Raw genomic sequence first — 55,081 nt, 5'->3', positions numbered from 1 at the left:
TGTCGATGCCGGCCATTTCAATCGCTTTTTGCGCGGCATTGAAGCCCATCGTGGAGACGGTTTCATCGGCTGCGGCGATACGGCGTTCACGAATACCGGTGCGGGTGACAATCCACTCGTCGGAAGTATCCACCATTTTTTCGAGGTCGGCGTTAGTACGCACTTGTACGGGCAAATAGCTCCCCGTACCGAGAATTTTAGTATACATTTACGATCAGTCACTCTTGGGTAATACAGCCTCAAGGCGCGCGGCAATACGCTCTGGGACCTGCCGCTGCACCGCCTGCACAGCCTGTTCGATCGCGACAGCAAATGCGCGTTGATTCGCTGCGCCGTGGCTTTTAATAACGGTGCCCCGCAATCCTAACAGACATGCGCCATTATACTGGTCGGGGTTCAAATGACCGAACCGCTTTGCCACGCGTTTCTGTAACCATTTACCCAGCAGCGTTACCCACCAGGTTTTTTTCTTCCCTTCACCAGAGGAGTTGAGGAGTGACAAAAAGAGCCTTATCACGCCTTCCATGGTCTTCAGGGTGACGTTACCCACGAAGCCGTCACACACCAGGACATCCGTCTTACCGGTCAGCAAGTCGTTGCCTTCAAGATAGCCTATATAGTTTATTGTTGGCGTTCTTTTTAGCACGGCGGCGGCTTCGCGGATATTATCCGGGCCTTTGGCTTCTTCTTCCCCGATATTCAGCAGTGCAACCCGGGGGTGAGTGATGCCCACCACTTCTTCCGCCATGACGGCCCCCATGACGGCAAACTGCACCAGCATTGTGCTGTCGCACGCGACATTGGCGCCCAAATCAAGCACCACCGTCCTGCCGCGTTGCTGATGCGGTAAGACGCTCATCAGCGCCGGGCGTTCAATCCCTTCCAACGGCTTCAGTACGACTTTAGCCAGGCCCATCAATGCGCCGGTGTTTCCGGCACTGATGCACCCCTGCGCGTCTCCCTGTTTCACCAGCTCCAGCGCAATACGCATAGAGCTGCCGCGACTGGCACGGATCGCCTGCGCCGGTTTGGCGTCATTGGCAATCACCGATTCAGCAGGGATTACCCGCAAGCGCGTCATAACAGACGGATCGGTTCGGTTCAGGTAAGGCGAGATCGCGTCGGGATCACCGACTAAAAGAAGATTGAGCTCTGGATTGGAGGCCAGTGCCTGCAATGAAGCAGGCACTGTGACGGACGGACCGAAGTCCCCGCCCATTACATCTAACGCAAGGGTCAGACAAGCCAAGGCATCTGTCGCTTTGCTAAAAATTAGCGAAAGCTACTCAGATAACCTTGCGACCGCGGTAGAAACCGTCGGCAGTGATGTGGTGACGACGGTGGGTTTCACCAGACGTTTTGTCCACAGACAGAGTGGTGGTGGTCAGGGCATCGTGCGAACGACGCATGCCACGCTTGGAACGGGTTGGTTTATTCTGTTGTACGGCCATGGACCTTACTCCTCAATTACTTTTTCTTTAAACTGGCTAATACGGCAAATGGATTAGGTTTCTCCGCCTCTTCAGGCAGTTTACCGAAGACCATGTCCGCGTCGGACACTTCACAGTGTTCAGAATCATGTACCGGAACCACCGGCAACGAAAGAATGATTTCATCTTCAATCATTGCCAACAGATCAACTTCGCCAAAATCATCGACGTTAATCGGTTCGTAAGCTTCCGGCAATGCCTCAGCCTGCTCATCATTGACGACCGGGCTGAAACAATATGTTGTGTGTACATGGTGCTCAAAGGTCTTTCCGCAACGTTGACACTCGAGCGTAACCGTGACGTCCGAAACCCCGGAAATCACCGCCAGACGCTGATTATCAATGTTAAACGATAAAGCGCTTTCTACATCACTGTCCACACTGACCACGGACTCGGCTACGCGTGTAACCTGCTCCGGCGAATAGATACCTGCGTAATCTAAACGCTTTTGCGCGGTACGAACCGCATCAATGGTCAAGGGTAATTTTACCTTTTGCATAGGGCGCGCATATTAACTTTGTAACGACATGGAGTCAAAGAAAAAGGCCGGATTACCGCACCTTTCACCAATATTCGCTTCCGCAGCGGCCGATAGTTTAAAATGCAGAATTCAATTACGCTACGGTTTGTGGAAAAAATATGTCCCTTCCTCTGGTTCTCGCCTCTACCTCGCCCTACCGCCGGGCTTTGCTGGAAAAAACCGGCCTGACATTTACTGCCGCCGCACCGGCGGCAGATGAAACCCCCTGCCCCGGTGAAACGGCAGAGGCACTGGTGCAGCGCCTGGCGGCAGCCAAGGCCCGTTCTCTGGCAGAGGCTTACCCGCACCACCTGATTATAGGTTCAGATCAGGTCTGCGTCCTGGACGGCACCCTCACCGGCAAGCCGCATACCCTGGAAAACGCGTTTGCCCAGTTGCGGCAGGCCAGCGGCCAATGCGTGACGTTTTATACCGGGCTGGCGCTCCTTAACAGCGAAACCGGTGCCGTGCAGTGCTGCTGCGAGCCTTTTGAGGTGCATTTCCGGGCACTGACTGATGACGAGATTCACGGGTATCTGGCGCGCGAACAGCCGCTGGACTGTGCCGGCAGCTTTAAAAGCGAGGCATTAGGGATAAGCCTGTTTGACCGGTTATCCGGCCGCGATCCCAACACCCTGGTCGGGATGCCGCTGATCACATTGTTGGCCATGTTACGGGCGGAGGGGGTCAATCCGTTGCTTGCCTGAAAAAGGCGGTAAAAAGGCACTTTACGGTGCCTTTCAGTCCATCAGGCTTTCGCCTCTTTGCGCAACACCTGCAGGCAGCGCTGCAGCGCGGCGTCCAGCGGTGCCTCAATGCGCAGTGTCTCACCGGTGCCCGGATGCTCAAAACGCAGCGCCGCCGCATGGAGGAACAGCCGTTTCAGCCCGGTTGACGCCAGCTGGCTGTCAAACTCACGGTCACCGTAGCGGTCGTCAAAGGCGATCGGATGCCCGGCATGTAATGTATGAACGCGGATCTGGTGGGTACGGCCGGTCACCGGGCTGGCTTTGACCAGCGTGGCGAAGGTAAAGCGCTCTTCGACTTTAAAGCGCGTCTCAGAAGGTTTGCCCTCACTGTTGACCCGCACAATCCGCTCACCGCTCTGCAGGATATTCTTCAGCAACGGGGCCTGCACCACTTTGCAATGGGATTGCCATTGCCCGCGCACCAGTGCCAGGTAATCTTTCTGCATCCCTTTCAGGCGCAATTGCTCATGGAGCGATCGTAATGCCGAACGTTTCTTGGCCACCAGCAACACGCCGGAGGTATCGCGGTCAAGCCGGTGCACCAGCTCCAGGAAGCGCGCCTCCGGTCGCAGGGCGCGCAGCCCCTCAATTACCCCGAAGCTCAGCCCGCTGCCGCCATGCACCGCCGTACCGGCGGGTTTGTTCAGGATCAGCAGGTGCTCGTCCTCATACAGGATACAGTCGGCCAGTGCGGCCACCTTATCCAGTTTGGCGGAAACCTGCGGCTCCTCGCGCTCAGCCACCCGCACAGGCGGGATACGCACTTCATCCCCCGCCTCCAGTTTATACTCGGGTTTGATGCGCTTTTTATTTACCCGGACTTCGCCTTTACGCACGATGCGGTACACCATGCTTTTCGGCACCCCTTTAAGTTGGGTGCGCAAAAAGTTGTCGATTCGCTGGCCGGCCTGATCGTCAGAAATAGTGACGATTTGCACTGATGGATTCTCTGTTTTCATGGCGGCGATTCTAAATACCCGGCCGCCTTCGCGCCACTGATTTTTGTGACGCAGCCCGGCTTTTGGCCGCAGACCCGGCATAATTTTGTTTATTTACTCAGCAACCGTTACCGTCCTGCTTTCTTGTGCGTGAGTTTCTTGTAAGGCACTGCTAAAGTCACCTTGCTATAACCGTGTCTGCAATGGAATAATGCGATTTCTTTCCGCGTTAATCTCGTTAAGACAGGGAAAATAGCGGAATCAGAACGTTGCCTGATGGCACACACGCAGCAATGGCGTAAGACGTAGCGTGAAATCAAGCAATTAGCGGGCTGCGGGTCGCAGCCTGGCCGGCATAATGGAATGAGATCTGTCGACGTAACTGAGAGGCTATTCCCCTACAAAGAGCGCTGCTTTTCACAAAGAAAGGCAGGCTTACCGAAGTAATGCGCCCCTATGCAGGCGACAACCGGGAGGTTGACGGCTTTGCGAGAAGACACGGGGCCAACGGTAACACCGGTCAGGAGGTTATTTTGCCCGCAGCTTTATCGACAATGCAAAAATAACGAGTAAGTTAAGATGAAAAGAATGTTAATTAACGCAACTCAGCAGGAAGAGTTGCGTGTTGCCCTCGTAGATGGACAGCGTTTATATGACCTGGATATTGAAAGCCCAGGCCATGAACAGAAAAAAGCCAATATCTATAAAGGCAAAATCACCCGTATAGAACCGAGCCTTGAAGCCGCTTTTGTTGATTACGGTGCCGAAAGACACGGTTTTCTCCCCCTCAAAGAAATTGCCCGCGAATATTTTCCCAGTAACTACTCCTCTCATGGTCGCCCCAACATCAAAGATGTGCTGCGTGAAGGCCAGGAAGTCATCGTTCAGGTTGATAAAGAAGAGCGCGGCAATAAAGGCGCTGCCCTCACTACCTTTATCAGCCTGGCCGGCAGCTACCTGGTATTGATGCCGAATAACCCGCGCGCCGGGGGCATTTCACGCCGTATTGAAGGGGATGACCGCACAGAGCTGAAAGAAGCCCTCTCTTCACTGCAACTGCCGGACGGCATGGGGCTGATTGTCCGTACCGCCGGTGTCGGTAAATCTGCTGACGCGCTGCAGTGGGATCTCTCTTTCCGCATCAAACACTGGGAAGCGATTAAGAAAGCCGCGGAAGGCCGCCCGGCCCCGTTCCTGATCCATCAGGAAAGCAACGTGATCGTCCGTGCTTTCCGTGACTATCTGCGCCCGGATATCGGCGAGATCCTGATCGACAACCCGAAGATTCTTGACCTGGCCAAAGAGCACATTGCTGCCCTGGGCCGTCCTGATTTCAGCAGCAAAATCAAGCCATATACCGGTGAGATCCCGCTGTTCAGCCACTACCAGATCGAATCGCAGATTGAGTCTGCGTTCCAGCGCGAAGTGCGCCTGCCGTCCGGCGGCTCTATCGTTATCGATACCACCGAAGCGCTGACCGCCATCGACATCAACTCCGCCCGTGCGACCCGCGGCGGCGATATCGAAGAAACCGCCTTCAACACCAACCTGGAAGCGGCTGATGAAATTGCCCGCCAGCTGCGCCTGCGTGACCTCGGCGGCCTGATTGTCATCGACTTTATCGACATGACCCCGGTGCGCCACCAGCGTGAAGTGGAAAACCGCCTGCGTGATGCGGTGCGCCAGGATCGTGCCCGCATCCAGATCGGCCGTATTTCACGGTTTGGCCTGCTGGAGATGTCACGCCAGCGCCTCAGCCCGTCCCTGGGTGAGTCAAGCCACCATGTCTGCCCGCGTTGCAGCGGCACCGGCACCATCCGTGACAACGAATCCTTGTCGCTCTCTATCCTGCGTCTGATTGAAGAAGAAGCGCTGAAAGAGAACACCAAGGAAGTGCACGCGATTGTTCCGGTACAGATCGCCTCTTACCTGCTGAACGAAAAACGTGAAGCCGTCAATGCCATCGAAAAACGCCAGGGCGGCGTGCGCGCCATCATCGTGCCAAGCGACCAGATGCACACCCCGCACTATTCGGTGCTGCGCGTGCGTAAAGGCGAAGAGACGTCAACCCTGAGCTACCTGCTGCCGCAACTGCATGAAGCAGAGATGGTCCAGCCTTCAGACGACCTGCCGGCTGAGCGCAAACGTCCGGAACAACCGGCGCTGGCGACCTTTGCCCTGCCGGTTGAAGCACCACCGGTGTTTGAAGAAAAAGCCGCCGGTAAGCCTGTCGCCGCTGCCGCAAGCCAACCGGTGAAAAAAGAGGAAGCGCCTGCTGCGCCTGGCTTTATCAGCCGCCTGCTGAGTGGCCTGAAAAACCTGTTTGTGGGTGAGCCGCAGCAACCTGAAGCCAAACCGGCTGAAGAAGACGTGGTGGTGAAGGAAGAGAGCACCGAGCCTCGCCGTAATGAGCGCGATCGCCGTACACCGCGTCGCCAGAGCAATAACCGTAAAGAGCGTAACGGGGAGCGTCGCCCGCGTGACGACCGTGAGCCGCGTGAATCCCGCGAACCGCGTGAGGCCCGTGAACCACGTGAATCCCGCGAACCACGCGAAGCCCGTGAGCCGCGCGAACCTCGTGAAATGCGTGAACCCCGTGACGAGCAGCGCCGTAATAAGCGCAATCAGGACGTGGTGGCTGAGCCGCGCAGTGAAGAGGCTGAAAAGGCCCTGCGTGAAGAGCAGCAGCAACGTCGTGAGCAGCGAGCTGAGCGTCAGCGCCGTCGTCAGGAAGAGAAGCGTAAAGCACCGCAGGATATCGCCGCTGAAGAGGTGATCGCCCCGGTAGATGTGACGGCCGCCGTCAACACGGATGACAACGATCAGGACGATCGCCAGCAGCCGGTGATGCCGCGCCGCGAACGTCGCCCATTGACGCAGAAAGTGCGCTTTAATGGTGAGGCTGCGGTGGAAAGCACCCCTGTTGCGGAGAGCCAGCCGGTTGCAGAGGCGTCCGTTCAGCAAGATGATGACAATGCGGAAGGCCGTAACGCCAACGGTGAAACCGGGATGCCGCGTCGTTCCCGCCGTTCGCCGCGTCACCTGCGTGTCAGCGGCCAGCGCCGTCGTCGTTACCGTGATGAGCGTTACCCTTCTCAGTCACCGGTGCCGCTGGCAGGTGCCTTTGCCTCGCCGGAAATGGCGTCAGGTAAGGTCTGGGTCAGCTACCCTGTCACTGCGTCCACTGACGAGCATCATGACGAGCCGATGTCTCCGCACACTGCGTTGTCCGCCGGTATCGCTGAGCTGCATGAAAATGGTGATTACGTTTATCCGTCCTCTACCCCGGAAGAGATTGCCGGTACAGATGCTGCCCGTACTGACATTACGGCAGACGAGGTGACAGAGGACACCGTAACCGTTGAGACCCCGACCCTGGAAATCATGGCTGATCCGCTGACCGCGGAAACCATCGACCAGGTGGAAACTGTCGCACCGGAAGCAGGTATTGAGCTGGACGTTGAGCCGGTAAAAGAGGCCCCTGCTGCTGAGCCACAGCCTGTGGCTGAAGAGCGCGCGCCTGCACCGGTCAGCATGCCGGACACTGCGCCTGCTGTAGCTGCTGCTCAGGCACAAGAGGTTCCTGCTCAGGCCCCTGCCGTAGAAGCCCCGGTAAATGCCGCTGTAGAGCCGGTTAACGCTGCCGAAGAGCCTGTTAACGCTGCCGAAGCACCGGTTAACGCTGCTGAAGCACCGGTTAACGCTGCTGAAGCACCGGTTAACGTCGCTGAAGCCCCGGTTAACGCCGCTGAAGCCCCGGTTAACGCTGCTGAAGCACCGGTTAACGCCGCTGAAGCACCGGTAAATGCCGCTGAAGCGACGGTTAGTGCTGCCGCTGTGGCACCTGAGGCTGACGTTGCGCCGCTGGAAGAGGAAAAGGCGGTCAAAGAGACGCTGATTGCTGAAGCCACGGCCGCTGCGGCTAAACCTGCGGTGTCACCGGCTCCGGTTGAGTTTACTCACCACGCGACCGCGCCGATGACCAAGGCACCGGCACCGGCATACACCCCGGAACCGGCCCGCCAAAGTGACTGGCAGCGTCCGGTGTTTAACTTTGAAGGTAAAGGCTCTGCGGGCGGACATGCGGCGGTAAACACCGCCACTGCCCCGGCAACCAAACCTGAAATGAGTGAATAACTCCGCCGCAAAAAACAAAACCCGCCATCCGGCGGGTTTTTTTATGGGCAATGCCGGGCGGCGGCACAGCGGCTCAGGCGATCTGTTTTAATGTTTTGATGTCCAACGACGCGAGTTTGCCTTCCAGTTGGCTGGCAAAGCGGCCGAAATGTTCGCTGTTGCTGTGCTTATCCAGCGCCTCTTGTGAACGCCAGCGCTCAAAAAACACGAAGCAGGCAGGATTTTCTTCATCCTGATGCAGTTCATATTGAATGCACCCGACTTCCAGGCGGCTCGGTTCAATAATTTCATGCAGGGTATTGGTCACGTCTTCCAGGTATTCTGGTTTGGCAACCAGACTTGCGACGACACGCACTTCCATACTCATGACTCCTTATTTTTTAATGCCGGACGGCGCGCTTAAGGCAATATCGCCGCCGGCCGGATGACCAGGTTTACTATGGCCCTATCTTGCCGGTGATTTCAACTTTGGATTAACAAACAGATGCATCTGATCAAGTTTACGCTTATCCTTACACCCCGCCATAAATCGCCTGTTTATACGGCTGATGCCTTTAACGCCTTTTCCATTTATGCCGGAGTGTTGTGAAATGACCGCCCAACCGCAAGTTCTGAAGATCCGCCGCCCTGACGACTGGCACATCCATCTGCGTGATGATGACATGCTCAGAACCGTGGTGCCTTACACCAGTGACGTTTTTGGCCGGGCGATTGTCATGCCGAACCTGACGCCCCCCGTCACCTCAGTCGCGCAAGCGATTGCCTACCGTGAACGCATCTTGGCGGCGGTGCCTTCCGGCCATCACTTTACCCCACTGATGACCTGCTACCTGACAGACTCCCTGGCCGCCAGTGAGCTGGTACAAGGGTTTGAGCAAGGGGTCTTTACCGCAGCAAAACTCTATCCTGCGAATGCCACCACCAACTCGTCTCACGGCGTGACTGATGTGCCGGGCATTTACCCTTTATTTGAAGAGATGCAAAGGATTGGGATGCCGCTGCTGATCCACGGTGAGGTCACGCATGCGCACGTTGATATTTTCGACCGCGAAGCACGTTTTATTGACGAAGTCATGGACCCGATCCGCCGCCATTTCCCGGCCCTGAAGATTGTGTTCGAACATATCACCACGAAAGACGCCGCGGATTACGTCCTGGCGGGTGACCGCTATTTAGGGGCCACCGTAACGCCCCAGCATTTGATGTTCAACCGCAATGACATGCTGGTAGGCGGTATCCGCCCGCATCTGTTCTGCCTGCCGATTTTGAAACGTAATATCCACCAGCAGGCACTGCGCAGTGCCGTTGCCAGCGGCAGCGATCGTTTCTTCCTCGGTACCGACTCCGCGCCCCATACCCGCCACCGCAAAGAATCCAGCTGCGGCTGTGCCGGCTGCTTCAATGCGCCGTTAGCCATGTCAGCTTATGCCACGGTGTTTGACGAGCTGGGCGCACTGGAACACCTGGAAGCCTTCGCCTCGCTGAACGGCCCGCAATTCTACGGCTTGCCGGTCAATGAAGGGTTTATTGAGCTGACCCGGACAGATGTGGTGCAGGAAGAGGAGATTGCGGTAGCCGGTGAAAGTGTGGTGCCGTTCCTGGCGGGCCAGACCCTCCCCTGGCGCGTGACGCGCGTTTCCTGACCACGCTTTCCGGTTTCCTTTAAAACAGGCTTGCGCCCCTGCACAGCATACTGTATAAATTAACAGTATATTCTGATGTGGGGGTGCACTATGCGTGTTGAACTTACCGTGGATAAAACCAAACCCTTGCCGGCGGGCGCGCTTGAGGCGCTCTCGGGTGAGCTGAGCAAACGCCTCAACCAGCAGTTTACCGATGTGGCCGTACAGGTGCGTTACGCCGGGGCCAATCATCTGTCGGTGCTGGGCGGCGCGAAAACGGACCGGGCGCTGATCGAAGAGATCTTACAAGAAACATGGGAAAGCGCCGACGAGTGGTTCGTCACTGACTTTTAACCCTTTGCTGTTTTTTTGCCGGGCGTCGCTTCCCGGCTTTTTTATATCTCAGGCCAGCCTGTTTTTCTTCCCCAGACCGATATAACATTATGTTACATACTCAGCGTTAACCGCTGTCGCGTGTAACAGGGCCGTTTGTGATGGGTCAACCGGGTCGCCATCTACCGTGCCGCCCCTGCCCCGTTCACGGCCCGTAATCTGTCTGGCTTGTATTCACACAGGAGGTAGGCACATGGCCGCCGAAAAACCGGAAGAGGCAATGACGTTTGGCGAGCTGCTGGAGCTGATACGCGATCAGCAACGTCGGCTGAGCGTGCTGGAGACGGCATTCTCTTATCTGGCTTTCAGTCACGATGATAAATCAGCCCAATTAATGATTCACAGCCTGAAGCTGGAATCGCAGAACCAGAACCGGGATGAAGAGACACAAAAACATTTTGCGCAGTTGGCAGCGCAGTGGGAAAAACGCTTTTCACCGGTTATTACCCCTTCGGCCGAGTAATCTTCAGCCTCTCCGGTTATGCCGGGGAGGTTTCTCCTGATTAATCGCCAAAAACACCGCATCATGTTCATTTATTGCCCATTCGGGCCTCTTTTTAGCCTATTATCAACTTTTACTTCCCAAAAACCTGTCGGCCGTGCTTATACTTAAGTGCTCACTTCATAAAGAGCCGCATTGCTCCTCAGTTAGTCACTCACGTTAGTCACTACCAAAGAAGGGGTCTATATGGACAGAAAAGATGAAGTAATTCAGACACACCCGCTCGTAGGTTGGGATATCAGTACCGTCGATGTTTATGATGCCATGATGATTCGTCTTCATTACCTGTCTTCAACAGACCAATCTCCAGAAGAAGCACATGTTGACAGAACGTTATGGTTAACGACAGATGTGGCGCGGCAACTTGTTTCCATTCTTGAAGCAGGCATCGCAAAGATAGAATCCAATGAATACCTGGATCTGGACCATCGTAAACATTAACGTTATTTATCGCTTGGCCTGAGGCACCCGTTATCCGGGTGCCTTTTGCATTTCTGGCCCCCAACCCTTTTTCTCTGCCGGTGCGGATTGTCAACGCCGGGTCACTCTCTCTATGATGGCAGGGTCTTTTTACCCTGAATCACGAGGAAGCACCTTCCATGGAATATGATCTGATCATTGTCGGCAGCGGTTCAGTTGGCGCAGCGGCAGGCTACTATGCCACCCAGGCCGGCATGAAAGTGCTGATGATTGACAGCGCCATGCCCCCGCACAAAGGCGCGAGCCATCACGGTCAGACGCGCATCATCCGCCATGCGTATGGCGAAGGGGAACGCTATGTCCCGATGGTATTGCGGGCGCAGGCATTATGGGAGCAACTGGCCGACATCAGCGGCCAGCGCCTGTTTCACCCGTGCGGCGTGATTAACCTCGGGTCGGCAGATTCAGCCTTTATGCGCAATGTGCGTCTCAGTGCCGAAACCTACGGGCTGCCGGTTGAGATCCTGGGGCCTGACCAGGTGCAGGCCCGCTGGCCGGAGTTTACCGTGCCGGATAACTTCATCGGCATCTTTGAGCCGGGATCAGGCGTGCTGCAATGTGAACAGGCGATTAGCGAGTATATCCGGCTGGCGCGCGAAGCCGGATGCGCCCAATTGTTTAACTGCCCGGTCACCGCCCTCACGCCGCTGGAACAAGGGATGCAGGTCACCACGCCGGAAGGGGCGTTCACCGCCCGGAAAGTGGTGATCAGCGCCGGTACCTGGGTGCAGGCGTTGCTGCCCTCCCTGCCGATACAGCCATTGCGTAAAGTCTTCTCCTGGCATCAGGCCGATGGCCGCTACAGTGAGGAAAATCATTTCCCGGCCTTTACGGTCGAAATGGCCGAGGGCGACCACTATTACGGCTTCCCGGCGGGTAAAGAGGGTCTGAAGCTCGGCAAACACCAGGGCGGCCAGCCGATTTCGGCACCGGAACAGCGTAAACCGTTCGGCAGCATTGCCGAGGACGGCACGGAAGTCTTCCGCTTCCTGCGGCGTTTTTTGCCGGGGGTTGGGGTTTGTCTGCATGGGGAAGCCTGCACCTATGACATGACGCCTGATGAAGACTTTATCATTGATACCCTGCCCGGCTGCCCGCAGGCGATGGTTATCGCCGGGTTGAGCGGGCATGGGTTTAAATTTGCCAGTGTACTGGGTGAAATTGCCGCGCTGTATGCGGATGACCAGCCCCTTCCCTATGATCTTACGCCGTTTAGCCTGTCCCGTTTCGCCTGACTGAACAGCCGCTGCCCCGGTGGCGGCGGCTTTAAATAATAATCAGGACAAATCTTTTATTATTAAATATAGAACCCGCCCATATATTCGGAAATTGTATTCTGTTGACCCTGCTTTTTCAGAATTGACGCCTCTTCTGGATGTGATTAATTTGCCCGGTTATTAAAAAGGAAATTTAACCCATCCCCGAGGAGAGCGGCAAATGCGGATCATGATAATTGACAGTTGTGTCTTTACCCTATTGGGCACCTGCTGCTTTTTGGAAAAATACCCTACTGTCATTACGGAACATGCCACAGCCATTGACCTCGCGCTGCCGCTGATTGAGGATTTCCATCCGGATCTGGTGTTGATTAACATGACGCATTATTGTCGCCGCGGCGGCGAGTTTCCCCAGCTCGTTGATTTCTTTCTCGCCTGCGGTGATGCCCATGTTTATATTTATGTTGATGCGCCTTACCCCACGGCGATCGAACCTATTACGCTGTCCGGCCGGGTCTCTTTGATGAATAAACAGTGTCTGCTGCCCTTACTGCACCAGATAGGTGATGTTTGCCAGCCCCCGGCCTTCTTTAAGCGCAACGGCAGAGGCTACCTCTACAGCCGCCAGGAGTTAGCGGTGATTTCCCTCTGGATGGCGCAACAGACGAACAATGATATTGCGCGGCAACTGGGCATCTGCGGGCGGACGGTCTATGTGCATAAACGCCAGGCCATCCGTAAGCTGGCAGTGCGTAACCGGCTGGAATTCTGTTTTCTCTACCCGGTTATTAAGCATGTCATCTACCCGCCTTTTTTCTTCCCGGAACGGGACAGGATCATAGCCGAATTGCATCACGCCTTATAATTTCTCCTTTCTGTGCCTTTCCCCCTTGTTTACCTGAGTGCCTGCCGGGTCTCCCCCGGCATCGCCCGTGCATCTGCCCCGGCTCACCTGCCTCTTTTTTTCACCCCGTTATCCTGTTTTGCTTTTTCCTTTTTCACGTGGCGGAAATTAATTTGCCGCTGTTCTGAGATATGCCCGTTTATACTGACAAACCCTGACAATTATTGACAATACCTGTCCCGCCCTGGGTATTTACGTTATCCCTCATTCACGTTATTTCGCCGAAGCCACTGAATAAGATAACCATGACTAAATCAAAATTTATGAAAGAAATTTCAAATTGATTACAAATAAAAAATAACCGTTGATTTTGTAAAATCAGATGTCTATTTTTTAAAAACTCGTTACCGTCCGGTAAAGGTTTCAAAATGCATTTCAAAAACGATACGCAGGCTTTCGGCCATACCAGTGTGCTGATCCATTGGCTGGCCGCGCTGGTCATTTACGGCATGTTTGCCCTTGGCTTATGGATGGTGACCCTGGGCTATTACGACGTCTGGTATCACCGGGCGCCGGAGCTGCATAAAAGTATCGGGGTGCTGCTCGCCGCCCTGATCCTGTTCCGTATTGTCTGGCGGTTTGTCTCCCCGCCGCCCCTGCCGCTCAGTACCTACAGCGCAACCACCCGCATCGCGGCGACCACGGCGCATTTGCTGCTGCTGGCGGGCCTGATCGGCATCCTGGTCACCGGCTACCTGATTGCCACCGCAGAAGGCCAGCCCATCAGCGTCTTCGGCTGGTTTGGCGTACCGGCCCTGGTGACCCTCGGCCCGGCGCAGACTGACCTGGCCGGTGACCTGCACCTCTGGCTGGCCTGGGGCGTGGTGGTGCTCTCGGTATTGCACGCGCTGGCCGCCCTGAAACACCACTTTATCGACGGCGATGTCACCCTTAAACGGATGCTGGGTCGCCGCTCATCTTAAGACTCACCTACTGGTAACATGGAGATTGCTATGCTGACGATGACTCCGCGACTGAAAAAGCGCGCCCTGGGCCTGACACTGGCCTCATTACTGCTGAGCACCGGAAGTGCGGTGGCCGCTGATTATAAAATTGACAAAGAAGGCCAGCACGCCTTCCTGCAATTTCGCATCAAACACTTAGGTTACAGCTGGATCTACGGCAGCTTTAAAGATTTTGACGGCACCTTTACCTATGACGAGCAAAACCCTGCGTCAGACAAAGTCAACGTCACCATCAACACCAACAGCCTCGATACCAACCATGCCGAGCGTGACAAACACCTGCGCAGCCCTGATTTCCTGAATACCGGTAAATATCCGCAGGCGACGTTCGTCTCCACCAAGGTGGAAAAAGACGGGGATGAACTGAAAATCACCGGTAACTTTACGCTGAACGGCGTGACCAAGCCGCTGACGCTGGAAGCGAAGCTGATGGGCCAGGGTGATGACCCGTGGGGCGCCTACCGTGCCGGGTTTGAGGCAGAAGGCGAGTTTGCGCTGAAGGATTACAACATCAACACCAAACTTGGGCCTGCCTCGCAGAATGTGCAGCTGATTATCTCGCTGGAAGGGGTACGGCCGAAATAAGGCCGGCCGGGCAGTGTGATGTATAAAAAAAGGTCACCTCAGGTGACCTTTTTTACTGCGTGTTTCTTACCGTGCGCCGCCTATCAGCATCAGGCTTCGCTGTCTGGCGCCGGGATCTGCAAGCGGGGGCGCAACAGGCCTTTAGACTTATTGAAGATCTTATTGCCGTTTTCACGGCCGGCGCGGCGGGCGCGTTGCTCTTCCGGCGGCAGTTTCAGCTCTTCCTGGCACAGGGCGCTGCAACAGCCTTCGTAAGCTGCCGCACAACGCGGGCACTGGATAAACAGCAGGTGGCAGCCATCGTTTTTACAGTTGGTGTGGCTGTCACACGGCTCACCACACTGGTGGCACTGGGCGATCACATCGTCGGAGATGCGCTCCCCCATCCGCTCATCAAACACAAAGTTTTTGCCGATGAATTTCAGCGGCAGGCCTTGCTCACGCGCCCGGCGGGTGTATTCAATGATGCCGCCCTCAACGTGATAGATGTTTTTAAAGCCGTGGTGCAGCATGTAGGCGCTGGCCTTTTCACAACGGATGCCGCCGGTGCAGTACATCACGATGTTTTTGTCTTTCTGATCCTGCAGCATTTCGACTGCCATCGGCAACTGCTCGCGGAAGGTGTCTGACGGCACCTCAAGCGCGTTTTCAAAGTGCCCGACTTCATACTCATAATGGTTGCGCATGTCGACAAACAGCGTATCAGGATCGTCAATCATCTGGTTGACCTGATCGGCTTTCAGGTACTCACCCACCTGGGACGGGTCGAAGCTTTCATCCTCGATGCCGTCAGCCACAATGCGCTCACGCACTTTCATGCGCAGCACCCAGAACGACTTGCCGTCATCTTCCAGCGCAATGTTCAGGCGCACCTGATCCAGCGCCGGGTGGCTGGCAAACAGCGCCTGTTTGAATGCCTCAAAACGGCTTTGCGGCACGCTTATCTGGGCATTAATCCCCTCTTTTGCCACATAGACGCGGCCAAAGACCTGCTCAGCCTTAAACGCCAGATACAGGGCGTCACGGAAGGCTTTCGGGTCGTCAAGGGTAAAATATTTGTAGAAAGAGACAGTGGTACGCGGCTCGGTTTCGGCCAGCATACGTGCCTTCAGTTCTTCGTTGGAAATTTGGTTGTGTAACACTGGCATGGTGTACGTTCCTGGGGGTAATCAAGTCTCAACAAAACGGCGTTTGCGCCGCAGCGGGCGTAAACGGGGGCGTATGATACATGATAGTTTTTTCCAAAACATCACCATAACCAATGAATAGTGGCTTTTCCGCCCCCGGCTCCACTGGAAACAATTTGTTGCCGACCCGCAGGTTGACGTCAGGCAGAAAAGGGATAAGCCTTAAGAGTGAGACAATTAAAACACGTATCTCCGGTGGGGGGCCGCCGGCCATACGGCACCCCTTTCCCTTTCATTGACAAGCGAGGTCTTCATGAGTCAGCTGTTTACCCCTTTTCACCTGGGTTCCTTGACACTGCCAAACCGTATCGTCATCGCCCCGATGTGCCAATACTCCTCCGATGACGGCAAAGCCACCTCCTGGCACACCATCCATCTCGGCCATCTAGCGCTTTCCGGTGCCGGTCTGCTGATTGTTGAGGCCACGGCGGTGGAAGCGGTGGGCCGCATCACGCAACAGGATCTCGGCCTGTGGGACGACGACACTGAACAGGCGCTTTCCGGCGTCGTTAAGGCGATCCGCGAAAACAGCGCGATCCCGCTCGGCATCCAGCTTGGCCATGCCGGGCGCAAAGCCTCCTGTAAGCGCCCGTGGGAAGGCGGCAGCTCTATTCCTGACGGCCAGCCGGGCGGCTGGAAAACCATCGCCCCGTCGGCAATCCCCTATAACCCGGAACAGGATGAAACGCCGGAAGCGATGACGCAGGCGCGCATCGATGAACTGAAACAGGCCTATGTGGCGGCGGCCAAACGTGCTGACCGGCTGGGCTTTGACCTGCTGGAGCTGCACGCCGCTCATGGCTACCTGTTGCACCAGTTCCTTTCCCCGCTCTCCAACCAGCGTACCGACCAGTACGGCGGCTCGTTGCAGAACCGGATGCGGCTGGTGCTGGAGGTGTATCAGGCGCTGCGCGAGGCATTCCCGGCGGAAAAACCGATCGGCGTGCGTATTTCAGCCACAGACTGGGTGGAAGAAGGCGGCTGGGATATCGAACAGTCGGTGGCGCTGGCGAAAGCACTGGACGAGCTGGGTTGCAGCTACATCCACGTCTCCAGCGGTGGGAACGCCAGGGAGCAGAAAATCAGCATCAGCCCTAACTATCAGGTGCCGTTTGCCGATCAAATCCGTCAGAACGTGAAGATGCCGGTCATCGCGGTCGGCCTCATCACCGAACCGGAACAGGCGGACGCCATCGTGGCGACCGGCCAGGCGGATCTGGTGGCCCTGGCGCGCGGGATGCTGTATGACCCACGCTGGCCGTGGCATGCGGCTGCCAAACTGGGCGAGAAAGCCATCGCGCCCGATCAGTACAAGCGCTCGGAACCCCATGCGCTGAAAGGGTTGTTCAACGATAAGTAACCCCTGCGAGGCGGGCCGCCCGGCCCGCCATCTTTGCGCTGACCCGCATTATGCTGAAAATCACCCCAATCTGACGTGGTTTTGTACACGACTCTAACAAAATGAACCTTTTATGCGGTGAATTTTCACCTATGCTGCTAATAATGGCACAATAGCCAACAATGTAGCGGCTGAATACATAGGGTTCATCCCTGCCATACTGCGTTTCTGAACCGCCACCGGCAGCTTTAGGCATGGAGCTTCTGCCGCGCTGACAGGGACGTATTGTCCAGAGCATGATTGTTACGTCGTAACAAAATAAAGCAGAGAAATTATGACGCACCTTCCTACCTTTAACCGTTCTCTTTTGCACCCGCGATACTGGCTGACCTGGCTGGGCATCGGCCTGTTATATGTGCTGGTGCTGCTGCCCTATCCGGTGATTTACTGGCTGGGTACCCGCCTGGGCCGCTTCTCAATGCGGTTCCTTAAACGCCGGGTGCATATCGCGCAGCGTAATCTGGCGCTCTGTTTCCCGGAGATGCCGGCCGCCGAACGGGATGTCCTGGTGCGCAAAAACTTTGAATCCGTCGGCATGGGGCTGTTTGAAACCGGCATGGCCTGGTTCTGGCCGGATTGGCGGGTACACCGCTGGTTTGCCGTGAGCGGTGAAGAAAACATTGCCATGGCGAAGGCCAAAAAACAGGGCGTGCTGCTGGTCGGCCTCCATTTCCTGACGCTGGAACTGGGCGCGCGCATTTTTGGCCTCTACAACCCCGGTATCGGCGTTTATCGCCCGCATGACAATAAACTGATGGACTGGATCCAGACCTGGGGCCGCACGCGCTCCAATAAAACCATGCTGGACCGCAAAGATCTGAAAGGCATGATCCGCTGCCTGAAGCAGGGTGACATCATCTGGTATGCGCCGGATCATGACTACGGCCCGCGTGCCAGCGTGTTTGCGCCGCTGTTTGCGGTGCCGGACGCCGCCACCACCACCGGCACCTATCTGCTGGCGCGGATGGCCAAACCGGCGATTATTCCGTTTGTGCCGCGCCGCCTGCCGGATGGCCGCGGCTATGAGCTGGTGATCCTGCCTGATGTCGAGGATATGCCGCTGGACAGTGAACTGGCCGCGGCCACGCGCATGAACCAGGTGGTCGAAGAGGCGATCATGATGGCCCCTGACCAATATATGTGGCTGCACCGCCGTTTCAAAACCCGCCCGGAAGGGCAGCCTTCGCTGTATTAAGGCGGCGGCACACCCGTTACTTTCACCCCGGAGGGCGCCGCCCTCCCTGTTAAAGCGGAGATCGCGATGTATATCATCAGCCTGACCTACACCCAGCCTCTGGACACCGTAGACACTCACCTTGAAGGCCATCTGGCCTGGCTCGACCAGTATTTCCGTCAGGGCACGTTCCTGGCCGCCGGCCGCAAAGATCCGCGTAACGGCGGCGTCATCCTGGCACAGGGCGTGTCGCGTGATGAACTGGACCGTATTCTGGGGGAAGACCCGTTCCAGGCGGTTGCCCGTTATGAGGTCACTGCCGTTGAAGTCACCCTGACCAACGCCCAACTGGCCTGCCTGAAAGGCGTGTAATATTTTTCCGGACTGCGGCTTGTCCGGTCTGCTGCCGGTGGGTGCCCGTGCCCTGCCGGCCATCTCCCCCCTTGTTTCACGCCCTGTTCTCTTTCGCTGCCCCTTTCCTTTTGCCCAGCTGGTTGATAATACAGCGGTTGCGGCGCATACTTAACGCGCTAACTGTCTGCTTTTCATGCTCTGCCCTCCCAGGCGCGCCTGCGTTTTCTCTTCTGCTCAGGTGACACCGGCGGCAGTGCGGTGTTTACCCCTGACCGCAGGATATTACCCCGCTGTGCAGAATACGCTTCCCGCTGCTCTCCCCATTAACTGGAAACGCAACCTGGCGGTTGCCTGGCTCGGCTGCTTCCTGACCGGCGTGGCCTTCAGCCTGATTATGCCTTTCCTGCCGCTGTACATCGAAACGCTCGGCGTCACCGGCCACGAAGCGGTAAATATGTGGTCGGGGCTGGTGTTCAGCATCACCTTTCTGTTTTCCGCCGTGGCCTCGCCGTTCTGGGGCGGCCTGGCTGACCGCAAAGGGCGCAAACTGATGCTGCTGCGCTCAGCGCTGGGCATGGCCGTGGTGATGGTGCTGATGGGGCTGGCGACCACCATCTGGCAATTGCTGGCACTGCGGGCGGTGCTGGGGCTGCTGGGCGGCTTTGTGCCGAATGCCAATGCGCTGATCGCCACCCAGGTGCCGCGCAACCGAAGCGGCTGGGCGCTCGGCACCCTCTCTACCGGCGCGGTCAGCGGCGCGCTGATTGGGCCGCTGATTGGCGGGTTGCTGGCTGACCGCTATGGCCTGCGCCCGGTGTTCTTTATTACCGCGCTGGTGCTGTTTGTCTGCTTTGTCTTCACGCTGTTCCTGATCAAAGAGCAGTTTGTGCCGGTGTCGAAGAAAGAGATGCTCACAGGCCGCCAGGTGCTTGCCTCGCTGAAAAACCCGAAGCTGGTGCTCTGCCTGTTCGTCACCACGCTGATCATCCAGGTGGCGACCGGCTCCATTGCGCCTATCCTGACGCTGTACGTGCGCGAACTGGCCGGCGATACGCAGAACCTGGCCTTTATCAGCGGCATGATCGCCTCCGTGCCGGGCGTGGCAGCCCTGATCAGCGCGCCCCGGCTGGGCAAACTGGGGGATCGCATCGGCCCGGAACGCATCCTGATTACCATGATGGCGCTGTCGGTGGTGATTTTGATCCCGATGGCATTTGTGCAGAACCCGGTACAGCTCGGCATTTTACGGTTTTTGCTCGGCGCGGCGGATGGTGCCCTGCTGCCGGCAGTGCAGACGCTGCTTATCTACAACAGCACCCAGCAGGTGGCCGGGCGGGTGTTCAGTTATAACCAGTCATTCCGCGATATCGGCAATGTTACCGGCCCGCTGCTGGGTGCGGCGGTTTCTGCCGGTTATGGGTTCCGCGCCGTGTTTGGCGTAACGGCCTGTGTGGTGTTGTTCAATGCGGTTTACTCTTACTGGTGCCTGCAACGCGCCCCGAAACGGGCCTTGCTGAAATAACCGGCAGCGCATCCCGAGCGCCCCGGAAGGTTCGTGCTGCCCGTGCGTCTGCGCCCTATGTTATTGATTAAATTTCACCTGATAAAATAGCGTAAGATCAGTGATGTCCCCGTTGCAGGCAGCATAAAAAATTTTATTCGTATTCCCTGCGCCAAAAACTTGCATCCTCCGCCTCACCGGCAACACTTAACCGGTACCCCTGTTTACTGCGCTGACACGGCGCAACCGTGTCATTGAAGGAGGCCAACAATGAGCATGTATGCAACCCTGGAAGAAGCCATTGAAATTGCGCGCGAAGAGTACCTGGAAGCGCTCGCAGATGACTACGCGGATGATGAGATCCCTTCGCCGCAGCAGTTTAACCTGCAAAAATATGTGCTGCAGGATGGCGACATTATGTGGCAGGCAGAATTTTTCCTGGATGAAGGCGATGCGATAGAGGGCCTGCCGTTCCGCAGCGGCGCGGCGGCGCAAGCCATCTATGAAGACGATTTCGATGAAACTGAATTGCGTCTGGAGTGGCTGGAAGAGAACACCCTGCATGAGTGGGATGAAGGCGAATTCCAGCTCGACCCGCCGCTGGATACCGAAGAGGGCAAAACCGCGGCCGATGAGTGGGATGAGCGGTGAGTGAGGCAGCCGTCCGGGTGCGGCGCGCCCAGGCAGAGGATTACCCGCAGATTCTGGCGTTACAGCACGCCAACGTACGCGATAACCTCAGCCCGGCAGAGCGTCGCCAGGGGTTTATTGTGTCTGCCCTGGATAACGCGCAACTGACGCGCATCAACCAGGCACTGGGCGTGCTGGTGGCCGTGCAGGATGAGCGGGTAATTGGTTTCGTCTGCCTCTCCCCCACCCACTTCACCCCGCGCCCCCCGGTGGTGGATACCTTGTTGCAGGTGAAGAACCGGCACTATTTCCGCAATAAACCGATGTCCACCCAGCGGCTGTTCCTGTATGGCCCGGTGTGTGTGGATCACGGCTGGCGTGGGAAAGGGGTGTTAAAGCAACTCTATCAGGGGGTGAAAACCTTTACCCGTGACCGCTATGACAGCGGCATTGCGTTTATCGACAACAGCAACCCGCACTCACTGGCCGCGCATGTGGATGGGCTGGGCATGACGGATATCGCCGGGTTTACCTGCAACAACCGCGGCTATCAGATGGTGGCCTTTGCAGCCGGGTAACCCCCGGCATGCTTATTCGTAGGGGCCGTGGCGGGCGTCGATCGGCAGCATAAAGGTATCCACGATCATCGACAGCGGCACATCAATCACCGTAACGTAGCGCCATGCACTGTCACGCAGATCCCATTGTACGCCGGGGTAGTACTGATTACCGTGCCCCTGCCCCGGCATTGTCCGGCTGATGATGCTGCCGCACCCGCTCAGCGTGGCCGCCAGCACCCCCATCATGATGATTCGTAACACCTTGCTCTGCACCACACCCTTACCTTTCGTCGTCTGCTGCGCGGGGTGCGCAGGCTATGAGATTGTATGCCTTAGCATAGCATGTCACCCGCACGCCCGGCGCAAGCGGGAAAGTTAAGAGTATGTAAAGTCAGGCGCGCGGCAACCCGCGCATAAATTGCAGGCTGGCCAGGAAGCACAGGGTATAGCCAAACAACTCCACCCCCTCCTCCACCACATTTTTGGCGGTACGGTCATAACCGTCCAGCAACACATGCGACCAAATCACATGCATGCCAATCAGCCGGGAGAACAGCAGGATACAGAGCAGGCCGCAGAGCATCATGCCGTAGCTGCGCGCACGGACAAAACAGGCCAGCCCGGCCAGGGTGGAGCGCAGGTGGGTAGCCGCCGCGATCAGGCACGCCAGGGTAACGGCCACGGCCACATAGACCCAGCAGCCATGTTTGATAAGATCAAACACGGCATCCAGTTCACGGATCAGCATCGTGGTCAGGAACCCCCCAAGCAGCACAAAGCCATAACGCCATGCCGGATAACGCCGCGCCAGCAGGAAGAAAACCAGCGCCGTGCCGGCCAGCAGCCCTTCCTGGGCGATCTCGGTCATGGAGATCTCTTTGACAAAGTTATGCAGCCAGATGACATCCACAAACAACAACGATGAGAAAAGCGCGATAACCACAGCACACAGCACAAAGTGCCGGAGTGCGCGGAGAATGGTGTAAAAATCAGAAGACATAGTATTACTCTTATAATTATTAACAGCGTAAGTATTGACGGCGTGCATAGTAGTCAGGTTAAACCGGGTATTTTAGGCATTTGGTGCCGATCGCCCGGTAACAGACCATAAAAAAAGCGGAATGCTCACGCATTCCGCTTTTCATGAGACCTTTCAGGCCATCAGTTCGCGTTGGGGAACGCCAGCTCATTGCGCGGCAGGGTGCGATAATAATCGCGCCACTGCTGGCTGTGCTCCGGGTGGCTCCAGACTTCACTGTGCAGCCGCGCCATCAGCACCGGATCACTCAGCAGCAGCAGACGCTCTGCTTTGTTCAGCCGGGCCGGGCCGACCTGCAACGCCTGGCTCAGGCGCTCACTGCGCCAGTGCTCAATGGCCGCGCGGGTATGGTGACGTGAGGTCGCCATTGCCGTGGCCAGTGCGTTGAAGGAAGGATCGACCACGGCATGCATAAAGCCGTTTTCCAGCGCCCGCGTACGGTTCAGCGACAGGTACTCGTCGGTCGCCACCAGTTCACGCGGCGGGTTGTACTCCTCCGGGATCAGGAACAGCTTCGCACGCTTGCTTTTCAGGCCCAGGGTCGCCCGGCTCGACAGCACCGACACAATCGGCGACAGGATCAGGGAGAAGACAATCGGTGCCAGCCACCAGAGGAAACGCAGGTCCAGCCAGGCCATGCCGCCCGCCCATACCAGGCCCAGCAGCATCTGCGAACCATGACGGCGGAAGGATTCCCCCCACGGGGTGTCATCGTCATCACGCTGCGGCGAGTTCCAGACCACTTCCCAGCCCAGGAAGGCGCTGACCACAAACACCGTGTGGAACAGCATCCGCACCGGTGCCAGCAGCACCGAGAACAGCATTTCCATCAGCATGGAAATAAACAGCCGGAAGGCCCCGCCGTACTCCTTCGCCCCTTTCGCCCAGATCAGCACCACACTGAGCAGTTTCGGCAGGAACAGCAGCACCAGCGTGGTGGAGAACAGCGCAATCGCCAGCTCAGGACGCCACTGCGGCCACACCGGGAACAGCTGGCGCGGCTGGAGGAAGTATTGCGGCTCCATCAGCGTATGCACCACCTGCAAGGCCGTGGAGAGCGCCAGGAACATAAACCAGAGCGGTGCCGACAGGTAGGACATCACGCCGGTCAGGAACACCGCACGGTGCACCGGGTGCATGCCTTTCACCAGGAACAGGCGGAAGTTCATCAGGTTACCGTGGCACCAGCGACGGTCACGCTTCAGCTCATCCAGCAGGTTCGGCGGCAGCTCCTCGTAACTTCCCGGCAGGTCATAGGCGATCCAGACGCCCCAGCCCGCCCGGCGCATCAATGCCGCCTCGACGAAGTCGTGGGAAAGGATGGAACCGGCAAACGAGCCTTCGCCCGGCAACGGTGCCAGCGCACAGTGCTCAATAAACGGCTTCACGCGGATGATGGCGTTGTGGCCCCAGTAGTGCGACTCGCCCAGCTGCCAGAAGTGCAGACCGGCGGTAAACAGCGGCCCGTACACCCGGGTGGCAAACTGTTGCAGGCGCGCATAGAGGGTATCCATGCCGGACGCTTTCGGCGAAGACTGAATGATCCCGGCGTGCGGGTTGGCATTCATCAGGCGCACCAGGCCGGTAAGGCACTCACCACTCATTACGCTGTCCGCATCCAGGATCACCATGTAGCTGTAATCCCCGCCCCAGCGGCGGCACCAGTCATCGATGTTGCCGCTTTTGCGTTTCACCCGGCGGCGGCGGCGGCGATAGAAGATCTTGCCGTGGCCATCCACCTCGTTGCACAGCTCCAGCCACGCCTTCTGTTCTGCCACGCAGATGTCCGGGTCGTAACTGTCGCTCAGCACGTAGATGTCAAAGTGCTCGAGGTCACCGGTACGTTTGACCGACTCATAGGTCGCGCGCAGCCCGGCGAAGACGCGTTCCACGTCCTCGTTACAGATAGGCATGATAAGCGCGGTACGCTGGGCCGGGTCGAGCGGCTCGGTGCCGGTGCTGGAGGCAGAGATACTGTATTTATCCTTGCCGATCAGCAACTGCAAAAAGCCCATCAGCGCGGTCCAGAAACCGGCCGAAACCCAACAGAAGAGAATGGCGAACAGCACCAGGATGCCGGTCTGCAACACATAGGGCAGCAGTTGCAGCACCGATTGCATCAGGTCCTGGTTGAAGATCTCCATCGGGTCGATCAGCGCCCAGCCCTGATAAGGCAGGATGGTTTTCATGTACCAGGTGGCGATGCCGGTCTGCACCAGCATCAGGAACAGCAGGATGTAGCGGCGCAGTGAACCGACCACACGCCAGCGCTTTTCCGATTCCGCCATCTCCTGGGAAATCGGCTCTTTCGGCATGGCGCTGCGGCCCAGCAGGGAGTCCCAGAACCGTGCCAGCGGGTTGGTACGCCAGGCTTCCGGGAACATGCTGGAACGCCGGATAGGCGGCATCGCCTTCAGCGTGGTGCGCCCTTCTGCATCCTCACCCAGCAGATCGTGTTGGGCAGAGACGCCCGGCCAGGCGTGTTGCAGCCGGGTTTTGACCGAGGCCAGCGGCGCGTCGTCCGCCGGGGCGGCAGCCTCTGCCCCCGCCAGCTGGTGGTGCAGATCGGTAAAGGCCACCTCGCTGCCGGCCGGCAGGCGGCCGGTCAGCGTGCCCTTCTCCTGGTCGGAGAGGGGCAGTGCCTCAATATAATCGTGGGGTAACGGCGTTGACTTATTCATTGGCAGGCAGCTGATAGCTCCAGGTTTCACTCAACGGTTTGTCACCATTAACCAGCGCGGCGCGCATCTCGACCGGTTTCTTCGGATCCTTGACCTTGACGCGCAAGGTGAGACGCCAGCCTTTGGTGACCGGATTGTAACGGACGCTGTTTTCTACCATGTCCGCATTGTCATTCACACTGACCTGTGAGGCGACCGGGGTATCGTCTTTCAGTGCTTTCAGCACCGGGCCGACGAAATCCACCAGCAGCGCGGTGCTGCCGTCCGGCTCACGGATCAGGTTAGACTGTTTCACGTCGCCCGCGGAACGCAGGGTCTGCTTGACGTAAGCCAGATCCGGCGAATGCAGCTTCTCTTCCTCACGGGTGAAGTGCAGGCGGTAGTTCAGATCCAGCGGCTGGCCGGCATCCGGCAGTTTTTCCGGTGACCAGTACGCCACGATGTTGTCGTTGGTTTCATCCGCTGTCGGGATCTCCACCAGCTCGACCCGGCCTTTGCCCCAGTCACCGCGGGTTTCCACCCAGCCGCTCGGGCGCAGGTCATAGCGGTCGTCCAGATCTTCATACTGCGCGAAATCACGGCCGCGTTGCAGCAGGCCGAACCCTTTCGGGTTCTCAATGGTATAGGTGCTGACGGACAAATGGCGCGGGTTGTTCAGCGGGCGCCAGATCCATTCGCCGTTGCCGGCATGGATAGAGAGGCCGTTTGAGTCATGCAGCGCCTGGCGGTAGTTCATGGTCGGCGAAGGCTGGTTCGGCCCGAACAGGAACATACTGGTCAGCGGGGCGATGCCCAGCTTGCCCACTTTGTCACGCAGGTAGACTTTAGCCTGCACGTCAACGGTGGTTTCACGCCCTGGGTAGAGGTCAAAACGGTAGGCACCGGCGGCGCGCGGGGAGTCCAGCAGCGCATAGATAACCAGGTGTTTCTCATCCGGGTTCGGGCGCTCAATCCAGAACTCGCGGAAACGCGGGAACTCTTCGCCGGAAGCGAGTGCGGTATCAATTGCCAGGCCGCGGGCAGAGAGGCCGTACACCTGGTCTTTACCGATGACGCGGAAGTAGCTCGCGCCCAGCACGCTCATGATTTCGTCATTCTTGTCCGCTTTATTCAGCGGATAGAGCACTTTAAACCCGGCAAAGCCGAGGTTTTTCACGGCGTCGGCATCGTGCTTGACGTTACCGAAGTTAAAGTAGTCCGGGCTGTATTTGATCTCACTCGCCTTGTTGGCGGTGATTTCGTTGATTTTGACCGGGTATTCGAAGTACATGCCCTGGTGGTAGAACTCCAGCTTGAACGGTGTGTTCAGCTTGTTCCAATAGGCTTTGTCATGGTTGAACTGGATCTGCTGGTAGTCCGCAAATTTCATTTCGCGGAACTGGGAGGGGAGATTGCTCTTTGGAGCCTCAAATCCCTTACCTGCCAACTCCTTAGCTTGTTGGGCGACATCATCAATAGAGAACGCCCATGCCGGTGCTGCGCTTAACGTCATCATTACAGCGGCACTCAACACGCAAATTTTTGCCACACGCGGCCCCTTGGCTACATTTTTAACTCGCACAACCCCCCCTTTCGAGTGCTGAAATCATTCGAAATCCATATTAAAGGATTATTTGGCTATCCGACAACATGATAAATGGATGGTTCCTCTCTGTGGGTCACTGTTTAATCAGATGACCGGGATCAAGGGTAGCAACAGAGAGATTAAACGGCTATGGAAAATTGCCGGACGCTATAGTAGGGTTTTTCTCCCGCGATTTAAGCCAAACGCTTTGAGAGTAACCCGAATCGCCCGGATTTATGAAACGCGCTAAAATAAGCGCCAGGACCAAAAGTAAAAAACCTGGAAACTTATGACAAAAAAAACAGTATCACGGGAATACTTTCTCGATTCGATCCGGGCCTATTTGATGTTGCTCGGCATTCCGTTCCATCTTTCTTTGATCTACTCCAGCCATCAATGGGCGGTCAACAGCCAGACCTCCTCTGCCCTGCTCACCGTGCTGAATGACGTGATCCACGCCTTCCGTATGCAGGTGTTCTTCGTTATCTCCGGCTACTTTTCCTATATGCTGTATGAGCGCTATGAGCCGCAGCGCTGGCTGAAGGTGCGGCTCGAGCGGGTGGCGATTCCGATGCTCTCGGCCGTGGTGCTGATCACCTTGCCGCAATTCCTGATGCTGAAGAATTTCACCAACCGGATTCAGGGCTGGGCGGCCTTTACCTTGTATGAAAAAATAAATGTCACGATCTGGGAATTAGTTTCACATCTCTGGTTTTTGTTAACATTAATTATTCTGACCTGCCTGGGCTTCGCTATTTTCCGCAAACTGAAAACAATTCAGACGAATCGTATTCCTTTTCCGGCTAATCATTTTCAGAGCTTAGGAAAACTCTTATTTTATTTCCTGTTGTTCAGCCTGGGCTACGCGGTAATTCAGCGCGGGATCCTTATTGCCTCGCCTGAGCTGTTATTTAACAGCGTATTTAATTTTGTGGTGATGGAATCGCTGTTTTATCTGCCGTTCTTTATTCTGGGGGCACTGGCGTTTAAATATGCAGGGCTGAAGGCCATGCTGCTCCGGCCTTCGCCGCTGGCGCTGCTGCTGGCCCCGCTGCTGTTTGCTGCCTATATCGCCAATCAGCATCTCAATGATACGGCTCACTTCTCCCCGGAGATTGACACGCTGATTACCGGCACGCTGGGCATCGTGATGGTCAATCTGGTGTTCTCCTTCGGCCACCGGTTGCTCAACAGCCACTCGCCGCGTATTACCTATCTGGTTAATGCGTCGCTATTTATCTATCTGGTGCACCACCCGCTGACGCTGATATATGGGGCCTTTGTCACTCCGCGGATTGAGAATAATCTGGTGGGGTTTGCGCTGGGGCTGATATTTGTTTTCGGGCTGGCGTTCCTGCTGTATGAAGTGCATCAACGTATTCCGCTGCTGCGTTTCCTGTTCTCCGGCAAATCACAAAAACCGGTGGTGGCCCCCTCTTCCCAGTGATCTCCCCACAGCAAAACGCCCGCCCCGGTCACCGGGGCGGGCGTTCTGTTATCAGACCGTCCGCAATTGCGCTTAAGGCTGGGTGGTATCGATGGTCGGCACCACGGACATCCCGACTTTCAGGCGCTGTACCTGCGGCTGGTTGCCCTCCAGCACAATCTTCACGGCCAGACGCTGGGCGACTTTGGTGAAGTTGCCGGTGGCGTTATCCGCTGCAATCGGTGAGAAGGTGGCACCGGTCGCCGGTGCAATGCTCTCCACATGGCCATGCAGCTCCACATCCGGCAGCGCGTCCACCCGCAGGCTGACCGGCTGGTCCGGCACCACGCTGCCCAGCTGGGTTTCCAGGTAGTTCGCCACAATATAGGCGTGCTGCAACGGCACCACCGCCAGCACGCGGGTTCCGGCGCTGACATACGCCCCCACGCGCAGCGAACGCTGGCCGACTGTCCCGGCCACCGGGGCGGTGATGCGGGTATAGGAGAGGTTCAGTTTTGCCTGCTCAAGGTCGGCCGTGGCGGCGTCAATCGCGGCCAGCGCTTCGGCGCGCTCCGCCTTCAGCACATCCACTTCCTGTTGGGCGGCTTCCAGTGCGGCCACATTGCTCTGGTGCGCAGCGGCTTTCTCGCGGTAGGTCGCGTCTGACTCATCACGCTGGTCGGCGGTGCCGGAACCTTGCTGTAACAGACGGCGATAACGGTCTGCACTCTGACGCGCGTAATTCATCCCGGCTGAACTGGAACTCAGCGCGGCCTGCGCCTGGATGATCACCTGTTGCTGTTTAACCAGCTGCGCATCCAGGCTTTTCAGCTGTGCCTGTTTGCTCTCCAGCGTTGCCCGGGCGGTATTGAGTGCATTGAGGTAATCCCGGTCATCAATCCGGGCCAGCAGTTGCCCGGCCTTGACCTGCTGGTTGTCTTCCACCAGCACCTCGGCGATATGCCCGGAGATGCGCGGGGCCACCAGCGTGTAATCCGCGGTGACGTAGGCATCATTGGTGGTTTCATGGCCATGGCCGGCCATCCGCCAGACCGCGAAGCCGGCCAGCAGGGCAATCAGGATCACTGCCACCAGCAGCGGAATACGTTTTGAAGATGTTGCTAACATGGTTCTCTTCTCTTAAGGCTCACTCAGAGCGGACATAACGGCAATCAACGGTTGACCAGCGACTGCGGCGGATAGGTGCGCTGCGGCAACAGCGCCGCCAGCAGAATCAGCCCCAGCGCCACGCCCATGATCATCAAATAGGTATCACTCAGGCCAAGAATGGTGGCCTGATGCTTCGCCAGGGTGGAGAAGCGCGCCAGCACTTCGCTCGAAACGGCACTGCCGTCAGCATTCAACGGGGCCGGTGGTGCACGGTTACCGTCATAAGGCTGTGACAGCAGGTAGCTCACCGACCCGGCGTGGTCCAGCAGCACATGGGAATGGAACTTCTCCCGGTGGCTGATAAAGGTTTCCAGCAGCGCAGAGCCTGCCACACTGCCCAGCCCGCGCACGGTATTGAACATCGCGGAAGCGAACGGCCCCTCAGGCGGCTGCACCACGCTGGTGGCGCTCATCAGGATAGGGATCACGGCCATCGGCTGGGCCACGGCCTGCATCGCCTGCAACCAATAAAAGTTATCCTGTACCCAGGCGCTGTTAATCTCTGACCCGCAATAACAGGCAAACGCCAGCAGCCCGAGCCCGGTCGCCAGCACCCAGCGGCTGTCCACCCAGCGCAGGTTACAGACTGCCGCCACCAGCGGGGCCATCAGCAGTTGCGGCACACCGATGGTCAGCGACAACGGCCCCATTTCGGCGGCACGGAAGCCGTTGACGGACATCAGGTAGTTAGACGGCAGTGCCGAACCGGAGAGGTAAACCACCATCAGCCCGGCCAGCGTCAGCAGGCCATGCGCCAGGTTACGCCGTTTCAGCATCTGTAATTTGAACAGCGGCAGCGGGTGATACCACTCATTGATCAGGAACGCCGTCAGCAGCACCACGGCCCCAAACAGCAGCGCGCAGATCTGCGTGGATTCCAGCCAGTCCTGCCGTTCGCCCTGTTGCAGCGCCAGCACCAGCATCGCCACCCCGCTGCAGCCGGTCACCATGCCGAAGGCGTCAATCTGCCTGAACCGCTCCAGCCGCAGCGGGTCCTGCGGGATGCCGTGGCTGATCATGGCGAAAGCCAGCAGACACGGTGGGATCACCTGCCAGTAAACGAACTGCCAGCCGACATGATCGGTCCACAGCGCGGCCAGCGAGGTCGCCATATTTGGGCCAAAGGTGGCGCTGAGTGCATACGCCCCCAGCCCATACAATTTAAAGCCGGGCGGCAGGAAGCGCAGCGCCACCGTCATCAGCAGCGGCGGCAGCGCCCCGCCAAACAGCCCCTGGATCACCCGCAGGGTGATAAATACCGGCAGGTTGGGCGCAAACGGGATCAGCGCGCCCAGCACCCCAAACCCCAGCACCATCGACATCGCAAAACGGCGCATGGAGAAGGTCATGGCCAGCCAGGGTGCCAGCATCATCGCGGCCACTTCTGCCGCCTGATAGCCGCCAATCAGCCAGGAGCCTTCATCACTGCCGATGCTCAACGCGCCCCGCACATCATTCAGGGCGATGTCGGTCACCCGGTCATTCAGGCCGGATGAGAGGGCGGCAATCAACACGCCGATAAGGCCGGCCACCAGCCGCCCGTTAAAGGGCTGCGCCGCGGGGGCAGCGGGGGGAGCGCCGCCGGCGCTCACCGGCGGCACACTGACTACACTCATAAATAAACTCGTTTGTTTTACGCACGCCGCTCCGGGTTGCCGTGAGGGCAACAGGCCATACGTCATGACACAGCAGGAAGCAGAGGCGAATAATGGCAGGTGACGTGCCGGCAGCATCATGTGATGCCGGTCACGCTGCGGATACTACAATACGGTTAGGTGTATTGCAATGTGGTACTCATTGAGTTCAGCAGCGGAATGCCGTTAAATACCTGCGGTTTTTACCTTAAAAGGAAGCATAGTGTGACAACCCATGACAGCCATGCCACCGATGAGGAGCGCAGCGGCGGCATCCAGGTGATTTCCCGCGCGGCGTCGATCCTGAATGCCCTGGGCGCACACCCGGAAGGAATGAGCCTGGGGGCGATTGCCCAGGCGGTGGCCCTGCCCCGCTCCACGGTGCAGCGCATTGTGGCGGCGCTGGCTGACGAAGGCATGGTGCGCAGCCACGGCAGCAGCGGTTTTCGCCTCGGCCCGACGCTGTTGCGGCTGGTGGCCACGGTGCACAGCGACATCATCGCCATCGCCACGCCGTTTTTGCAGGCGTTATGTAATGAAACCAACGAGACAGTGACACTGGCGCGCCCCAGCGGGCGGCAGATTGCGATTGTCCATATGGTGGTGGCGAACCGCGAGCTGCGCGTGGTGCCGCGTTTTGGCCTGAATCTGCCGATCTACAGCACCTCCGGCGGCCGGGCGCTGCTGGCCCTGAGCAGTGATGACGAAATCCGCCGCTTGCTCGGTGAAACGTTTGAGCCGGTCACGGCCGACACCGTGTGCGACATTGATACCTTGCTGGGGGCGTTGCAGCAGGTGCGCCAACAGGGCGTGGCGGTGGAGCATGGCGAAACGCTGGAGGGGATTTCATCAATGGGCGTCGCGATTGACACGCTGCTCGGGCGTTATTCTGTTTCCCTGCTGGTGCCGACCGATCGCCTGCACCGGCATTACCCGGCCCTGCACACGGCCATTCTGGCGTGCCGGGCTTCATTAATGGGCGAGATCGGCAGGCTGGATCGCCGTTGAGACCGGCGGATGCCGGCAAAAGGAGTCACTATGTTTACCCAAATTCTGCTGGCCGTGGACGGATCACGCCAGACCCCACGCGTAATCGCCCTGGCGGCCGATCTGGCGGCGGCCTCCGGCGCCCGCATTTCCGTAACCTGCTGCGTCGATGCCTCCTATGCCGTTGACAGCGGCAGTGACCCGGCCGGTGAGGTCACCCTGTATCAGCCTGCCTGTGAAGAGGAGAACGCTGCCGCCCGGATCGTGCGGGACGCGATGCGGCAACTGCATGCATTGGGGGATAAGGTGACCGGGCAGATTATTGTCGGTGATGCGGCCCAGGCGCTGGTGGCCGAGGCGACGCAGCAAGAGGCGTCGGTGATTGTCATGGGACACCGCCACCGCGGCCTGGTTGACCGGTTATTGAAAGGGTCAGTCTGTGCAGACATTATGGCCACCGCGCCCTGCCCGGTACTGGTTGAGGTGCGCGACTGACCGGCAAAAAAACAGCGGCAGATTAAAGATATTCCTATTGACATAAGCAAAATTTATAATTCATTTTCATCATTTTCTTATTTTTTATAGGTTGGCTAAAGGTTAGACTGTTAAATGCATTACGGCATGTTATGTCCCCTTTAACACAAGGAGTTAGCTATGAAGAAAGTGATGACCGTGGCCGCCATTGCGCTTTACCTGGCCGGGGCGTCGGCAGCCTTTGCCGCCACCACCGCCGGCGCTGAGATCGCTGCAGGCACCGGCACCGGTGCCGCCGCTGCGACGGATGCGACCCTGCTGTCCGGTGGCGTCGCCGCCGCTGCCGCAGCCAGCGATCCAAGCGGCAGCACCGGCACCTCGACCGCCACCTCAACGTCGACCACTACCCAGACCCGCTAAGGGCCGTGCGCCACACAGGCACGCGTCAAGGCGTGTCCATCAAACCAGCCTGACGGCTGGTTTTTTTCTGCCCCCGATCCCTGAACGGTGCCCTGAAAACGCCCCCGGAAACGCATAAAAAAAGCTGCCCAAAAAGCCGGCAGCCTGGAAATATCACTGGGGTAACGCTGTTATTATCTGTACACCCTGGTGTTGGCCGTACAATTATTTATCCCCGGAAATTAATTGACACCCATTTTTTCCGCCCATTGAGCAATTTGTTCACGATAAATAAAGACCACCTCATTCGCCATCGGCTGGTTAATTGAGGTGCTGATCATCGCCAGGCAAGGATAATCCAATGGCCGTAAATCAAAGAGATATTCATCCAGTTCCTCATCCGATAATAATGAGGTGCCGTCGACATTATCGATCATAAAATAATTCGTCATCATCCAATGACGATATTCAAACGGGTTAGTTAACAGGTGCATAGCGTGGCCTTTCAGCTAAAACAGACTCCGGCAGGGGTGAAATGGCACCTTCTGCCCGTTCACCCGGCTCTTAACGCATTCCCGCGTAAATGAGGCGTTCCGTTGCTTTCTTGATATTGAAAATAACAAAACAGCAACAGTGAAGCAATAAAGAAAATTTAAATTTTCATTTTTAATTAAACTTCGGCGTAAATGCCGAAAATCTCTACAGTAATATTATTACCATGAATTAATACCAATCATTAAATAATAGAATTCTATTGAATGTGTTAATTTTTTAACAGCTAATCATTTCACTCCAGGCACAAAAAAACCGCCGCAGCGGTTTTTTGGATTTACCCCTGTCGGGTAAGCGTCAGATTTTGCAGCCTTCGCACTCGTCTTCGCCACCCACCACCTCAGGCAGTTCAGCGGCTTTTTTTTCGGTCTTCTCAGCCGCTTTTTCCAGCTCAGCGTCGATGTCAAAATCGAAAATATCATCACTCATGGTTACTCTCCTCACAGTTTTGCAGCACGGCAGTATACCTGACACGCCACCGCCTGTACCGGATTGCGCACAGATTGCCAACTGTTCACAATCCCGTCAGTTAACGGCGGCTGATTTGCATACCCGCCGGGTCAGTACCATAGTTAACAGGTCAACATCACCACAACCAGAGGATCACCCCTGGCGATCGCAATAAGGGAGAGTTTGAATGACCGATATCAATAATGTTAAATCCTGGGCCAATGTCAGGGACACATCGATCGAGATTGCAGAAGCGATTTTTGAGCTGGCGAATGACGATGAAGTCCTGGCACAGAAAATCTGGGAAGAAGGCAATGATGAAGTGCTGCTGAAGGCGTTTGAAAAAACCGATGCCGATCACCTGTTCTGGGGCGAGGAGAAGATCGACCGCAAGAACGTGTAAGCCTCAGGGCTGCCGCCGTCTCCGGCGGCGGCCCGGTCAGCTGCCGAAGCCGAAGCCCATCTGGTGGGCCCAGTCAAAGATCTGCTCTTTGTAGATAAATTCCGGCTCGCACACCGCCGGTTCCCCTTTGGTCTGCACCATCACCGCAATGCAGGGATAAGCCGTCGGGCGGGCATCAAAGATAAAATCCTCGATTTCCTGCTCCACAAACAGCGTACTTTCCCGCAGCTCCCGTACCATAAACAGTTCCGCCATAATCCAGCGGCGGTAATCAGCCTCATTTTGCAGCATTTGCATCACTGGCTCCCTGGTAAGTCCCGGTTAAATTAATGCCACTCGTCGCCGCCGCAGCATGGGCAGACCTCGGCGCGGCTGACGGACATTGCCGCGCAGCCGTCGGTGTCCCATTCCACCCGCAACGGCTGGCCGTTGTCATCCGCCGCGCTGAGGTAACGCGGGTAATGCAGCGCCTGCCCTGACATGGTTTCGGTAATGATCAGGCGATCGCCGGCATAGATGCGTGCGGTGGCACGTGCATCCTGTTTGCCGTCGGCATGGTCCTGATAGAGGTGATGGATGGTGAGCTTAATCTTGTGCACGTCGGCTCCTGATCGGGACAACGCATTGATTGCGTGAATAGGTATAGTCTACCCGATCCGGTGCGGCCAGGGATATGCACAATGTGCATATCCCCTGTTTCTCAGTGTGCGGGGTGCTGCTGCCCGGTAGGGGCCACAGGTGCGGGCTGCCTGGCCTGCTTGCGCGCCAGGTCATAGATGTCATAGAAATCGATGGTGCCTTTGTGGTGGATGATTTCCCGCATCCGCGTTTTGATGCGGCTGTCCACCTGCGGGTGCGCCAGGATCTCGTCTACTGCCTTCACCGGCACTTCCCGGCTGAAATACCATTCGCCGTTGTAACAGACCCGCAGATCCAGCACGCCGATATCCTCATAGCGGTAGACCGGTTTGATGTCCATCAGCAGGCCGCCGGAGACCAGCACCAGAAACGCGGTGAAACCGGCAAACCATCCCAGCCCCATATAGGGAGAGCAGTACATCACGATGCCCACCGCCACATAACCGGCCAGCATCGCCAGACAGAGCCAGGGGTGCTTGGTAAAGAATTCCGTATTGAAACGCGCCTTGCCGTCGCGGCGTTCCTGTTGGTTAATCTGTTGGATCTCTCTGACCAGGATGGTCTTGATGGCGTCCATCGTGTCACCCTCATGGGATTGTTAGGAATGGAGGAGCAGTGCGACGCATAGCGTAGCACACTGACTGTTATAGCCTGCATAGCAGTTAAAGGATATTCACCGCATAACTGTTATAGCCATCAGTGTGAATGAGAGCATGATATTTCGCGAAGCCGCGACGCCTGTTCCCCTCTTTTTCACCCACGGCGAGCGCCTTTATCCGCTCTGCTGACGCACGGTTTCCCTGCCTCCATATGCCCCTCCCCGCCATCACACCGGCGGTAAAATAAATGATAAGCCGATGATTTTTATCAGTGAAACAATATGAGTTCTTTTTCATCGTTTTATCACCCGAAAGCTGGCTATCTTTCCCCTATTCCCTGTACCGCCGGTCAGCCGCAGGCGTTCTTTTTCTCCTCTCCGGGCGGGCATCGGCAAAAGTAACCTGAGGGAGAAAATCACGATGGACTCAGAAAATCAGAAAGTGGGGCTTATTCCCGTCACCCTGATGGTGTCCGGGAATATTATGGGTTCCGGCGTTTTCCTGCTGCCGGCGAATTTAGCGGCCACCGGCGGTATTGCCATCTGGGGCTGGCTGGTCACCCTCCTCGGCGCGCTGGCGCTGTCGATGGTCTACGCCAAAATGTCCTCGCTGGATGCCAGCCCAGGCGGCTCTTATGCCTATGCCCGCCGCGCGTTCGGGCCGTTTATCGGCTATCAGACCAATGTGCTCTACTGGCTGGCCTGCTGGATCGGCAATATTGCGATGGTGGTGATTGGCGTAGGCTACCTCAGCTACTTTATCCCGCTGCTCAAAGCGCCCATTCCGTTGACCATCGCGTGTGTGGCGATCCTCTGGCTGTTTGTGTTGCTGAATATTGTCGGACCGAAAATGATCACCCGGGTGCAGGCGGTGGCCACGGTGCTGGCCCTGGTACCGATTGTGGCGATTGCGCTGTTCGGCTGGTTCTGGTTCCGCGGGGAAACCTATATGTCCGCCTGGAATGTCAGCGGCCTCGGGCCGCTCGGGGCGATTCAGAGCACGCTGAGCGTGACCCTCTGGTCTTTTATCGGGGTGGAAAGCGCCTCGGTGGCAGCGGGCGTGGTGAAAAACCCGAAACGCAATGTGCCGATCGCCACCCTCGGCGGCGTGCTGATCGCCGCCGTCTGTTATGTGCTCTCCACTACCGCCATCATGGGCATGATCCCCAATGCGGAACTGCGCCTCTCCACCTCACCCTTTGGTGATGCGGCCCGGCTGGCACTGGGCGATCTGGCCGGCGGCACCGTGGCGCTCTGCGCCGCACTGGGCTGCCTCGGCTCGCTCGGCGGCTGGACGCTGCTGGCGGGCCAGACTGCCAAAGCCGCCGCAGACGACGGTCTGTTCCCGCCCATTTTTGCCAAAGTGAACAAAGAGAACGTGCCGGTGGCCGGGCTGTTGATTATCGGCGTGCTGATGACCCTGTTCCAAATCGCCAGTATCTCGCCTAACGCGACCGCGCAATTCGCGCTGGTTTCTTCGGTGTCCGTGATTTTTACGCTGGTGCCCTACCTCTACACCTGTTCGGCGCTGTTGCTGGTGGGGCGCGGCCATCTCGGCAACCGCCATGCCATCTACTTCTTCATCACCCTGCTGGCGTTTGTGTACTGCATCTGGGCGGTCATCGGTTCCGGCGCGCAGGAGGTGATGTGGTCCTTTGTGACGGTGATGGTGATCACCTCCATGTACACCGTGAACTACAACCGGCGGCATAAAACCCCCTTCCCGCTCGATCGCCCATTCGTACGCGATGATGACTAAGCGCTCCCGGTAATCCGGCGGGCAAGCCCCGATGACGTTGACAGAGGCAGGCAGCATGATCGATTCAGGCATGAACAAGAAACGCAAAGTCCTGGTGGTGGACAGCAATATCCTGGACAGCAACACCGCCAACAGCCGGGCGGTGCAGGAGTTGATCACCGCCCTGCAAGCTACCGGCCTGGACGTGATCCCGGCGGCGACCTTTGAGGACGGCAAAGCCACGGTGATGTCAGATGCCTCGCTCTGCTGCATCTTTGTGGACTGGACATCCGGCGGTAACGACGACGCCTCCCACAGCCAGGCGTCCGCGCTGCTGAAAGAGATCCGCTACCGCAACAAAGAGGTGCCGGTATTGCTGATGGCGGAACACTCCTGCATCGATAGCCTGACGCTGGACATCATGCGCATGGTGAATGAATTCGTCTGGATGCATGAGGACACGGCCGATTTTATCGCCGCCCGCGCCAGGGCGCTGATCGCCAAATATTATGACCAGTTGCTGCCGCCGTTCACCAAGGCGTTATTCCACTATACGCTGACGTCCCCGGAGTACTCCTGGGCCGCGCCGGGCCACCAGGGCGGCGTCGCCTTTACCAAAAGCGCCGTCGGCCGTGAATTCCTCGATTTCTTTGGTGAAAACCTGTTCCGCACTGATACCGGCATCGAACGCGCGGCAATGGGATCGCTGCTTGACCACAGCGGGCCGATCAAGGCGTCCGAAACCTATGCGGCCAAAGTGTTCGGCGCGCACCAGAGCTATTCGGTGCTCAACGGCACGTCCGGGTCTAACCGGGCGATCATGGCGGCGGTGATCGGGGACCGGCAGGTGGCGCTGTGTGACCGCAACTGCCACAAGTCGATTGAACAGGGCCTGGTGATGACCGGCGCACTGCCGGTGTTTTTTGTGCCGACCCGTAACCGTTTCGGCATTATTGGGCCGATCCCCAGGCAGCAATTCCGGCCGGAGAGCATCCGCGCCAGCATTGCCGCCCACCCGCTGATTAACCAGGCCGCCGACCGCACGCCGGTGTATGCGGTGGTCACCAACTGCACCTATGACGGCATGTGCTACCACGCCGGGCAGGCGCAGGATCTGCTGGCCGAAAGCGTAGACCAGATCCATTTTGATGAGGCGTGGTACGCGTACGCCCGCTTCAACCCCTTCTACCAGCACCGTTTTGCCATGCGCGGCGACCCGGCAGACCACGACCCAAACGGCCCTACGGTATTTGCCACCCATTCCACCCATAAACTGCTGGCCGCGCTGTCACAGGCGTCCTATATCCATATCCGTAACGGCCGCAAGCCGGTGGTGCACTCCCGTTTCAATGAGTCTTATATGTTGCAGGCCACTACCTCACCGCTCTATGCGATTATTGCCGCCAATGAGGTCGGTGCCGCGATGATGCGCGGGGGCCAGGGGCAGACCTTAACGCAGGAGGTGATCAACGAAGCGGTGGATTTCCGGCTGGCGCTGGCCAAGGTCAATGCCACGTTCCACGACCGCGGCGAATGGTTTTTTGCACCGTGGAATGCCCCGGAAGTGACAGACCCGGAAACCGGCAAAAAAATTCCGTTCCGCATGGCCTCAAAAGCACAACTCTCCACCGACCCCGGCTGCTGGGTGCTGAAGCCCGGTGAGCGCTGGCACGGCTTTGACCAGCTGGAGGAGGAGTGGTGTATGCTCGACCCGATCAAGGCCGGGATTTTGTCGCCCGGCATGAACGATGACGGCACCCTGATGCAGACCGGCATCCCGGCGGCGATGGTGACCGCCTTCCTGACCCAGCACGGCGTGGTGCCGTCACGCACCACTGACTTTATGGTGCTCTGCCTGTTCTCGGTAGGGATCACCAAAGGGAAATGGGGCACGCTGATCAACGTCCTGCTGGAGTTCAAACGCCACTATGATGAGAACACGCCGGTCATCGCCTGCCTGCCGGATCTGGCCGGGGGCTATCCGGCGCGCTACGCCGGAATGGGGCTGAAGGATCTCTGCGACGAGATGTTCAGTTACATGAAAACCAGCCAGATGGACAAACTGCAATCAGAGGCGTTCGGCCAGTTGCCGGAGCCGGTGGTGTTACCGCGCCGGGCGTTTCAGGCGCACATGGCCGGGCGTTGCAACCATCTGCCGCTCGGCCGGCTGGCGGGCCGGGTCTCTGCCGTGGGGATTATCCCTTACCCGCCCGGCATCCCGATTGTGATGCCGGGCGAGCGCTTCGGCCGTGACGACCAACCCTGGCTGCGCTATATCCGCAGTATTGCCGAATGGGGCGAAAAATTCCCAGGCTTTGAAAAAGAGCTGGAGGGGGCCGAGATGATTGACGGGACATACCATATCTGGGTTCTGGAACCCGACGCCGGGTAACCGGCAGCAAAAAAAAACGCCAGCCCGATGGCTGGCGAAAAATACTGGAAGCAATGTGAGCAATGTCGTGCCTTCGATACGGCATGAACTGCCGTAACAGAAGACGATTGGATGATAACGATTATCATTACACAAAGTAAAGCGCTTTTTATCTGCCTGTGTGCCCGGCCCCTGAATGGCCACCCCAATGCTGCGTCAGCCTCTCCCCGCCGAACGATGATTTACGCTAATGTGATCACGATACCCATAATAAGCTTATTGGCATTTTTCAACGCTGGGGGTAGTCTGGCAAGACGTCTGCAACGGAGGGGAATATTATGAGCATTGGCGTTAATTCTCTGGTCAAACATAAAACCGGCGAGATTATTGGCCGGGTTATTTCCATGCTTTCCAAACAGGAAAAGCCCTGGGCGATGGTTGACTGGGGCAACAGCGGCATTTCGATGCACGCGCTGAGTGATTTGATTGAAGTGAGCCAGGAAAACCGCCGTTTATAATGTGCTGATCTGCGCTCTTTTGCCGGCCTTCCACCTTCCTCCCCTTTGTTGAGCGTCTCTTCACAATAGGCGATCAGCCCGCGTTATCCCGCTTTGCCCGGCCATGCCCGTTTCAGAAAAAATGAAATATGCGCCTTGTCACAGTGCCTCAGGTAAGCGGTTGATCTGCTGCACCCCTGCCCCTGCTCCTTCAGATAATACATTCCCCGCTCACTTCATTTAGAAATAAACATTCTATTTTACAGAGAACCATTTCCTTTTTTCAGCGAAGAAATAGAGCAGCCCGCCTTTTTATCCGCAACATAGCAGTAACACATGGCTATTTTATGAGCCAGACCACAAAATTAAATTTCCATTATTTTAAAAAATGAAATTTTCTGTCTATAACTATTTGCCTGCTCTTGAGTAATAGCCACAATGACTTTGTTATTCGTGTTTAACGTGAGGTTTTTTTATCTGCCTTCTCTGTCACGACCAGACCCTGCGAGACCACTGGAGCTATCATGGAACAATACATAACAACCAACCCAGCTTCTGGGCCAAACAGCCAAACCAAAACCGAACCCTTTGTTAAAATCATCGTGCTGATCTCCACGCTGGGCGGCCTGCTGTTCGGCTATGACACCGGTGTGATTTCCGGTGCCCTGCTGTTTATGGGCCAGGAACTGCACCTGACGCCCTTTACTACCGGGCTGGTCACCAGCTCCCTGCTGTTTGGGGCGGCCTTTGGTGCGCTGATGGCCGGCCACCTGGCGGATGCTGCCGGGCGCAAAAAGATCATCCTGTTTCTGGCCGTCATCTTTGCCGTCGGCGCGATCGGCACGGCCCTGGCACCGGATGTCACCTGGATGATCGCCTTCCGGCTGGTGCTGGGCGTCGCGGTCGGCGGTGCGGCCGCCACGGTGCCGGTCTATATCGCGGAGATCGCCCCGGCCAACCGCCGCGGCCAGTTGGTCACGCTGCAGGAGCTGATGATTGTCTCCGGGCAGATGCTGGCTTACATCTCGAATGCCACCTTCCATGAATTGTGGGGCGGGGAATCCACCTGGCGCTGGATGCTGGCAATCGCCACACTGCCGGCGGTGCTATTGTGGTTCGGGATGCTGTTTATGCCGGATTCCCCACGCTGGTACGCCATGAAAGGGCGGATGGCCGAGGCGCGCCGGGTGCTGGAGCGTACCCGTTCTGCCCAGGATGTGGACTGGGAGATGACGGAGATCGAAGAAACCATCGAAGAAAACCGCCATCAGGGCAAAGGCCGCCTGCGGGATCTCGCCACGCCGTGGCTGATGAAGCTGTTCCTGTTGGGCATCGGGATTGCGGTTATCCAGCAGCTCACCGGCGTCAACACCATTATGTATTATGCACCGACCATGCTGGAGGCGACCGGCCTGAGCACCGACGCCGCGCTGCTGGCGACCATCGCCAACGGGGTGATTTCCGTGGCGATGACCTTTGCCGGCATCTGGCTGCTGGGCAAAATCGGCCGTCGGCCGCTGGTGCTGCTTGGACAGATAGGCTGTACCTGCTGTTTGTTTTTCCTGGGGGCGGTCTGCATCCTGATGCCGGAAACCGTGGGCGGCCTGCCTAACCTGCTGCGCAGCTACCTGGTGCTGGGCGGGATGCTGATGTTCCTGAGCTTCCAGCAGGGTGCACTGTCGCCGGTAACCTGGCTGCTGCTCTCTGAAATCTTCCCGATCCGTATGCGCGGCATCTGCATGGGGGCGGCGGTCTTTGCGATGTGGATCGCCAATTTCATGATCTCGCTGGCCTTCCCAATGTTGCTGGCCGGTGTCGGGCTGGCCGGGGCCTTCTTTACCTTTGCCTGCATCGGCATTGCCGGTTCGTTGTTTGTGGTGCGGTGTGTGCCGGAAACCCGGGGCCGCAGCCTGGAGCAACTCGAACACTATTTCCGCGAACGCTATCAGCCGGTCGCTGCCGGCCCGCGCCTCTCCACCCACCAGAAGCGCAAAGCCTGACAGCAAAAAGCCCACCTGGTGGTGGGCTTTTTTCACTGCGCAAGCTGCCGCCGGGCGTAACGCGGCTGAGCCTTAACGCGGCTGATCGTGCGGCGCAACCTGCTTTTTCGGCGCCGGCTTTTTCACCGGTTTTTTCTTCACGTGCTGCACGGTTTTTTTGTGGCTGACCGGTTTTGCCGGCTGTGCCGTGCGGTGGGCCTGGCTCTGTGCAGCCTTGTTTACCGGTGCTGCGTCCGCGTGTACCGGTTCAGCCATCGCAGCACTGCTCAGCGCTAACAGTGATCCCAGCATCACTGATTTCATTACCTTCATTATTACCTCTGTGTCTGTTATTCAGCGATTTATTCGCGAAAGCAAGAGTACAGGGTTTGCCTGTAAGGATTCCGGCAGCAGAATGTAACAACATGCTAACCCCTGGCAGGCTGTATACCGCGTACGCGATAAGCAGGCGGGCCGGGGTTTCACGCCCGGAAAAGCCCTGTTTAAGCGTCTTGTGCGGCGAAACCATTGTTACTGCATGTTAATAACCCGGTCAGATCCGTTTTTCTGGTCTATGCTTTTAATACGTTCACAACAAATGGAGTTTGCATATGTTTGATAAAGTAAAAGATAAAGCAGAAGAAGCTGTAGGTGCGGGCCAGGAGCAATTTGGTCGTGCAACAGATGACGGCAAGACTCAATTTGAAGGGGCGGTGCGTAAGAATCTTTCCCAGGCCTCTTATGCCGTTAACGATGCCGTAGATACCGTGAAGCGTACTACGTCTGATAACCCGGTTCCGGCCCTGCTGGTCGCTGCGGGTGTTGGCTTCGTGCTGGCAAAACTGCTGGGTGGCCGCCGCTAAGCGGTAAATGCGCCCTGTGAAAGCCCGGCCTGGCCGGGCTTTTTTACGCCTGAAGAGGGGGCAACACCCTGAAGGCGCGCACGATACCCGGTTTAACGAAGCCGTTCTTTTTAATTTTTCTATTACCCTGATCAAAGAATTGATAGAAAAGTGCAAAATCAATACAATAATGACATTGTGTAAACGACAGGTAATAGATGTGTCTGCTCATACCGCCTGGGAAGCGTTAAAAACCATTTTCCTTATCGGCTTTGCCCTCTCCGCCCTTTTCACCTTACTGATCAGCCGCGATTCCTCATTTAAGATCCGCTTATTCACGTCCGGCATTATTGGCCTGACCTGGCCGCTGAGTTTTCCGGTGGTGCTGCTGTTTTCCCTCTTCTGAGCCGTCAGGCTGACGTCATGACCAACAGATACCGGCAGGGCTGGCTGCCCGGATTGGCGAATGTCAGCGGCGCATCGACGCCAAAACTCAGGCAATCCCCCGTGGCCAGCGTATAGCAGGTGTCACCGTAGGTCAGATCCAAAGACCCCTCGCACACCCATAACTGCTGCCGGTAGGGTGCGGCGTTCCAGCGCGGGTAATTGATCCTGGCGCCCGCCGGTAAGGTGATTTCCACCAGTTCCGCGCCCTGCCCGTCACTTTTCTCACTCACCTGCCGCCGCAGATAGCCCAGATCGGGATCGCGCCAGACCGGTTGCTGCGCCCGGCGGCGCAATGGGTACGGCTGCGGCGCATGTTCGGTAATCAGCTCCGCCAGCGCAATACCCAGCCCGGCGGCCAGCCGCCCTAACGTCGCTGCACTCGGGCTGCTGGCCTGGCGCTCGATTTTCGAGATCATAGCTTTACTGACCCCGGACTGCTGCGCCAGCGTGTCGAGGCTCCAGCCTTTTTCCTTGCGCCTGGCCTGTAATTGCCCGGCGATAATCTCATCAATTGACATGGCTGAAGCCCGCGTTTACTTTAGGAGAATAATATTCATTATAGTAAACAGCACAGCAGGAGTGTTCAAGATGAACTGGGTAGAATGCAACGAAGAGCGGCATGCAGAGGCGATCCTGGCCATTTTTAATGAGGCCATCCTCACCTCTACCGCGCTGTATGATTACCAGCCCCGCCCGCTTTCCGCCATGCGTACCTGGTTTGCCGTGAAACGGGACAACGGCTTCCCGGTCATTGGCCTGGAAGATGAGCACGGCTGCCTGCTGGGCTTTGCCAGTTACGGCACTTTCCGCCCGTTTCCCGCCAATAAATACACTGTCGAGCACTCGCTGTACGTCCACCCGGATCACCGGGGGCGTGGCCTGGGCCGCCTGCTGCTGGAACGGCTGATCGCTGAAGCGCAGGCGCGCCAGGTGCATACGCTGGTGGGCGGCATTGACAGCACCAATCAGGGCAGTATTGCGCTGCATGAGCGCCTGGGCTTTACCCATTGCGGCACGGTGCGGCAGGCGGGGTATAAATTTGACCGCTGGCTCGATCTCGCCTTTTACCAGTTATTGCTGCCGACGCCGGAGCGGCCGATCGCTGCCGTCTAAGTTTCCTATACTTAGCCTGTTAGCCATAACAGGAGGCACTATGTGCGGACGCTTTTCACAACATCAGACGCGGTCAGAGTATCTGGAGGCGCTGGCCCCGGATATTCCCTTCAATGGCGCGCTGGACCCGGTGCCGATTGACCGCTATAACGTGGCGCCCGGCACCCGCGTGCTGCTGCTGAACCAGCGCGATGACCAGCTCTATCTCGACCCGGTGCGCTGGGGCTATCAGCCGCATTGGGCCAAAGAGGCGCACCGGCCGCCGGTGATCAATGCCAGGGTAGAAACCGCCGCCGAAAGCCGGATGTTTAAACCGCTCTGGCAACATGGCCGGGCGCTGGTGATGGCGGATGGCTGGTTTGAGTGGAAGAAGGATGCAGAGGACGCCAAACGCAAGCAACCCTATTTTATTTACCATCAGCACCGCACACCGCTTTTCTTTGCCGCCATCGGTAAATTCCACCCTGACGCCCCAACGCCGCCGGACGATGATGGTTTTGTGATCGTCACGGCGGCCTCGGATGCCGGGCTGCTCGACATTCACGATCGCCGCCCGCTGGCGCTGACGCCGGACGCGGCGCGGGCCTGGCTTGATCCTGCCCTCAGCCCGCAAGAGGCCGGGACACTGGCCGCTGAGGGGGCAGTTCCGGTGGACCAGTTCAGCTGGCACCCGGTCGACAAGGCCGTCGGCAACCCGCACCATGAGGGGCCGGCGCTGCTGGAGCCTATTGATAATCCGCTGGTCTGACGGCCTTGCCGGCCGTCTTCGGAGGAAATATGCTGAATATCAACGCCCTTAGCCATATCTACCATAATCTGCCGGAGCTGATTGAAGAGACGGCCGGGCAGAGCGGCACCAACCTGGCCAGCGCACGCGGCGTGGCCCGGCAGATCATGGCGGAAAAGACATTGGCTAACCTGTCACCGGCACAGATGAAAGTCTTTGACCAGGCCCTGCGCCCACTGATTGAAAACGCCCAGTGGGACAAAAGCTGGGAGCAGGAGTAAGCCGCACTCCCCTATGCCGGGGCGGACCAGCAGTAAAATTTGCTGTCTACTGCCATACGCGGGAACGTTGCAGGCAAGGTGTCGGCCGCCACTTCACTGAACCCCTGCTTTTCATAAAAGCGATGGGCGGCCAGGAATTTATCGGTGGTGCCCAGGTAAATATCCCGGATGCCCACCTCCCCGGCGTGGCGGAACAAAGCGGCTAATAACTGGGGTGCCACTGACCACGCCCGGCCGCGGTAGGCGGCGGTAACGAACATTTTACGCAGCGCCGCCTGCCGGTTACCGATATCTTTCAGCCCCAGCGTACCAATAATCTCATCCCCACAGCGTGCCACCCAGAACTCCCCGTTATCGCACTGATAAAATCCCGGGATATCGCTGAGATCCGGCTGTTGCGCTGCCGTGATGGCAATGCCGAACTCCTGATTCTGAATGGGTAAAATAACGTTGATCACCTGATCACGTTCTGACGGCTGAAAACGGCTGATGGTAACCGGGGGCTGGGTACGCTCTGGCATGGTCTGTCCTCAAAAAAGAAGGGAGAGATGAGCGTATAAAAAACCGGCGGCGGTGGCTATGGATTTTGGGGGGAATGGGTGACAAAAACAAAAAAACCGCCTCTCGGCGGTCTACGACATTACTGCTTATTGCTTTGTTATTCTTTTACTTTCCGTGGTACCCGGGGCGGGACTTGAACCCGCACAGCCATAAGCCGAGGGATTTTAAATCCCTTGTGTCTACCGATTTCACCACCCGGGCATCGGGAAAAGTGGAGGCGCGTTCCGGAGTCGAACCGGACTAGGCGGATTTGCAATCCGCTACATAACCGCTTTGTTAACGCGCCGTAACTGATTTGCCATGTTGTATGGCTAAACTCGTAATGCTTCGCTTACCAGTTTACTTAAATTTGGAGCGGGAAACGAGACTCGAACTCGCGACCCCGACCTTGGCAAGGTCGTGCTCTACCAACTGAGCTATTCCCGCAATAATCAGAAGTTCCTGATTTTCTTATCTTTCAGCAAGCTGCGCTGCCGTCTGATGCGATGCATTCTACTTACCTGTGCCGATGAGTCAACAGAATTATCAGCGCAAAATGTTCGTTTGGCGTTTTTTAAGTCACATCGATCACGGTTCAAGCAAATCTTTCCGGGCCGCATGCAAATATTGGAACATTGACCAGAAAGTCAGCACCGCCGCGATGTACAGCGCAATGATCCCCACAAACTCCAGGGTCGGATCGGGCCGCCACAGCAGCGCCACCAGAGAGAGCATCTGCGCGGTGGTTTTCACCTTGCCGACCCAAGAAACGGCCACGCTGCTGCGTTTCCCGACTTCCGCCATCCACTCCCGCAGGGCCGAGATAATAATTTCACGCGCAATCATGGTGGCGGCCGGCAGGGTTATCCACCAGGCATGGAAATATTCCGCCACCAGCACCAGCGCAATCGCCACCATGACCTTGTCTGCGACCGGGTCAAGGAAAGCGCCAAAACGGGTCGTCTGCTTCCAGCGACGGGCCAGGAAGCCATCAAACCAGTCTGTGATGGCTGCCACCACGAAGATCAGGGCACAGGCCATAGGCGCCCAGACAAACGGGAGGTAGAACGCCAGCACGAAAAAGGGAATCAAAACCACGCGAAACAACGTGAGGCAAGTCGGTATATTAAATTGCATAGCGCTCAGTAACTGTCTGGCAAAAGGGATTATTGTGAGTATGTTGCTACATTGCCCCTAGTGTTTCAACGCATTGTAGATTTTTTCTGCCAATGCATGTGAAATACCCGGCACTTTTGCAATTTCCTCGATGCTGGCGTTGAGCAGGGGTTGCAGCCCGCCCATATATTTCAGCAATACCTGCCGGCGTTTCGGGCCAACGCCCTCAATCGTTTCCAGCGCACTGGTATTGCGTACTTTCGCCCGTTTTTTCCGGTGGCCGGTGATCGCATGGTTATGGGAATCGTCCCGGATATGCTGGATAACGTGCAACGCCGGTGAGTCGGGCGGCAGGGCCATCCCCTCTCCTTCCGGTTTAAAGAACAGCGTCTCCAGCCCCGCCTTGCGGTCGGTGCCTTTGGCAATGCCAATCAGCTTCGGCCGTGTTTTGTCCCAGGTCACATTGAGTTCCGCAAACACATCCATCGCCATGCCCAGCTGCCCTTTGCCGCCGTCGATAAAGATCACGTCCGGGATTTTATTCTCTTCCAGCGCTTTACCGTAACGGCGTTTCAGCACCTGTGCCATTGCCGCATAGTCATCGCCCGGCGTAATGCCGGTAATGTTGTAACGGCGGTACTCGGCGCGGACCGGCCCGTTGCCGTCAAACACCACGCAAGAGGCGACGGTTTGCTCGCCCATCGTATGGCTGATGTCGAAACACTCCATGCGGTTAATCTCAGGCAGGTTCAACACTTTCGCCAGCTCACTTAGCCGCTGGTGAATCGTGGACTGCTGAGAAAGCTTGGTGGCCAGCGCGGTGGCCGCATTGGTACGCGCCAGTTTGAGGTAACGCGCCCGGTCACCGCGCGGCTTGGTCTGGATCGCAATTTTGCGGCCGGACATCTCGCTCAGGGATTCCGCCAGCAGCTCTTTCTCCGGCAGGGCGAAATCCAGCAGAATTTCACCCGGCAGGGTCCGGCCTTCACTGCCCTGCAAATAAAACTGGCCGATAAAGGTCTGCACCACTTCGGCAAGCTCCGTGCCGCCCGGCACTTTCGGGAAGTAGCTGCGGCTGCCCAGCACTTTCCCCTGCCGGAGAAACAGCACATGCATACAGGCCAGTCCGGCATCATAGGAGACGCCGATCACATCCAGGTCGTCACCGTCACCGGAGACAAACTGCCGCTCCGTGACCCGGCGCACTGCCTGGATCTGGTCGCGGATACGCCCGGCTTCCTCAAAGTTCAGTGATTTACTGGCCTGCTCCATGCGCTCAATCAGCTGGGTCAGCACCTGCTGGTCTTTGCCGGCCAGAAACAGCCGCACATACTCCACCTGTTGCCGGTACTCTTCTTCGCTCACCAGCCCTTTCACACAGGGGCCGAGGCAACGGCCAATCTGGTACTGGAGGCAGGGGCGCGAACGGTTGCGGTAGACGCTGTTTTCGCACTGCCGGATCGGGAACAGTTTCTGCAACAGCGCCAGCGTCTCACGCACGGCATAGGAGTTGGGGAACGGCCCGAAATACTCGCCTTTCGCGTGCTTGGCCCCGCGGTGAATGGCGATGCGCGGGTGATCATCGGCACTCAGGAAAATCAGCGGGTAGGATTTATCATCACGCAGCAACACGTTATAACGCGGCTGGTAGAGCTTGATGTAGTTATGCTCCAGCAACAGCGCCTCGGTTTCCGTGTGGGTCACGGTGACGTCAATCTGGTCAATATTCTTGACCAGATTTTCCGTTTTGCGGCTGCCGACATGGGTGCGGAAATAGCTGGAAAGACGCTTTTTCAGGTCTTTCGCTTTCCCTACATAGATGACCGTCCCGGTGGTATCGTACATCCGGTACACACCGGGCTGGCTGGTGACAGTTTTCAGAAATGCCTGGGAATCGAAACGCTCACTCACTGCTGGTTAGGCTCTCGGTGTTGAATAAGCCGTGACGAATAGCCAGATGGGTCAGCTCAACGTCACCGCTGATATTTAACTTACTGAACATGCGATAACGATAGCTGTTCACGGTTTTTGGGCTGAGATTAAGCTGCTCGGAGATCTCATTGACTTTCTGGCCCTTGGTAATCATAAGCATGATTTGCAGTTCGCGCTCAGAAAGACAGCCAAACGGCGTCTCAGTCTGCGGCTCAAGCTGGCTCAGGGCCATCTGCTGGGCAATGTCAGACGCAATATAGCGCTGGCCGGCCGACACCACCCGGATCGCGTTAATCACTTCCTGCGGGGCCGCCCCCTTACTCAGGTAACCTGCCGCCCCGGCCTGCATCACTTTGGCCGGTAACGGGTTCTCGGTATAAATCGTCAACATGATGACTTTAATATCGGGTGAAAAACGCACAATTTTGCGCGTGGCTTCCAGCCCGCCGATCCCCGGCATGTTCATGTCCATAAGCACAATATCAACGTCATTGCTGCGGCACCATTTTACGGCGTCTTCGCCGCACTGTGCCTCACCTGAGACTTTGATACCTTTCACATCTTCAAGAATGCGTCGTATCCCTGCGCGCACCAATTCGTGGTCATCAACAAGAAGAACGCTAATCAAAGAGAATTCTCCAAAAAAGGGGAGTAACGCCGTCAGCTAGTGTCCACTGACATCGGTCAGTGTCTACGCCAGAAATGAACACAAGAGAGCGTGCACAGCGCCCGAAACCACGGGATACGCCACACCGGCACGCGTCAGGCTCTGTTTTTCACAACATCCATTTTTCTATCATCCAAACATGACAAACTGCGCACTGCCGTCAGCGAACCTTGTTTTTATTCGTTGCGAAAAGGAAGCGGCTATTTGCAGGGGTCATTTTACTGTATGCCCGCTTATTTGACCAATAAACACTGTAAAAAATTGCTAGCGTTTTCATCAAGGCTTACCATTTTAGCAAACCTTTGAATTTAGTCGAAAAACGCAAAAAACGCCAACACTGTCAGATCATTTTTACAGCATGTTTACATTAAACTCAGCGAATTATTTCGCTATCCTGGCCCCATCAATTAGCTTACCGCACGTTTTGCCCGATAATTGGCCTGATAATGAAATTAATAATGGTATCTTTTAAATACCTGTTTTCATGTCACGCCTTTTTTTATAACTTTTTTGCGCATTTTATCCTTTTTCTGACATATGCCCCCGGTGCGTCTGCGTCATCGCCGGTTGCCGGAGGAGAGACGCCGCCCTTCCTGTGGTATACTCGCCCGCTTCTGTATTTTACGTTGCGGTACGGTATGCCGTGACGCGTTGTTCATCGCAAGGAGATGAGATTGTGAGCCTTAACGAATTTGCCACTGACCCGAATGTAGAAACCCTGGCGACTGAAATTGCCTGCCTGAAAGCGACCCTGACCATGATCCTGAAGGCGCTGGGCCAGGCTGATGCCGGTAAAGTGGTGCTGAACCTGGAAAAATTCATCGCCCAGATCGAAGATGAGCAGCAGGCGGACACCTTCCGCACCACGCTTGCCCAGATCAAACAGGCCTACCGCCAATAATCTGCCGAGCCAGACGCCTGCCGTCTGGCTCCCCTTTCAGGCTCACTTCATCAGCCCCAGCGCTTTCTGCGCCACCCGCAGGCGCGCCTGCCGGTCTTCAATGCCGTTCAGCCCACCGTTAATGGCTTTGGTCATGCCGATAAAATCCCCCATGTCCGCAAAACGGCTGAGATTTTTCTCCCGCCAGAACCACCCCGCAGAACGGGCCGCATTGATGTCCAGCAGCAGCAGGTCCGGGTTCCCCAGCAGATCCAGCCCCAGCGCCCGGCCGCACAGCAAATAGTTGCCTTTGAATGTCACCTGCTTCAGGCCGCGGCCGCGGTAAGTCCAGCCGTCATCAGGCTGCGTATTGCCGACCCGCCCCCCGTACACCAGGTTGGCAATCGCCCGTTGCCGCTCCACCGGCAGTGCCGGTTCGCCGGGTTTGCGCCCCAGTGCCTGGCGTTGCTGCGGCGTCATACGCGGGCCAAAAATAATCAGGCCGGTGACGCTGTAATTAAAGGACTCAATAATCCGGGTAAATCCGCCGGACTCCGTGCCAATCTGCGCAATAAAACAGGCCTGGCGCGGCAGGGTGTCAATCACAAACTCGTGGCAGGTCTGCATAAAAGGCTCGTACCAGCGGTCGGCCAGCGTATCAGTCAGGGCAGCGGCGTGTTTAAATTGATCGCGTGTCATAGGTGTGCTCTCCGATTGGTAAGTTTTTTTAAACGGTAGCATCCACACGAAATAGAATAGCCAGCCCGGCAACACTAAATATCACGGCATAAAACAAAATAACTCAATGATAATGATGAGAATCGTGAGGGGACGCGGCGCTTACTCTATTATACGCGCATCGTTATTTGCGGAAATAAAACACCGCCGGAAATAAAAATAAAGAGGCCGGATTGTGATGGCGCATCATAAATACTCACCCGCCCCTCATTTGAATAAATAAAGGCGCGTAATAAAATAAATTATGCTCATTACTTTTATTTCCCATACATGATTCCGCGGGCGGAATAACAGCTTGAATAGGCCTGAGAACTTCAACCGGTGCTACACCGGCTGCCGGTTATCTGACGCACAAACAAGGTGGCCGGGCAGAAGCGCGGCTTATTGATATGCACGTGATTCGACCCTCAGGCCATAAAGGGGATAACGCGGGAAACCGCGACAGGATAAACCGGGGGCACCAGGCCCGCCATACACGGGCCCGGTATGGGGTGGCGATCAGCGGTTTTTCAGCAGGGCGATCAGGCGCGTCAGGGCAAAGTGGGCCGCTGCGGTAATCACCTCCTCGCAATCACCGGAAAAGGTTTCCACCTCGGCAACGGTCAGCCCGTCAGAGAACGCCCAGCCAAACCAGACCGTCCCGGCGGGTGTGCCGTCCGGCCCGCCATCCGGCCCGGCGTAGCCACTGATGGACACCGCGGCCTGCTCCCCGGAGATACGCAGCGCACCTTGCGCCATCTCCCGGACCACCGGCTCACTGACGGCAGTATAAGTGTCGAGCGCACTGCGGCTCACCCCCAGGACTTCCTGCTTCGCCTGGTTGGTATACGTAATAAAGCCGCGGCTGAAAAAATCCGCGCTTGATTCTGCTGAGGCCACCGCCATCGCGGCCAGCCCCGCCGTGCAGGATTCCGCAAACGTCACTTTCATCCCGCGTGCTTTCAGGACTTCACCCAATTCTTCCGCAGTCTGTTGCAGCTTTTTATCCATATTACCTCCAGCGTAATGACCCATATCCCGGCCCAGGCGACAGGCCGGGAAGTCTATAAGCATAGCCTGCTTTAACGCACCCGGCCGGAGGAATAGGCTATTCGCCGTGCGCCCTGCGCCATGCCTCTACCTGTTCCTCCGGGACATCCTCTTTATAACAGAGGGGTTCCGCGCCGCCCGGTTTACTCCAGGCACTGCGGCCGCCGCACTGGCTGCCGTTACGGGCGCTGTTATAAGGGCAGGCGCAATTGCCGGAATAGCCGGAAATAGACGCTTCAATCAATAATTGTTTTATTTCATCGTCCGACGTCTGTGTTTTTTTTGCTGTGGCGTCATACGCCGTCAAACTCAGGCACGCCAGCAGCAATGCCCGATAAGAGAGAGTCCTTAACATCGTATGTCCTTTTTAATGAAAAATGGTATAAAGGCGCAGTAAATGCCGGGATATCTTATTAAGAACCCGAAACGCGAAATGAGATCAATGAGTCAATTTTATAAGGTTTTTTAGCGTATTACCGGCCACCTCAACAGAAACAGTGAGACAGAGTCTTACCCCCGGCGTCAGGCGCTGCGCCTGTCCGCTCACTCTGCCGGTAAGAGGTGATAGCCTGCTGAGGACTTACCAGGAAATAACTGCACAGGAGATAGGATGTCCACGTTTACGATCATTGCCATTCCAATGATGGTGGTAGGGTTAGTGATGCTGACCCTTGCTGCCACGATGAAAAACCAAACATTTCTTATTGTGGGAGGGGTGTTTATCACCTCGTCTTTCGTCAATGCCGTTATCGGGATGAGCGTAAGCTGACGAGCGCTGTACGCCTGCCCTGCCGGAAAACCGCAAAAAAGGGCGTGCGCGATCATTGCGCACGCCCTTTTACGGTGGTTCCACACCTGTCGCAGCAATCAGGCGGCCTCAGCGTTTTTTGCTGACGGCATCATAGAACAGCATACTGTTGCCGAGGTTCTGGCTGGCCCCCTCAATATCGCTGCGCAACCCGACCTGCCGCTGCCCCTGAAGCGTCACCACATACGGTGAATTCTGCTGAATCTCTGTCTGCAACTGCGTATAGAGCGCGTGGCGCTGCGTCGCATTGCTGGCTGCTGCGGCAGTGCGGGTCTGCTCACTGAGCGACGGGATCTGCCAGCCCACGCGCCATGCCAGGGTTTTTGGCCCACCCGGCACGTTATAGGCAAAGGTGCTGGCGTTGGTGTTCGGGTCGATGTAGTCCGGCCCCCAATAGATGAAAATCGATTGGAAATCGCGGCTGCGCATTTTGCCCCACAGCTCCGCCTCCGGCACCGGTTTGATGTTGAGCGTAATATCCGCCTGGGCAAAGCTGGCCTGTAACGCCTGCGCCACATCGGTATACGGTGGCTGGTTGACGATGGTCAAATCAACGTGGGTGCCCGGCTTGATACCCGCCCCGGCCAGAATGGCTTTCGCTTTTGCCACATCCAGATGGAAGGGTTTGCTCTCCAGCGCCCCGTCGAAGCCTTGCGGCAGAAATGCCTGATGCACCTGGAACTGCCCTTTCAGCAACTGGTTGGCGATGCCGTCATAATCCACCAGCCAGCGCGCCGCCTGCCAGAATGCGGGGTTGCCGAGCACCGGCTGCTGCGGGTTCTGGGTGTTAAAACCGAGATAATAGATAAGCCCGGAGGGGAAGCCCGCCACCCGCACACCCGGCTGGTGCGCCAGCGCGGCAAACTGGTCTGCACCCAGATCGTAGGCCACATCGGCGTCGCCCTGCTCCAGCAGCAAGCGGCGGGTGCCGGGGTCAGCCACGTTTTTCAGGATCACCCGTTTCAGTTTCGGGGCCGTGGCAGCCTGCGGGTTCGCTTCCAGGATCAGCGCCTCATGGGGAATGTAGTTGCGCACGCGGTAAGCTGCGCTGCCGGCGGAGTGGGTGCGCAGCCAGCCGTTGCCAAAATCATTGCCCTGGGTCTGTTGCGCCAGCAGTTTGCTGTCCACGATGGAGGCCACCGGCGCAGAGAGCAGGCGTAAGGCCAGATCGCGGCCAATCGGCGACGTCCAGCGGATCTCCAGCTGGTGGTCATCATAGCGGGTGAACTGCGCCCCAATGTTCTCCGGCGTCCAGCCAAACTCACTCAGGATAAACGACGGGGTCTTGTTCAGCTTTACCACGCGGCTCAGCGAATAGATCACATCATCCGCCGTGACCGGGTTGCCGCCGGCGAAACGCGCGTCGGGGTTAAGGGTAAACCGCAGGCTGTGCTCACTGGTGCCCGGCTGCCACCCGGTCGCCAGCGCCGGCACCAGTTTACGCGGGTCCTGCCGGTCCGGGGCCACCAGCCCCTGGTAGATATCCACCAGGCTGCCGGTGCTCACCGTCTCAAAACTCTCGGCCGGGTCGAGGCTGATTACCCCATCCAGCGAAATAGCCACAATCAGCGTATCCGCCGGCGTGGCGGCCTGTGCAGGGGAAAAACCAAGGAGTGCGGCGAGGGCCGCCGTCACGGGCAACAGTCTGGGCATGGCATCTTCCTGAAAGAAAAGCGATATCCCGACTATAGGGGTTTCCGCGGCCGGGTGAAATGCCGGATCCGGCAATGCTTAGCACCTTTCAGAGAATAGCCAGATCAACGGCTTATCACGGCACGCCGCAGGATAACCGGCGCTGATGGCGGCATAAGTGCCCGCCTTCGCCGCTTTATTCACCGTATTTCGCTCAGAAAAAAATAGCTGCCCGGCAGAACGCACAATTTACTTTCTCCGTGACCGGAATCACGTTGTTCGGATGTATTTATTTTGTTAGCCTCTTGCGCTTTGCTATTTACCCCGGCGGACGTTCCACCCGCGTAAAAATAAGTATACAAGCCGTACGTTCGCCCCCGCAGAAAATAGCTTTCGCGAAACTAACAGTTAACACAAATAT

61 protein-coding genes and 3 tRNA genes (1 of these 64 running past the window's edge) are annotated in these 55,081 nt (G+C 57.1%); 32 read left to right on the top strand and 32 right to left on the bottom strand.

Annotated features, from left to right (window positions below; translation table 11 throughout):
* The 4 genes in view from JK232_RS13440 to yceD are tightly spaced (at most 37 nt apart) and all read right to left on the bottom strand, a layout consistent with a single transcriptional unit that may run on beyond the window.
* Positions 1 to 208 carry the start of a beta-ketoacyl-ACP synthase III gene (locus JK232_RS13440; RefSeq protein ID WP_072925426.1) on the bottom strand. It extends 746 nt beyond the left edge of the window, so only the first 208 of its 954 coding nucleotides appear in the window; the start codon lies at positions 206 to 208; its stop codon lies beyond the left edge, outside the window.
* Positions 209 to 214: 6 nt separating this feature from the next.
* Positions 215 to 1,249 (bottom strand): phosphate acyltransferase PlsX, encoded by a 1,035-nt coding sequence (gene plsX / locus JK232_RS13435; RefSeq protein ID WP_072925428.1) that lies wholly within the window; start codon positions 1,247 to 1,249, stop codon positions 215 to 217.
* A 37-nt stretch (positions 1,250 to 1,286) separates the two neighbouring features.
* On the bottom strand, positions 1,287 to 1,451 hold the full coding sequence (gene rpmF, locus JK232_RS13430) for a 50S ribosomal protein L32 (protein WP_072925431.1): 165 nt from the start codon (positions 1,449 to 1,451) through the stop codon (positions 1,287 to 1,289).
* A 16-nt stretch (positions 1,452 to 1,467) separates the two neighbouring features.
* Positions 1,468 to 1,989 carry a 23S rRNA accumulation protein YceD gene (yceD, locus tag JK232_RS13425; RefSeq protein WP_072925435.1) on the bottom strand — a complete coding sequence of 174 codons (522 nt, stop codon included), beginning with the start codon at positions 1,987 to 1,989 and terminating at the stop codon, positions 1,468 to 1,470.
* Positions 1,990 to 2,129: 140 nt separating this feature from the next.
* Between yceD and JK232_RS13420 the strand changes: the two genes are divergently transcribed.
* On the top strand, positions 2,130 to 2,717 hold the full coding sequence (locus JK232_RS13420) for a Maf family protein (RefSeq protein ID WP_101833807.1): 588 nt from the start codon (positions 2,130 to 2,132) through the stop codon (positions 2,715 to 2,717).
* A 41-nt stretch (positions 2,718 to 2,758) separates the two neighbouring features.
* Here the strand turns inward: JK232_RS13420 and rluC are convergent, their stop codons facing one another.
* On the bottom strand, positions 2,759 to 3,718 hold the full coding sequence (gene rluC / locus JK232_RS13415; RefSeq protein WP_072926836.1) for a 23S rRNA pseudouridine(955/2504/2580) synthase RluC: 960 nt from the start codon (positions 3,716 to 3,718) through the stop codon (positions 2,759 to 2,761).
* Between the two features lie 558 nt (positions 3,719 to 4,276).
* Between rluC and rne the strand changes: the two genes are divergently transcribed.
* Positions 4,277 to 7,834, top strand: a complete 3,558-nt coding sequence (rne, locus tag JK232_RS13410) for a ribonuclease E (protein ID WP_212589304.1) — start codon at positions 4,277 to 4,279, stop codon at positions 7,832 to 7,834.
* 73 nt (positions 7,835 to 7,907) lie between these two features.
* Here the strand turns inward: rne and JK232_RS13405 are convergent, their stop codons facing one another.
* The gene (locus JK232_RS13405; protein WP_072925445.1) at positions 7,908 to 8,195 is read right to left on the bottom strand and encodes a putative quinol monooxygenase; all 288 of its coding nucleotides are present in this window, start codon (positions 8,193 to 8,195) and stop codon (positions 7,908 to 7,910) included.
* A gap of 229 nt (positions 8,196 to 8,424) precedes the next feature.
* Between JK232_RS13405 and pyrC the strand changes: the two genes are divergently transcribed.
* The 8 genes from pyrC (at position 8,425) to JK232_RS13365 (ending at position 14,502) form a co-directional block, all read left to right on the top strand.
* Positions 8,425 to 9,477, top strand: coding sequence for a dihydroorotase (pyrC, locus tag JK232_RS13400; protein WP_072925451.1), 1,053 nt, complete (start codon positions 8,425 to 8,427; stop codon positions 9,475 to 9,477).
* Positions 9,478 to 9,567: 90 nt separating this feature from the next.
* Positions 9,568 to 9,810, top strand: a complete 243-nt coding sequence (gene dinI / locus JK232_RS13395; protein WP_072925457.1) for a DNA damage-inducible protein I — start codon at positions 9,568 to 9,570, stop codon at positions 9,808 to 9,810.
* Positions 9,811 to 10,042: 232 nt separating this feature from the next.
* Entirely contained in the window at positions 10,043 to 10,312 is a 270-nt protein-coding gene (locus JK232_RS13390) for a hypothetical protein (RefSeq protein ID WP_072925462.1), read from the top strand.
* Between the two features lie 225 nt (positions 10,313 to 10,537).
* Positions 10,538 to 10,792, top strand: coding sequence for a biofilm formation regulator BssS (gene bssS, locus JK232_RS13385; RefSeq protein WP_072925467.1), 255 nt, complete (start codon positions 10,538 to 10,540; stop codon positions 10,790 to 10,792).
* A 158-nt stretch (positions 10,793 to 10,950) separates the two neighbouring features.
* Positions 10,951 to 12,066 carry an N-methyl-L-tryptophan oxidase gene (gene solA / locus JK232_RS13380; RefSeq protein ID WP_072925469.1) on the top strand — a complete coding sequence of 372 codons (1,116 nt, stop codon included), beginning with the start codon at positions 10,951 to 10,953 and terminating at the stop codon, positions 12,064 to 12,066.
* A 202-nt stretch (positions 12,067 to 12,268) separates the two neighbouring features.
* Positions 12,269 to 12,913 (top strand): response regulator transcription factor, encoded by a 645-nt coding sequence (locus JK232_RS13375; RefSeq protein ID WP_072925472.1) that lies wholly within the window; start codon positions 12,269 to 12,271, stop codon positions 12,911 to 12,913.
* Positions 12,914 to 13,320: 407 nt separating this feature from the next.
* On the top strand, positions 13,321 to 13,875 hold the full coding sequence (locus JK232_RS13370) for a cytochrome b (protein ID WP_212589303.1): 555 nt from the start codon (positions 13,321 to 13,323) through the stop codon (positions 13,873 to 13,875).
* A gap of 51 nt (positions 13,876 to 13,926) precedes the next feature.
* Positions 13,927 to 14,502: a YceI family protein gene (locus JK232_RS13365; protein ID WP_072926838.1), complete on the top strand. Its 576-nt coding sequence runs from the start codon at positions 13,927 to 13,929 to the stop codon at positions 14,500 to 14,502.
* 89 nt (positions 14,503 to 14,591) lie between these two features.
* On the opposite strand, the gene trhO is transcribed toward JK232_RS13365, so the two are convergent.
* On the bottom strand, positions 14,592 to 15,650 hold the full coding sequence (gene trhO, locus JK232_RS13360) for an oxygen-dependent tRNA uridine(34) hydroxylase TrhO (protein ID WP_101833814.1): 1,059 nt from the start codon (positions 15,648 to 15,650) through the stop codon (positions 14,592 to 14,594).
* 292 nt (positions 15,651 to 15,942) lie between these two features.
* Between trhO and JK232_RS13355 the strand changes: the two genes are divergently transcribed.
* From JK232_RS13355 to JK232_RS13330, 6 genes are all read left to right on the top strand, one after another.
* Positions 15,943 to 17,049 (top strand): NADH:flavin oxidoreductase/NADH oxidase, encoded by a 1,107-nt coding sequence (locus JK232_RS13355; RefSeq protein WP_072925484.1) that lies wholly within the window; start codon positions 15,943 to 15,945, stop codon positions 17,047 to 17,049.
* Positions 17,050 to 17,362: 313 nt separating this feature from the next.
* Positions 17,363 to 18,283: a Kdo(2)-lipid IV(A) acyltransferase gene (locus JK232_RS13350; RefSeq protein ID WP_072925487.1), complete on the top strand. Its 921-nt coding sequence runs from the start codon at positions 17,363 to 17,365 to the stop codon at positions 18,281 to 18,283.
* Positions 18,284 to 18,349: 66 nt separating this feature from the next.
* The gene (locus JK232_RS13345; RefSeq protein WP_072925490.1) at positions 18,350 to 18,634 is read left to right on the top strand and encodes a YciI family protein; all 285 of its coding nucleotides are present in this window, start codon (positions 18,350 to 18,352) and stop codon (positions 18,632 to 18,634) included.
* A 274-nt stretch (positions 18,635 to 18,908) separates the two neighbouring features.
* Positions 18,909 to 20,138, top strand: coding sequence for a multidrug efflux MFS transporter MdtG (gene mdtG / locus JK232_RS13340; RefSeq protein WP_338086313.1), 1,230 nt, complete (start codon positions 18,909 to 18,911; stop codon positions 20,136 to 20,138).
* Positions 20,139 to 20,387: 249 nt separating this feature from the next.
* Positions 20,388 to 20,768, top strand: coding sequence for a MysB family protein (locus tag JK232_RS13335; protein ID WP_101814285.1), 381 nt, complete (start codon positions 20,388 to 20,390; stop codon positions 20,766 to 20,768).
* Positions 20,765 to 21,325 (top strand): GNAT family N-acetyltransferase, encoded by a 561-nt coding sequence (locus JK232_RS13330; protein ID WP_212589301.1) that lies wholly within the window; start codon positions 20,765 to 20,767, stop codon positions 21,323 to 21,325. Before JK232_RS13335 ends, JK232_RS13330 begins: the two co-directional genes overlap by 4 nt.
* Before the next feature lie 12 nt (positions 21,326 to 21,337).
* Here the strand turns inward: JK232_RS13330 and JK232_RS13325 are convergent, their stop codons facing one another.
* The 4 genes from JK232_RS13325 to JK232_RS13310 form a co-directional block, all read right to left on the bottom strand.
* Positions 21,338 to 21,553: a YceK/YidQ family lipoprotein gene (locus JK232_RS13325; protein ID WP_101827965.1), complete on the bottom strand. Its 216-nt coding sequence runs from the start codon at positions 21,551 to 21,553 to the stop codon at positions 21,338 to 21,340.
* A gap of 145 nt (positions 21,554 to 21,698) precedes the next feature.
* The gene (locus JK232_RS13320; protein ID WP_072925506.1) at positions 21,699 to 22,307 is read right to left on the bottom strand and encodes a hypothetical protein; all 609 of its coding nucleotides are present in this window, start codon (positions 22,305 to 22,307) and stop codon (positions 21,699 to 21,701) included.
* A gap of 161 nt (positions 22,308 to 22,468) precedes the next feature.
* Entirely contained in the window at positions 22,469 to 25,027 is a 2,559-nt protein-coding gene (gene mdoH / locus JK232_RS13315; protein WP_072925509.1) for a glucans biosynthesis glucosyltransferase MdoH, read from the bottom strand.
* Complete coding sequence (locus tag JK232_RS13310) at positions 25,020 to 26,522, bottom strand: glucan biosynthesis protein G (protein ID WP_072925512.1); 1,503 nt, start codon at positions 26,520 to 26,522, stop codon at positions 25,020 to 25,022. Before JK232_RS13310 ends, mdoH begins: the two co-directional genes overlap by 8 nt.
* 358 nt (positions 26,523 to 26,880) lie before the next feature.
* On the opposite strand from JK232_RS13310, the gene mdoC reads away from it, so the two are divergent.
* Entirely contained in the window at positions 26,881 to 28,038 is a 1,158-nt protein-coding gene (mdoC, locus tag JK232_RS13305) for a glucans biosynthesis protein MdoC (protein ID WP_072925516.1), read from the top strand.
* A 72-nt stretch (positions 28,039 to 28,110) separates the two neighbouring features.
* Here mdoC and JK232_RS13300 read toward each other — a convergent pair whose 3' ends face one another.
* Together JK232_RS13300 and JK232_RS13295 are read right to left on the bottom strand one after the other, a co-directional pair.
* Entirely contained in the window at positions 28,111 to 29,145 is a 1,035-nt protein-coding gene (locus JK232_RS13300; RefSeq protein ID WP_072925519.1) for an HlyD family secretion protein, read from the bottom strand.
* A 44-nt stretch (positions 29,146 to 29,189) separates the two neighbouring features.
* Positions 29,190 to 30,803, bottom strand: coding sequence for an MFS transporter (locus JK232_RS13295; protein WP_101833816.1), 1,614 nt, complete (start codon positions 30,801 to 30,803; stop codon positions 29,190 to 29,192).
* A 243-nt stretch (positions 30,804 to 31,046) separates the two neighbouring features.
* Here JK232_RS13295 and JK232_RS13290 point away from each other — a divergent pair, with 243 nt between their 5' ends.
* The 3 genes from JK232_RS13290 (at position 31,047) to JK232_RS13280 (ending at position 32,702) form a co-directional block, all read left to right on the top strand.
* Positions 31,047 to 31,829, top strand: a complete 783-nt coding sequence (locus tag JK232_RS13290; RefSeq protein ID WP_072925525.1) for an IclR family transcriptional regulator — start codon at positions 31,047 to 31,049, stop codon at positions 31,827 to 31,829.
* 30 nt (positions 31,830 to 31,859) lie between these two features.
* A complete protein-coding gene (locus JK232_RS13285; RefSeq protein ID WP_072925528.1) occupies positions 31,860 to 32,303 on the top strand; it encodes a universal stress protein in 444 nt (147 codons plus the stop codon).
* 159 nt (positions 32,304 to 32,462) lie between these two features.
* Positions 32,463 to 32,702 carry a hypothetical protein gene (locus JK232_RS13280; protein WP_072925530.1) on the top strand — a complete coding sequence of 80 codons (240 nt, stop codon included), beginning with the start codon at positions 32,463 to 32,465 and terminating at the stop codon, positions 32,700 to 32,702.
* 221 nt (positions 32,703 to 32,923) lie between these two features.
* On the opposite strand, the gene JK232_RS13275 is transcribed toward JK232_RS13280, so the two are convergent.
* Positions 32,924 to 33,118, bottom strand: coding sequence for a hypothetical protein (locus tag JK232_RS13275; protein ID WP_139300248.1), 195 nt, complete (start codon positions 33,116 to 33,118; stop codon positions 32,924 to 32,926).
* 412 nt (positions 33,119 to 33,530) lie between these two features.
* The gene (locus JK232_RS22945; protein WP_276327344.1) at positions 33,531 to 33,662 is read right to left on the bottom strand and encodes a hypothetical protein; all 132 of its coding nucleotides are present in this window, start codon (positions 33,660 to 33,662) and stop codon (positions 33,531 to 33,533) included.
* A gap of 208 nt (positions 33,663 to 33,870) precedes the next feature.
* Here JK232_RS22945 and JK232_RS13270 point away from each other — a divergent pair, with 208 nt between their 5' ends.
* Complete coding sequence (locus JK232_RS13270; RefSeq protein WP_072925535.1) at positions 33,871 to 34,086, top strand: YccJ family protein; 216 nt, start codon at positions 33,871 to 33,873, stop codon at positions 34,084 to 34,086.
* A 36-nt stretch (positions 34,087 to 34,122) separates the two neighbouring features.
* Here JK232_RS13270 and JK232_RS13265 read toward each other — a convergent pair whose 3' ends face one another.
* The 4 genes from JK232_RS13265 to JK232_RS13250 all read right to left on the bottom strand — a co-directional run bounded on the left by JK232_RS13265 (position 34,123) and on the right by JK232_RS13250 (position 35,621).
* Positions 34,123 to 34,383: a hypothetical protein gene (locus JK232_RS13265; protein ID WP_072925539.1), complete on the bottom strand. Its 261-nt coding sequence runs from the start codon at positions 34,381 to 34,383 to the stop codon at positions 34,123 to 34,125.
* A gap of 29 nt (positions 34,384 to 34,412) precedes the next feature.
* On the bottom strand, positions 34,413 to 34,685 hold the full coding sequence (locus JK232_RS13260; protein ID WP_072925542.1) for a hypothetical protein: 273 nt from the start codon (positions 34,683 to 34,685) through the stop codon (positions 34,413 to 34,415).
* A gap of 101 nt (positions 34,686 to 34,786) precedes the next feature.
* Positions 34,787 to 35,302 (bottom strand): YlaC family protein, encoded by a 516-nt coding sequence (locus tag JK232_RS13255; RefSeq protein WP_072925545.1) that lies wholly within the window; start codon positions 35,300 to 35,302, stop codon positions 34,787 to 34,789.
* An 85-nt stretch (positions 35,303 to 35,387) separates the two neighbouring features.
* Entirely contained in the window at positions 35,388 to 35,621 is a 234-nt protein-coding gene (locus JK232_RS13250) for a hypothetical protein (RefSeq protein WP_072925548.1), read from the bottom strand.
* 123 nt (positions 35,622 to 35,744) lie between these two features.
* Between JK232_RS13250 and adiC the strand changes: the two genes are divergently transcribed.
* The 4 genes from adiC (at position 35,745) to JK232_RS13230 (ending at position 41,929) form a co-directional block, all read left to right on the top strand.
* Positions 35,745 to 37,082 carry an arginine/agmatine antiporter gene (gene adiC, locus JK232_RS13245; protein ID WP_246538519.1) on the top strand — a complete coding sequence of 446 codons (1,338 nt, stop codon included), beginning with the start codon at positions 35,745 to 35,747 and terminating at the stop codon, positions 37,080 to 37,082.
* Positions 37,083 to 37,137: 55 nt separating this feature from the next.
* Positions 37,138 to 39,453, top strand: coding sequence for an Orn/Lys/Arg family decarboxylase (locus JK232_RS13240; protein ID WP_072925553.1), 2,316 nt, complete (start codon positions 37,138 to 37,140; stop codon positions 39,451 to 39,453).
* 317 nt (positions 39,454 to 39,770) lie between these two features.
* Positions 39,771 to 39,950: a hypothetical protein gene (locus JK232_RS13235; protein ID WP_072925555.1), complete on the top strand. Its 180-nt coding sequence runs from the start codon at positions 39,771 to 39,773 to the stop codon at positions 39,948 to 39,950.
* 503 nt (positions 39,951 to 40,453) lie between these two features.
* Positions 40,454 to 41,929, top strand: a complete 1,476-nt coding sequence (locus tag JK232_RS13230) for a sugar porter family MFS transporter (protein ID WP_072925558.1) — start codon at positions 40,454 to 40,456, stop codon at positions 41,927 to 41,929.
* 72 nt (positions 41,930 to 42,001) lie between these two features.
* Here JK232_RS13230 and JK232_RS13225 read toward each other — a convergent pair whose 3' ends face one another.
* On the bottom strand, positions 42,002 to 42,241 hold the full coding sequence (locus tag JK232_RS13225) for a hypothetical protein (RefSeq protein ID WP_146000769.1): 240 nt from the start codon (positions 42,239 to 42,241) through the stop codon (positions 42,002 to 42,004).
* Between the two features lie 278 nt (positions 42,242 to 42,519).
* On the opposite strand from JK232_RS13225, the gene JK232_RS13220 reads away from it, so the two are divergent.
* Entirely contained in the window at positions 42,520 to 42,771 is a 252-nt protein-coding gene (locus tag JK232_RS13220) for a CsbD family protein (protein ID WP_072925563.1), read from the top strand.
* A gap of 169 nt (positions 42,772 to 42,940) precedes the next feature.
* Positions 42,941 to 43,156: a GhoT/OrtT family toxin gene (locus tag JK232_RS13215; protein WP_072925566.1), complete on the top strand. Its 216-nt coding sequence runs from the start codon at positions 42,941 to 42,943 to the stop codon at positions 43,154 to 43,156.
* 4 nt (positions 43,157 to 43,160) lie between these two features.
* Here the strand turns inward: JK232_RS13215 and JK232_RS13210 are convergent, their stop codons facing one another.
* Positions 43,161 to 43,715 carry a helix-turn-helix domain-containing protein gene (locus tag JK232_RS13210; RefSeq protein WP_072925569.1) on the bottom strand — a complete coding sequence of 185 codons (555 nt, stop codon included), beginning with the start codon at positions 43,713 to 43,715 and terminating at the stop codon, positions 43,161 to 43,163.
* 70 nt (positions 43,716 to 43,785) lie between these two features.
* Between JK232_RS13210 and JK232_RS13205 the strand changes: the two genes are divergently transcribed.
* From JK232_RS13205 to JK232_RS13195, 3 genes are read left to right on the top strand one after another with little or no spacing between them, the layout of a single operon-like run.
* Positions 43,786 to 44,310 (top strand): GNAT family N-acetyltransferase, encoded by a 525-nt coding sequence (locus JK232_RS13205; protein ID WP_072925571.1) that lies wholly within the window; start codon positions 43,786 to 43,788, stop codon positions 44,308 to 44,310.
* Positions 44,311 to 44,350: 40 nt separating this feature from the next.
* Complete coding sequence (locus JK232_RS13200; protein WP_072925574.1) at positions 44,351 to 45,058, top strand: SOS response-associated peptidase family protein; 708 nt, start codon at positions 44,351 to 44,353, stop codon at positions 45,056 to 45,058.
* Positions 45,059 to 45,087: 29 nt separating this feature from the next.
* Positions 45,088 to 45,318: a hypothetical protein gene (locus JK232_RS13195; protein WP_101827950.1), complete on the top strand. Its 231-nt coding sequence runs from the start codon at positions 45,088 to 45,090 to the stop codon at positions 45,316 to 45,318.
* An 11-nt stretch (positions 45,319 to 45,329) separates the two neighbouring features.
* On the opposite strand, the gene JK232_RS13190 is transcribed toward JK232_RS13195, so the two are convergent.
* The 7 genes from JK232_RS13190 to uvrY form a co-directional block, all read right to left on the bottom strand.
* A complete protein-coding gene (locus JK232_RS13190) occupies positions 45,330 to 45,839 on the bottom strand; it encodes a GNAT family N-acetyltransferase (protein ID WP_072925578.1) in 510 nt (169 codons plus the stop codon).
* 155 nt (positions 45,840 to 45,994) lie between these two features.
* Positions 45,995 to 46,080, bottom strand: a tRNA-Leu gene (locus tag JK232_RS13185).
* 11 nt (positions 46,081 to 46,091) lie between these two features.
* Positions 46,092 to 46,165 (bottom strand) — tRNA-Cys (locus tag JK232_RS13180).
* Between the two features lie 64 nt (positions 46,166 to 46,229).
* A tRNA-Gly gene (locus JK232_RS13175) sits at positions 46,230 to 46,305 on the bottom strand.
* Positions 46,306 to 46,446: 141 nt separating this feature from the next.
* On the bottom strand, positions 46,447 to 46,995 hold the full coding sequence (gene pgsA, locus JK232_RS13170) for a CDP-diacylglycerol--glycerol-3-phosphate 3-phosphatidyltransferase (protein WP_072925581.1): 549 nt from the start codon (positions 46,993 to 46,995) through the stop codon (positions 46,447 to 46,449).
* Positions 46,996 to 47,052: 57 nt separating this feature from the next.
* Positions 47,053 to 48,885: an excinuclease ABC subunit UvrC gene (gene uvrC / locus JK232_RS13165; RefSeq protein WP_101827949.1), complete on the bottom strand. Its 1,833-nt coding sequence runs from the start codon at positions 48,883 to 48,885 to the stop codon at positions 47,053 to 47,055.
* Positions 48,878 to 49,534 (bottom strand): UvrY/SirA/GacA family response regulator transcription factor, encoded by a 657-nt coding sequence (gene uvrY / locus JK232_RS13160; RefSeq protein WP_072925586.1) that lies wholly within the window; start codon positions 49,532 to 49,534, stop codon positions 48,878 to 48,880. The genes uvrC and uvrY overlap by 8 nt, the downstream gene beginning before the upstream one ends.
* 715 nt (positions 49,535 to 50,249) lie before the next feature.
* Here uvrY and JK232_RS13155 point away from each other — a divergent pair.
* Entirely contained in the window at positions 50,250 to 50,474 is a 225-nt protein-coding gene (locus tag JK232_RS13155; RefSeq protein ID WP_072925590.1) for a DUF2594 family protein, read from the top strand.
* A gap of 42 nt (positions 50,475 to 50,516) precedes the next feature.
* Here the strand turns inward: JK232_RS13155 and JK232_RS13150 are convergent, their stop codons facing one another.
* The 3 genes from JK232_RS13150 to JK232_RS13140 form a co-directional block, all read right to left on the bottom strand.
* Positions 50,517 to 51,152, bottom strand: a complete 636-nt coding sequence (locus JK232_RS13150) for a glycoside hydrolase family 19 protein (RefSeq protein WP_072925593.1) — start codon at positions 51,150 to 51,152, stop codon at positions 50,517 to 50,519.
* Positions 51,153 to 51,689: 537 nt separating this feature from the next.
* Entirely contained in the window at positions 51,690 to 52,181 is a 492-nt protein-coding gene (locus JK232_RS13145; protein WP_072925596.1) for a CinA family protein, read from the bottom strand.
* A 97-nt stretch (positions 52,182 to 52,278) separates the two neighbouring features.
* Complete coding sequence (locus JK232_RS13140) at positions 52,279 to 52,575, bottom strand: hypothetical protein (RefSeq protein ID WP_072925598.1); 297 nt, start codon at positions 52,573 to 52,575, stop codon at positions 52,279 to 52,281.
* A gap of 255 nt (positions 52,576 to 52,830) precedes the next feature.
* Between JK232_RS13140 and JK232_RS13135 the strand changes: the two genes are divergently transcribed.
* Positions 52,831 to 52,989 carry a hypothetical protein gene (locus JK232_RS13135; RefSeq protein WP_165699063.1) on the top strand — a complete coding sequence of 53 codons (159 nt, stop codon included), beginning with the start codon at positions 52,831 to 52,833 and terminating at the stop codon, positions 52,987 to 52,989.
* A gap of 108 nt (positions 52,990 to 53,097) precedes the next feature.
* Here JK232_RS13135 and JK232_RS13130 read toward each other — a convergent pair whose 3' ends face one another.
* The gene (locus JK232_RS13130; RefSeq protein WP_212589299.1) at positions 53,098 to 54,681 is read right to left on the bottom strand and encodes an ABC transporter substrate-binding protein; all 1,584 of its coding nucleotides are present in this window, start codon (positions 54,679 to 54,681) and stop codon (positions 53,098 to 53,100) included.
* Between the last annotated feature and the right edge of the window lie 400 nt (positions 54,682 to 55,081).

The sequence above is a fragment of the Nissabacter archeti genome (genome assembly GCF_018257325.1).
Lineage (GTDB): Bacteria > Pseudomonadota > Gammaproteobacteria > Enterobacterales > Enterobacteriaceae > Chimaeribacter > Chimaeribacter arupi.
This window is presented reverse-complemented; position numbering and strand designations above follow the sequence as displayed.

Coding starts and splice junctions, on each gene's coding strand:
- JK232_RS13420 (WP_101833807.1), top strand. CDS start 2,130: ATGTCCCTTCCTCTGGTTCTCGCCTCTACCTCGCCCTACCGCCGGGCT.
- rluC (WP_072926836.1), bottom strand. CDS start 3,718: ATGAAAACAGAGAATCCATCAGTGCAAATCGTCACTATTTCTGACGAT.
- JK232_RS13355 (WP_072925484.1), top strand. CDS start 15,943: ATGAGTCAGCTGTTTACCCCTTTTCACCTGGGTTCCTTGACACTGCCA.
- JK232_RS13270 (WP_072925535.1), top strand. CDS start 33,871: ATGACCGATATCAATAATGTTAAATCCTGGGCCAATGTCAGGGACACA.
- JK232_RS13325 (WP_101827965.1), bottom strand. CDS start 21,553: ATGATGGGGGTGCTGGCGGCCACGCTGAGCGGGTGCGGCAGCATCATC.
- JK232_RS22945 (WP_276327344.1), bottom strand. CDS start 33,662: ATGAGTGATGATATTTTCGATTTTGACATCGACGCTGAGCTGGAAAAA.
- JK232_RS13285 (WP_072925528.1), top strand. CDS start 31,860: ATGTTTACCCAAATTCTGCTGGCCGTGGACGGATCACGCCAGACCCCA.
- pgsA (WP_072925581.1), bottom strand. CDS start 46,995: ATGCAATTTAATATACCGACTTGCCTCACGTTGTTTCGCGTGGTTTTG.
- JK232_RS13310 (WP_072925512.1), bottom strand. CDS start 26,522: ATGATGACGTTAAGCGCAGCACCGGCATGGGCGTTCTCTATTGATGAT.
- JK232_RS13200 (WP_072925574.1), top strand. CDS start 44,351: ATGTGCGGACGCTTTTCACAACATCAGACGCGGTCAGAGTATCTGGAG.
- rpmF (WP_072925431.1), bottom strand. CDS start 1,451: ATGGCCGTACAACAGAATAAACCAACCCGTTCCAAGCGTGGCATGCGT.
- JK232_RS13295 (WP_101833816.1), bottom strand. CDS start 30,803: ATGAGTGTAGTCAGTGTGCCGCCGGTGAGCGCCGGCGGCGCTCCCCCC.
- JK232_RS13250 (WP_072925548.1), bottom strand. CDS start 35,621: ATGAAAAAGAACTCATATTGTTTCACTGATAAAAATCATCGGCTTATC.
- trhO (WP_101833814.1), bottom strand. CDS start 15,650: ATGCCAGTGTTACACAACCAAATTTCCAACGAAGAACTGAAGGCACGT.
- mdoC (WP_072925516.1), top strand. CDS start 26,881: ATGACAAAAAAAACAGTATCACGGGAATACTTTCTCGATTCGATCCGG.
- JK232_RS13280 (WP_072925530.1), top strand. CDS start 32,463: ATGAAGAAAGTGATGACCGTGGCCGCCATTGCGCTTTACCTGGCCGGG.
- JK232_RS13370 (WP_212589303.1), top strand. CDS start 13,321: ATGCATTTCAAAAACGATACGCAGGCTTTCGGCCATACCAGTGTGCTG.
- JK232_RS13275 (WP_139300248.1), bottom strand. CDS start 33,118: ATGATCGATAATGTCGACGGCACCTCATTATTATCGGATGAGGAACTG.
- JK232_RS13390 (WP_072925462.1), top strand. CDS start 10,043: ATGGCCGCCGAAAAACCGGAAGAGGCAATGACGTTTGGCGAGCTGCTG.
- JK232_RS13145 (WP_072925596.1), bottom strand. CDS start 52,181: ATGGATAAAAAGCTGCAACAGACTGCGGAAGAATTGGGTGAAGTCCTG.
- solA (WP_072925469.1), top strand. CDS start 10,951: ATGGAATATGATCTGATCATTGTCGGCAGCGGTTCAGTTGGCGCAGCG.
- JK232_RS13225 (WP_146000769.1), bottom strand. CDS start 42,241: ATGAAGGTAATGAAATCAGTGATGCTGGGATCACTGTTAGCGCTGAGC.
- JK232_RS13205 (WP_072925571.1), top strand. CDS start 43,786: ATGAACTGGGTAGAATGCAACGAAGAGCGGCATGCAGAGGCGATCCTG.
- JK232_RS13265 (WP_072925539.1), bottom strand. CDS start 34,383: ATGCAAATGCTGCAAAATGAGGCTGATTACCGCCGCTGGATTATGGCG.
- JK232_RS13240 (WP_072925553.1), top strand. CDS start 37,138: ATGATCGATTCAGGCATGAACAAGAAACGCAAAGTCCTGGTGGTGGAC.
- JK232_RS13130 (WP_212589299.1), bottom strand. CDS start 54,681: ATGCCCAGACTGTTGCCCGTGACGGCGGCCCTCGCCGCACTCCTTGGT.
- JK232_RS13345 (WP_072925490.1), top strand. CDS start 18,350: ATGTATATCATCAGCCTGACCTACACCCAGCCTCTGGACACCGTAGAC.
- JK232_RS13190 (WP_072925578.1), bottom strand. CDS start 45,839: ATGCCAGAGCGTACCCAGCCCCCGGTTACCATCAGCCGTTTTCAGCCG.
- JK232_RS13195 (WP_101827950.1), top strand. CDS start 45,088: ATGCTGAATATCAACGCCCTTAGCCATATCTACCATAATCTGCCGGAG.
- JK232_RS13220 (WP_072925563.1), top strand. CDS start 42,520: ATGTTTGATAAAGTAAAAGATAAAGCAGAAGAAGCTGTAGGTGCGGGC.
- JK232_RS13335 (WP_101814285.1), top strand. CDS start 20,388: ATGAGCATGTATGCAACCCTGGAAGAAGCCATTGAAATTGCGCGCGAA.
- JK232_RS13230 (WP_072925558.1), top strand. CDS start 40,454: ATGGAACAATACATAACAACCAACCCAGCTTCTGGGCCAAACAGCCAA.
- JK232_RS13405 (WP_072925445.1), bottom strand. CDS start 8,195: ATGGAAGTGCGTGTCGTCGCAAGTCTGGTTGCCAAACCAGAATACCTG.
- JK232_RS13320 (WP_072925506.1), bottom strand. CDS start 22,307: ATGTCTTCTGATTTTTACACCATTCTCCGCGCACTCCGGCACTTTGTG.
- JK232_RS13255 (WP_072925545.1), bottom strand. CDS start 35,302: ATGGACGCCATCAAGACCATCCTGGTCAGAGAGATCCAACAGATTAAC.
- JK232_RS13150 (WP_072925593.1), bottom strand. CDS start 51,152: ATGACACGCGATCAATTTAAACACGCCGCTGCCCTGACTGATACGCTG.
- adiC (WP_246538519.1), top strand. CDS start 35,745: ATGGACTCAGAAAATCAGAAAGTGGGGCTTATTCCCGTCACCCTGATG.
- JK232_RS13235 (WP_072925555.1), top strand. CDS start 39,771: ATGAGCATTGGCGTTAATTCTCTGGTCAAACATAAAACCGGCGAGATT.
- dinI (WP_072925457.1), top strand. CDS start 9,568: ATGCGTGTTGAACTTACCGTGGATAAAACCAAACCCTTGCCGGCGGGC.
- pyrC (WP_072925451.1), top strand. CDS start 8,425: ATGACCGCCCAACCGCAAGTTCTGAAGATCCGCCGCCCTGACGACTGG.
- yceD (WP_072925435.1), bottom strand. CDS start 1,989: ATGCAAAAGGTAAAATTACCCTTGACCATTGATGCGGTTCGTACCGCG.
- JK232_RS13210 (WP_072925569.1), bottom strand. CDS start 43,715: ATGTCAATTGATGAGATTATCGCCGGGCAATTACAGGCCAGGCGCAAG.
- bssS (WP_072925467.1), top strand. CDS start 10,538: ATGGACAGAAAAGATGAAGTAATTCAGACACACCCGCTCGTAGGTTGG.
- JK232_RS13375 (WP_072925472.1), top strand. CDS start 12,269: ATGCGGATCATGATAATTGACAGTTGTGTCTTTACCCTATTGGGCACC.
- JK232_RS13135 (WP_165699063.1), top strand. CDS start 52,831: ATGTCCACGTTTACGATCATTGCCATTCCAATGATGGTGGTAGGGTTA.
- JK232_RS13300 (WP_072925519.1), bottom strand. CDS start 29,145: ATGTTAGCAACATCTTCAAAACGTATTCCGCTGCTGGTGGCAGTGATC.
- JK232_RS13215 (WP_072925566.1), top strand. CDS start 42,941: ATGACATTGTGTAAACGACAGGTAATAGATGTGTCTGCTCATACCGCC.
- mdoH (WP_072925509.1), bottom strand. CDS start 25,027: ATGAATAAGTCAACGCCGTTACCCCACGATTATATTGAGGCACTGCCC.
- rne (WP_212589304.1), top strand. CDS start 4,277: ATGAAAAGAATGTTAATTAACGCAACTCAGCAGGAAGAGTTGCGTGTT.
- JK232_RS13350 (WP_072925487.1), top strand. CDS start 17,363: ATGACGCACCTTCCTACCTTTAACCGTTCTCTTTTGCACCCGCGATAC.
- JK232_RS13140 (WP_072925598.1), bottom strand. CDS start 52,575: ATGTTAAGGACTCTCTCTTATCGGGCATTGCTGCTGGCGTGCCTGAGT.